Annotated in this window: 51 protein-coding genes, 1 tRNA gene and 1 pseudogene (1 of these 53 only partly in view); 21 read left to right on the top strand and 32 right to left on the bottom strand. The window is 62.7% G+C overall.

Annotation, left to right across the window (positions count from 1 at the left end):
* Nucleotides 1–186, top strand: the 3' end of a protein-coding gene (locus J3D46_RS04095) for a DUF6297 family protein (RefSeq protein WP_231341458.1). 1,362 nt of this gene lie to the left of the window's left edge; 186 of the gene's 1,548 nt are visible here — the last part of the coding sequence; its start codon lies off the left edge, out of view; the stop codon is at nt 184–186.
* Nucleotides 187–193: 7 nt separating this feature from the next.
* On the opposite strand, the gene J3D46_RS04100 is transcribed toward J3D46_RS04095, so the two are convergent.
* Nucleotides 194–1,045: a PhzF family phenazine biosynthesis protein gene (locus J3D46_RS04100; RefSeq protein ID WP_231341457.1), complete on the bottom strand. Its 852-nt coding sequence runs from the start codon at nt 1,043–1,045 to the stop codon at nt 194–196.
* Nucleotides 1,046–1,103: 58 nt separating this feature from the next.
* On the opposite strand from J3D46_RS04100, the gene J3D46_RS04105 reads away from it, so the two are divergent.
* Complete coding sequence (locus tag J3D46_RS04105; RefSeq protein ID WP_231341456.1) at nt 1,104–1,526, top strand: DUF1801 domain-containing protein; 423 nt, start codon at nt 1,104–1,106, stop codon at nt 1,524–1,526.
* A 70-nt stretch (nt 1,527–1,596) separates the two neighbouring features.
* On the opposite strand, the gene rplI is transcribed toward J3D46_RS04105, so the two are convergent.
* From rplI to rpsF, 4 genes are all read right to left on the bottom strand, one after another.
* Nucleotides 1,597–2,049 (bottom strand): 50S ribosomal protein L9, encoded by a 453-nt coding sequence (rplI, locus tag J3D46_RS04110; protein ID WP_011776753.1) that lies wholly within the window; start codon nt 2,047–2,049, stop codon nt 1,597–1,599.
* A gap of 18 nt (nt 2,050–2,067) precedes the next feature.
* On the bottom strand, nt 2,068–2,307 hold the full coding sequence (gene rpsR, locus J3D46_RS04115) for a 30S ribosomal protein S18 (protein WP_003800144.1): 240 nt from the start codon (nt 2,305–2,307) through the stop codon (nt 2,068–2,070).
* 128 nt (nt 2,308–2,435) lie between these two features.
* Nucleotides 2,436–3,017 (bottom strand): single-stranded DNA-binding protein, encoded by a 582-nt coding sequence (locus tag J3D46_RS04120; protein WP_011776754.1) that lies wholly within the window; start codon nt 3,015–3,017, stop codon nt 2,436–2,438.
* Between the two features lie 50 nt (nt 3,018–3,067).
* The gene (gene rpsF / locus J3D46_RS04125; RefSeq protein WP_011776755.1) at nt 3,068–3,373 is read right to left on the bottom strand and encodes a 30S ribosomal protein S6; all 306 of its coding nucleotides are present in this window, start codon (nt 3,371–3,373) and stop codon (nt 3,068–3,070) included.
* 231 nt (nt 3,374–3,604) lie between these two features.
* Between rpsF and J3D46_RS04130 the strand changes: the two genes are divergently transcribed.
* Complete coding sequence (locus J3D46_RS04130) at nt 3,605–3,943, top strand: YnfA family protein (RefSeq protein WP_231341455.1); 339 nt, start codon at nt 3,605–3,607, stop codon at nt 3,941–3,943.
* Between the two features lie 69 nt (nt 3,944–4,012).
* On the opposite strand, the gene J3D46_RS04135 is transcribed toward J3D46_RS04130, so the two are convergent.
* Nucleotides 4,013–4,095 (bottom strand) — tRNA-Leu (locus J3D46_RS04135).
* A 119-nt stretch (nt 4,096–4,214) separates the two neighbouring features.
* Between J3D46_RS04135 and J3D46_RS04140 the strand changes: the two genes are divergently transcribed.
* On the top strand, nt 4,215–4,376 hold the full coding sequence (locus J3D46_RS04140; RefSeq protein WP_231341454.1) for a hypothetical protein: 162 nt from the start codon (nt 4,215–4,217) through the stop codon (nt 4,374–4,376).
* Between the two features lie 9 nt (nt 4,377–4,385).
* Nucleotides 4,386–5,045, top strand: coding sequence for a DUF1345 domain-containing protein (locus tag J3D46_RS04145; protein WP_231341453.1), 660 nt, complete (start codon nt 4,386–4,388; stop codon nt 5,043–5,045).
* A 78-nt stretch (nt 5,046–5,123) separates the two neighbouring features.
* On the opposite strand, the gene J3D46_RS04150 is transcribed toward J3D46_RS04145, so the two are convergent.
* The 3 genes from J3D46_RS04150 to J3D46_RS04160 form a co-directional block, all read right to left on the bottom strand.
* Nucleotides 5,124–6,539: an amino acid permease gene (locus tag J3D46_RS04150; protein ID WP_231341452.1), complete on the bottom strand. Its 1,416-nt coding sequence runs from the start codon at nt 6,537–6,539 to the stop codon at nt 5,124–5,126.
* 224 nt (nt 6,540–6,763) lie between these two features.
* Entirely contained in the window at nt 6,764–8,071 is a 1,308-nt protein-coding gene (locus J3D46_RS04155) for a M18 family aminopeptidase (protein ID WP_231341451.1), read from the bottom strand.
* A gap of 37 nt (nt 8,072–8,108) precedes the next feature.
* Nucleotides 8,109–9,029, bottom strand: a complete 921-nt coding sequence (locus J3D46_RS04160; RefSeq protein ID WP_231341450.1) for an intradiol ring-cleavage dioxygenase — start codon at nt 9,027–9,029, stop codon at nt 8,109–8,111.
* 179 nt (nt 9,030–9,208) lie between these two features.
* Here J3D46_RS04160 and J3D46_RS04165 point away from each other — a divergent pair, with 179 nt between their 5' ends.
* The 3 genes from J3D46_RS04165 to J3D46_RS04175 are packed head-to-tail and all read left to right on the top strand — an operon-like array spanning nt 9,209 to nt 11,188.
* Nucleotides 9,209–9,658, top strand: coding sequence for a hypothetical protein (locus J3D46_RS04165; RefSeq protein ID WP_231341449.1), 450 nt, complete (start codon nt 9,209–9,211; stop codon nt 9,656–9,658).
* A complete protein-coding gene (locus J3D46_RS04170) occupies nt 9,655–10,395 on the top strand; it encodes a cyclase family protein (protein WP_231341448.1) in 741 nt (246 codons plus the stop codon). The genes J3D46_RS04165 and J3D46_RS04170 overlap by 4 nt, the downstream gene beginning before the upstream one ends.
* Nucleotides 10,396–10,420: 25 nt before the next feature.
* Nucleotides 10,421–11,188, top strand: coding sequence for an IclR family transcriptional regulator (locus J3D46_RS04175; RefSeq protein ID WP_231341447.1), 768 nt, complete (start codon nt 10,421–10,423; stop codon nt 11,186–11,188).
* A gap of 3 nt (nt 11,189–11,191) precedes the next feature.
* On the opposite strand, the gene J3D46_RS04180 is transcribed toward J3D46_RS04175, so the two are convergent.
* The 3 genes from J3D46_RS04180 to J3D46_RS04190 all read right to left on the bottom strand — a co-directional run bounded on the left by J3D46_RS04180 (nt 11,192) and on the right by J3D46_RS04190 (nt 14,660).
* Nucleotides 11,192–11,959 carry an IclR family transcriptional regulator gene (locus tag J3D46_RS04180; RefSeq protein ID WP_253465220.1) on the bottom strand — a complete coding sequence of 256 codons (768 nt, stop codon included), beginning with the start codon at nt 11,957–11,959 and terminating at the stop codon, nt 11,192–11,194.
* A 35-nt stretch (nt 11,960–11,994) separates the two neighbouring features.
* Nucleotides 11,995–13,152, bottom strand: a complete 1,158-nt coding sequence (alr, locus tag J3D46_RS04185) for an alanine racemase (protein WP_253465223.1) — start codon at nt 13,150–13,152, stop codon at nt 11,995–11,997.
* Between the two features lie 65 nt (nt 13,153–13,217).
* Nucleotides 13,218–14,660 carry an amino acid permease gene (locus J3D46_RS04190; RefSeq protein ID WP_231343464.1) on the bottom strand — a complete coding sequence of 481 codons (1,443 nt, stop codon included), beginning with the start codon at nt 14,658–14,660 and terminating at the stop codon, nt 13,218–13,220.
* A 287-nt stretch (nt 14,661–14,947) separates the two neighbouring features.
* Between J3D46_RS04190 and J3D46_RS04195 the strand changes: the two genes are divergently transcribed.
* From J3D46_RS04195 to J3D46_RS04205, 3 genes are all read left to right on the top strand, one after another.
* Entirely contained in the window at nt 14,948–15,994 is a 1,047-nt protein-coding gene (locus J3D46_RS04195; RefSeq protein ID WP_231343463.1) for a homoserine dehydrogenase, read from the top strand.
* Nucleotides 15,987–17,402, top strand: a complete 1,416-nt coding sequence (locus tag J3D46_RS04200; protein ID WP_253465226.1) for an aldehyde dehydrogenase family protein — start codon at nt 15,987–15,989, stop codon at nt 17,400–17,402. Before J3D46_RS04195 ends, J3D46_RS04200 begins: the two co-directional genes overlap by 8 nt.
* An 83-nt stretch (nt 17,403–17,485) precedes the next feature.
* Nucleotides 17,486–18,874, top strand: coding sequence for an aspartate ammonia-lyase (locus tag J3D46_RS04205; protein ID WP_253465229.1), 1,389 nt, complete (start codon nt 17,486–17,488; stop codon nt 18,872–18,874).
* A gap of 1 nt (nt 18,875) precedes the next feature.
* Here J3D46_RS04205 and J3D46_RS04210 read toward each other — a convergent pair whose 3' ends face one another.
* On the bottom strand, nt 18,876–19,325 hold the full coding sequence (locus J3D46_RS04210; protein ID WP_231338820.1) for an Lrp/AsnC family transcriptional regulator: 450 nt from the start codon (nt 19,323–19,325) through the stop codon (nt 18,876–18,878).
* Between the two features lie 70 nt (nt 19,326–19,395).
* Between J3D46_RS04210 and J3D46_RS04215 the strand changes: the two genes are divergently transcribed.
* Nucleotides 19,396–20,106, top strand: coding sequence for an HAD hydrolase-like protein (locus J3D46_RS04215; protein WP_253465232.1), 711 nt, complete (start codon nt 19,396–19,398; stop codon nt 20,104–20,106).
* Here the strand turns inward: J3D46_RS04215 and J3D46_RS04220 are convergent.
* The 5 genes from J3D46_RS04220 to J3D46_RS04240 form a co-directional block, all read right to left on the bottom strand.
* A complete protein-coding gene (locus J3D46_RS04220; RefSeq protein ID WP_253465235.1) occupies nt 20,100–20,792 on the bottom strand; it encodes a response regulator transcription factor in 693 nt (230 codons plus the stop codon). The two genes, J3D46_RS04215 and J3D46_RS04220, sit on opposite strands and share 7 nt — an antisense overlap.
* Entirely contained in the window at nt 20,789–22,078 is a 1,290-nt protein-coding gene (locus J3D46_RS04225; protein WP_231338817.1) for a sensor histidine kinase, read from the bottom strand. Before J3D46_RS04225 ends, J3D46_RS04220 begins: the two co-directional genes overlap by 4 nt.
* A gap of 20 nt (nt 22,079–22,098) precedes the next feature.
* Nucleotides 22,099–22,950, bottom strand: a complete 852-nt coding sequence (locus J3D46_RS04230; RefSeq protein ID WP_231338816.1) for an ABC transporter permease — start codon at nt 22,948–22,950, stop codon at nt 22,099–22,101.
* A gap of 2 nt (nt 22,951–22,952) precedes the next feature.
* A complete protein-coding gene (locus tag J3D46_RS04235; protein ID WP_231338815.1) occupies nt 22,953–23,897 on the bottom strand; it encodes an ABC transporter ATP-binding protein in 945 nt (314 codons plus the stop codon).
* A gap of 147 nt (nt 23,898–24,044) precedes the next feature.
* Nucleotides 24,045–25,547 carry a bifunctional phosphatase PAP2/diacylglycerol kinase family protein gene (locus J3D46_RS04240; protein WP_253465238.1) on the bottom strand — a complete coding sequence of 501 codons (1,503 nt, stop codon included), beginning with the start codon at nt 25,545–25,547 and terminating at the stop codon, nt 24,045–24,047.
* Nucleotides 25,548–25,635: 88 nt separating this feature from the next.
* Here J3D46_RS04240 and J3D46_RS04245 point away from each other — a divergent pair, with 88 nt between their 5' ends.
* Complete coding sequence (locus J3D46_RS04245; RefSeq protein ID WP_253465241.1) at nt 25,636–26,340, top strand: phosphatase PAP2 family protein; 705 nt, start codon at nt 25,636–25,638, stop codon at nt 26,338–26,340.
* Here J3D46_RS04245 and J3D46_RS04250 read toward each other — a convergent pair.
* From J3D46_RS04250 to J3D46_RS04285, 8 genes and pseudogenes are all read right to left on the bottom strand, one after another.
* The gene (locus tag J3D46_RS04250; protein ID WP_253465244.1) at nt 26,285–27,472 is read right to left on the bottom strand and encodes an MFS transporter; all 1,188 of its coding nucleotides are present in this window, start codon (nt 27,470–27,472) and stop codon (nt 26,285–26,287) included. The genes J3D46_RS04245 and J3D46_RS04250 overlap by 56 nt on opposite strands.
* Nucleotides 27,469–28,236, bottom strand: a complete 768-nt coding sequence (locus J3D46_RS04255) for a DeoR/GlpR family DNA-binding transcription regulator (RefSeq protein WP_253465247.1) — start codon at nt 28,234–28,236, stop codon at nt 27,469–27,471. The genes J3D46_RS04250 and J3D46_RS04255 overlap by 4 nt, the downstream gene beginning before the upstream one ends.
* Before the next feature lie 155 nt (nt 28,237–28,391).
* Entirely contained in the window at nt 28,392–30,074 is a 1,683-nt protein-coding gene (locus tag J3D46_RS04260) for an ABC-F family ATP-binding cassette domain-containing protein (protein WP_231338810.1), read from the bottom strand.
* Between the two features lie 48 nt (nt 30,075–30,122).
* A complete protein-coding gene (locus tag J3D46_RS04265) occupies nt 30,123–31,379 on the bottom strand; it encodes an FAD-dependent oxidoreductase (protein WP_253465250.1) in 1,257 nt (418 codons plus the stop codon).
* A 14-nt stretch (nt 31,380–31,393) separates the two neighbouring features.
* Nucleotides 31,394–33,382, bottom strand: a complete 1,989-nt coding sequence (locus tag J3D46_RS04270) for a penicillin-binding transpeptidase domain-containing protein (protein ID WP_253465252.1) — start codon at nt 33,380–33,382, stop codon at nt 31,394–31,396.
* Nucleotides 33,383–33,487: 105 nt separating this feature from the next.
* Nucleotides 33,488–37,336 (bottom strand): NPCBM/NEW2 domain-containing protein, encoded by a 3,849-nt coding sequence (locus tag J3D46_RS04275; RefSeq protein WP_253465255.1) that lies wholly within the window; start codon nt 37,334–37,336, stop codon nt 33,488–33,490.
* Between the two features lie 116 nt (nt 37,337–37,452).
* A pseudogene (locus tag J3D46_RS04280) lies at nt 37,453–38,107 on the bottom strand (response regulator).
* On the bottom strand, nt 38,104–39,381 hold the full coding sequence (locus J3D46_RS04285) for a sensor histidine kinase (RefSeq protein WP_253465258.1): 1,278 nt from the start codon (nt 39,379–39,381) through the stop codon (nt 38,104–38,106). Before J3D46_RS04285 ends, J3D46_RS04280 begins: the two are co-directional and overlap by 4 nt.
* Before the next feature lie 195 nt (nt 39,382–39,576).
* Between J3D46_RS04285 and J3D46_RS04290 the strand changes: the two genes are divergently transcribed.
* Both J3D46_RS04290 and J3D46_RS04295 read left to right on the top strand, forming a co-directional pair.
* Nucleotides 39,577–40,656 (top strand): ABC transporter permease, encoded by a 1,080-nt coding sequence (locus J3D46_RS04290; RefSeq protein WP_253465261.1) that lies wholly within the window; start codon nt 39,577–39,579, stop codon nt 40,654–40,656.
* 24 nt (nt 40,657–40,680) lie between these two features.
* Entirely contained in the window at nt 40,681–41,382 is a 702-nt protein-coding gene (locus tag J3D46_RS04295; RefSeq protein ID WP_253465264.1) for an ABC transporter ATP-binding protein, read from the top strand.
* A gap of 48 nt (nt 41,383–41,430) precedes the next feature.
* Here J3D46_RS04295 and J3D46_RS04300 read toward each other — a convergent pair whose 3' ends face one another.
* Nucleotides 41,431–41,829: a helix-turn-helix domain-containing protein gene (locus J3D46_RS04300; protein WP_253465267.1), complete on the bottom strand. Its 399-nt coding sequence runs from the start codon at nt 41,827–41,829 to the stop codon at nt 41,431–41,433.
* Nucleotides 41,830–41,924: 95 nt separating this feature from the next.
* Here J3D46_RS04300 and J3D46_RS04305 point away from each other — a divergent pair, with 95 nt between their 5' ends.
* Nucleotides 41,925–42,530 (top strand): NAD(P)-dependent oxidoreductase, encoded by a 606-nt coding sequence (locus tag J3D46_RS04305; RefSeq protein WP_231338801.1) that lies wholly within the window; start codon nt 41,925–41,927, stop codon nt 42,528–42,530.
* Nucleotides 42,531–42,536: 6 nt separating this feature from the next.
* On the opposite strand, the gene J3D46_RS04310 is transcribed toward J3D46_RS04305, so the two are convergent.
* From J3D46_RS04310 to J3D46_RS04330, 5 genes are all read right to left on the bottom strand, one after another.
* Nucleotides 42,537–43,982 (bottom strand): NAD(P)/FAD-dependent oxidoreductase, encoded by a 1,446-nt coding sequence (locus J3D46_RS04310; RefSeq protein WP_253465271.1) that lies wholly within the window; start codon nt 43,980–43,982, stop codon nt 42,537–42,539.
* A 6-nt stretch (nt 43,983–43,988) separates the two neighbouring features.
* Complete coding sequence (locus J3D46_RS04315; RefSeq protein WP_253465274.1) at nt 43,989–45,491, bottom strand: glycosyltransferase family 87 protein; 1,503 nt, start codon at nt 45,489–45,491, stop codon at nt 43,989–43,991.
* Nucleotides 45,492–45,668: 177 nt separating this feature from the next.
* The gene (locus J3D46_RS04320) at nt 45,669–45,809 is read right to left on the bottom strand and encodes a hypothetical protein (protein ID WP_231338798.1); all 141 of its coding nucleotides are present in this window, start codon (nt 45,807–45,809) and stop codon (nt 45,669–45,671) included.
* A gap of 616 nt (nt 45,810–46,425) precedes the next feature.
* Nucleotides 46,426–47,007, bottom strand: coding sequence for a histidine phosphatase family protein (locus J3D46_RS04325; RefSeq protein ID WP_089597061.1), 582 nt, complete (start codon nt 47,005–47,007; stop codon nt 46,426–46,428).
* Nucleotides 47,004–48,473, bottom strand: coding sequence for a CCA tRNA nucleotidyltransferase (locus J3D46_RS04330; protein WP_231338797.1), 1,470 nt, complete (start codon nt 48,471–48,473; stop codon nt 47,004–47,006). Before J3D46_RS04330 ends, J3D46_RS04325 begins: the two co-directional genes overlap by 4 nt.
* A gap of 196 nt (nt 48,474–48,669) precedes the next feature.
* Between J3D46_RS04330 and J3D46_RS04335 the strand changes: the two genes are divergently transcribed.
* The 5 genes from J3D46_RS04335 (at nt 48,670) to trxA (ending at nt 54,571) form a co-directional block, all read left to right on the top strand.
* Entirely contained in the window at nt 48,670–49,173 is a 504-nt protein-coding gene (locus J3D46_RS04335) for an NUDIX hydrolase (RefSeq protein WP_026541026.1), read from the top strand.
* A gap of 26 nt (nt 49,174–49,199) precedes the next feature.
* Complete coding sequence (murJ, locus tag J3D46_RS04340; RefSeq protein WP_231338796.1) at nt 49,200–51,209, top strand: murein biosynthesis integral membrane protein MurJ; 2,010 nt, start codon at nt 49,200–49,202, stop codon at nt 51,207–51,209.
* A gap of 141 nt (nt 51,210–51,350) precedes the next feature.
* Complete coding sequence (locus tag J3D46_RS04345; RefSeq protein ID WP_231338795.1) at nt 51,351–53,051, top strand: ABC transporter substrate-binding protein; 1,701 nt, start codon at nt 51,351–51,353, stop codon at nt 53,049–53,051.
* A 202-nt stretch (nt 53,052–53,253) separates the two neighbouring features.
* Nucleotides 53,254–54,210 (top strand): thioredoxin-disulfide reductase, encoded by a 957-nt coding sequence (gene trxB / locus J3D46_RS04350; RefSeq protein ID WP_159700378.1) that lies wholly within the window; start codon nt 53,254–53,256, stop codon nt 54,208–54,210.
* 34 nt (nt 54,211–54,244) lie between these two features.
* Nucleotides 54,245–54,571, top strand: a complete 327-nt coding sequence (trxA, locus tag J3D46_RS04355; protein ID WP_014923339.1) for a thioredoxin — start codon at nt 54,245–54,247, stop codon at nt 54,569–54,571.
* The last annotated feature ends 1,716 nt before the right edge of the window (nt 54,572–56,287 follow it).

Below are 56,287 nucleotides of genomic sequence, written 5' to 3' on the forward strand. Positions count from 1 at the left end.
GGCCCCGTTCCCCGTGCTCAACTCGGCTCGTTGATGCGCGGCCTGGACGTGACAGTCCTGGCGACCATACCGCTGGTGGTGGCGTTGTACCTCGGCTACGTTCCGCTGCTGGTGGTGATGGTGCAGGCCGTTTTCAGTGCCGGGATCTTCCTTGTGGTGGTGCTGACCCGGGCCAAGAGGTCCTAGCCAGGATTTACAGCAGCACCGTGCCTTGGATGCACGTGGCCGACGCTCCGCCTACCCAGATCTCTCCGTCTTCTGCTTTGACGTGGACCCGGCCGGCCCTGCCCAACGCAGTGCCTTGGGCAGCTATGTACTCCCGGGGTGCCCTGCCGCTGCCGATCAACCATTGGGCTGCGCCGGCATTGAAGCTGCCCGTGACCGGGTCCTCCACCATGGCGTCGCCCGGAATGAAGGTGCGCACTTCGAAGTCGACGGCGGCACCCGGCTCGTGCGGGCCGATCACCCCGACCTTGAGGTCACCCATGGCCACGAGGTCCGGTTCGATGGACAGCACCTGCTCGGCTGATCCAAGGAGCACGCCGATCCACTCCGGGCCGTTGACCAGCCACGATGCATCCAAAAGTGCGTCCTCAGGAAGCCGCAATCCGGCAGCGAGCTGGGCACGGACGCCGCCGTCCACCGGGCCGAAGCGTGTCAGCGGCGGTGCAGCGAAAGCCAGCCTGCCGGCGTCGTGCTTCACCCGAACCAAACCCGCACCGCATTCCTGAACCAGGACGCCGTCAGTCTTGGGCACTCCCCCGGCCTGGAGCCACGTGTGCGCCGAACCCAGCGTGGGGTGACCGGCGAACGGGAACTCCTCGCTGCCCGTGAAGATCCGTACTTTGTAGTCAGCCTGGGGGTCAGTAGGAGGCAGGAGGAACGTGGTCTCGGAAAGATTGGTCCAATGGGCGAAGTGCTGCATTCTCTCGCTGCTGAGGCCTTCCGCGTCGACCACGACGGCCAACGGGTTGCCGAGGTAAGGCTGGTCGGAGAAGACGTCCACTTGGTGGAACGGGCGGCTGCGCAGGGCTTCTGAAGTCACCGCTGCAGGCTATCACCGCTTGCTGGCGGGCCTGCCCCGCGTCTGCGAAACTACCAGCATGGCAGAGAACAAGACCCAGCCCACGGACGTGTCCGTGGAAGAATTCCTGGCCTCCGTGGAACATCCGAAGCGGCGCGAAGACGGTTTCGAGTTGCTGGACATGATGCGGGACATCACCGGGCAGGAAGCCGTGATGTGGGGTCCTACGATCGTCGGATTCGGCAGCTATCACTACAAGTACGACAGCGGTCGCGAAGGTGACGCCGCCGCCGTCGGCTTCTCACCACGCAAGGCAAACCTGGTCCTCTACGGAGTCACGGAAGGCCCTGACGCGGACCGCCTGCTCCCCGAACTCGGCAAGCACAAAACCAGCACCGCATGCCTCTACGTGAACAAACTGGACGACGTGGACCGCGGTGTCCTCGCCGAGATGATCCGCACGGGCTACCACCACGTCATGGACGAATTCCACACACCTTAGGTCTCCCGCCGAACAAAAAGGCCCCCACCACCGGAATCCGGTGATGGGGGCCTTCAGGTGCAGTCAGAGACTACTTTGCTGCAACGACCTCGAGGTCGATGACAGCGGAAACATCCTCGTGCAGGCGAACGTTGGCCGTGTACGAACCGACAGACTTGATGTGGTTCGGCAGTTCAACGTTGCGCTTGTCGATGGCGCCAAGGCCAGCGGCCTCAACAGCAGCAGCGACATCAGCAGGCTTGACGGTGCCGAAGAGACGACCGGACTCGCCGGCCTTCACCTCGAGCTTGACCTTCTTGGAGGACAGAGCCTGGGCCTGTGCCTGAGCAGCTTCGACAGAAGCGTGGGCACGAGCAGCGCGGGCAGCCTTGATGGACTCAACCTGCTTCTCGCCACCCTTGGTCCAGGTCAGAGCGAAGCCGCGGGGCAGCAGGAAGTTACGTGCGTAACCGTCCTTGACCTCGACAACGTCGCCAGCAGCACCGAGACCGGTTACTTCGTGGGTCAGAATGAGCTTTGCCATGTTAGTTAATCCCTTCCCTTAGCCGCGGCCAGCGCCGGAGTAAGGCAGCAGAGCAACTTCGCGGGCGTTCTTGATTGCCTGGGCGATCTTGCGCTGTTCCTGAACGGTAACGCCAGTGACGCGACGAGCGCGGATCTTTCCGCGGTCGGAGATGAACTTGCGCAGCAGTGCTACGTCCTTGTAGTCGATGACAGTGATGTCAGCGGCCTTCAAGGGGTTGGACTTTGGTTTGGGCTTACGGAGTTCAGCCTTAGCCATCGTGGAGCTCCTTTTCTATGGAGCCCGTGGATATTGATCCACGGGATGGTGGTGTTCGACGGCGGTTGGCACCTTGGTGCCTTGCGGCAGTTCCGGTGAGTGTCCGGCGTCGGACTTTTATTTTTTGTTTAGAAGGGAGGTTCGGAATCGGGGCCGTTGCCCCAGCCGCCAGCGTTGCTGACACCGGGCGTAGCCCAGGGGTCATCCTGCTGTTGTGCGGGCTGGTTGCCGCCCCAGGTTCCACCGGAGTTGCCGCCGCCTTGGTTTCCACCGGGAGCGCCACCTCCAAAGCCACCGGAGTTACCGGCGTTACCGCCACCAAAGCCACCCTGGCCACCGCCGGAGCGCTGGGTTCGGTTGACCTTGGCGTTTGCGTAACGCAGGCTGGGGCCGATTTCGTCGACCTCAAGCTCGATTACGGTGCGCTTTTCGCCTTCTTTGGTTTCGTAAGAACGGCTCTTCAAACGGCCGGAAACGATGACGCGCATGCCCTTTGTGAGGGACTCGGCCACGTTCTCAGCTGCTTCTCGCCATACCGATGCGCGGAGGAACAGGGTTTCCCCGTCCTTCCACTCATTGGACTGGCGGTCAAAGGTCCGGGGAGTAGAAGCGATGGTGAAGTTCGCTACTGCTGAGCCAGACGGGGTGAACCGCAGCTCGGGGTCATTGGTGAGATTACCGATGACCGTAATAGTGGTTTCGCCTGCCATCTACTGCCTCCTTGTTCGTTCCTGCGTAGTAAAGATCTTGAAGGGGCTGATTACTCAGCAACGACCTTCTGGTCTTCAGGGCGGATGATCTTGGTGCGCATGATCGTCTCGTTGAGAGACAGCTGGCGATCAAGTTCCTTGGCGGTAGCCGGTGCTGCGGTGAAGTTCACCACTGCGTAGATACCTTCGGACTTCTTCTTGATGTCGTATGCCAGACGGCGACGGCCCCAGATGTCAACCTTTTCGATGGTTCCACCATCGGTGGTGATGACATTGAGGAACTTCTGAAGCGACGACTCTACGGTACGCTCTTCGACCTCGGGGTCGATGATTACCATCAATTCGTAAGGACGCATATGTGAACCCACCTCCTTTGGGCTAAGCGGTTACGGTATTTCCGTAACAGGAGGTTCATTTGCGATGCTGTGGCTCACTCCCCCGCCGAAGACTCGGAAGGAGGGCGCAACACAGACTTCAATATCTTAGTGCATCTCCTGCACCCAAAGCTATTCGAGGGGATCCGGAGCTGGAACCGGCCGGATTGCGTATGTGGATAACCCAGCGCCGGGGCACGGAATACTGGGACCATGACCACCCTGAAGTCCATCGTCCTCTTCGTTTTGGCTGCCGTCGCAGAAATCGGTGGGGCCTGGCTCATTTGGCAGGCCGTGCGTGAAGGCAAGGCCTGGTGGTGGGCAGGACTGGGCATCCTGGCCCTGGGGATCTACGGATTCTTTGCCGCTTTCCAGCCCGACGCCCACTTTGGCCGCGTTCTGGCCGCGTACGGTGGCGTGTTCATTGTGGGTTCGCTGGCGTGGGGAATGCTGATGGACGGCTTCCGACCGGACCGCTGGGACATCATCGGCGCCGCAATCTGCGTAGTAGGCGTCGCCGTGATCATGTTTGCCCCGCGCTCAGGCGCGTAGGCCAGCACCCGGACGCCTCGGCCATAGACGACAAAACCCCCGGAAGATGACCTTCCGGGGGTTTCCGTGTGCGCGGAGGGGGACTTGAACCCCCACCCCCTTTCGAGGACTAGCACCTCAAGCTAGCGCGTCTGCCATTCCGCCACCCGCGCAAGGTGATCAGGAGAACCAGCGTTTCGTTTTTCTCCTCGACAGCGACAAAGACACTAACACGAGGAACGGCAATCCGTGGATTCCTGTCCCCGTGATGGCGTCCCGCTAGGGTGGGGCCATGGATGCCACACCCCTGAACACCCTTGTCCTAACGGTCGTCTTCGCCGCAATCGGGCTGTATGCCCTGTACTACGTGATCCGCGCCGGCGTCCGGGACGGCATCCTCCAGGCAGACAAGAAGCGCGAAACGTCACCCCGAACAGACATTCCCACTGGCTAGGCTGTGCACATGGACAAGGTCAGGGTGAGGCGGAGCCGGCCGCGCTTCGTCGTCATGGTTCTAGCCGGCGCCGTGGCCTTCGTCGTCACTGGAGTCCCAGGCAACTGGGTGGATGCACCGGCCGTCGGCTGGGCCGTGGCAGCGCTTGTCTACGTGGCCTGGGTGTGGCTGGTGATCGCCCGCCTCGATCCGGCCCAGACTGAACAACACGCCACCTCCGAGGACCCTTCCAGGGGAGTCACGGACCTGCTGATACTCGTGGCAAACCTTGCCAGCCTTGCCGCTGTGGCCGCCGTGATCGTCAATTCGCATACGGAAGGAACGGGCGCCCGCCTGTCTTCTGCGGCTCTCGCGCTGGCCTGCGTGGCACTGTCCTGGATGCTGGTCCAAACGCTCTTCACCCTGCGTTACGCGGAGCTCTACTACAGCCCGGAGGCCGACGCCGGCGGTGAAGTGGGCGGCATCAGCTTCAACCAGGACCGCCCGCCCCAGTACACGGACTTTGCCTATCTCGCCACCAGCTTGGGGATGACTTACCAGGTATCGGACACCAACATTGGCAACCACCGGATCCGCGCCGAAGCCCTGAAGCACAGCCTGCTGTCCTACCTCTTCGGCACTGTCATCCTGGCCGTCACCATCAACCTGGTCATCGGGCTGGCGCAGTAGCCGCTGCTTGGTCCCGTTAAAGCGAAACGGGACAACCGCCGTCGAACATTGACGGCAGCTGCCCCGCGGTAAAGACGCTTACGACGCCGGCCCGGAACCAACCTCGGAGCGCTCGGCTTCCGCTGTAGTCGCCCGGGGCGGGGTTGCTCCACGCTTGCGGTAGCGGAACACGCCGATGGCTACGACGACAGCTGCCAGTGCGAGGGACAGGAACAGGGACTCACGGGTGGATTCGATGATGACCATCCCGATAATCAGCGCCACGATGGCAGCGATGGCGATCCACGTGAGGTACGGGAAGAACCACATTTTGAGATCGAGGTCCTTGGCTGCTGCACCCATTCGCTTGCGCAGGATGAGCTGCGAGGTCGCGATGACCAGCCAAACGAAGAGCGCGATGGCACCGGAGGTGTTCACGAGGAACAGGAACACCGTGTCCGGGGCGATGTAGTTGAGGCCAACGGTGACGAACCCAACCACGGTGGACGCGAGGACAGCTGCAGCCGGAACGCCGCGCTTGGAGATCTTCATCCACGACCTGGGAGCATCGCCACGCTGGGAGAGAGAGAACAGCATGCGGCTGGCCGTGTACAGGCCGGAGTTCAGGCAGGAGAGCACCGAGGTGAGGACAACGATGTCCATGATGGTGCCCGCGCCCGGGATGCCGTAGAGCTCGATGACGGCAACGTAGGGGCTCTTGGCAACAGAGGCGTCGTTCCAAGGCAGGAGCGTCACCACGATGGCGATGGATCCGATGTAGAAGATCAGGATGCGCCACACCGTGGACTTCACGGCCTTCTTGACGGCGTCCACGGGGTTCTCGGATTCGCCGGCTGCAATGGTGGCGATTTCGGCGCCGAAGAACGAGAAGACCACCACGAGGATGCCCGCCAGGACAGCGCCCGGCCCATTCGGCATGAAACCACCCTGATCCAGGAGGTTCGCAACGCCAGGTGCGGAAACGCCCGGCATCAGGCCAAGGATCGCGGCAATACCGGCGAGGAGGAAGATCACGATTGCAGCGACCTTGATGGACGCGAACCAGAACTCAAACTCGCCGTAGGACTTCACCGAGCCGAGGTTCGTCAGGGTCAGGAGGACCATGAGAACCAATGCCCAGATCCATTGATCGACGCCGGGAACCCAGCGGTGCATGATGGCGGCGCCCGCCGTTGCCTCGATGCCGAGGACGATGATCCAGAACCACGCATAGAGCCAGCCAATACTGAACCCTGCCCAACGGCCAAGGGCTTTATCAGCGTATGTGGAGAACGAGCCGGTTTCAGGGTTGGCCGCAGCCATCTCACCAAGCATGCGCATGACGAGAATGACCACGAGGCCTGCGGCCAGGTAGGCCACGAGGATGCCCGGGCCAGCCTGCTGAATGGCAGCGCCGGAGCCTACGAACAGACCTGCTCCAATGACGCCGGCGATGGCAATCATGGACAGGTGGCGCGGCTTCAGGGACTTGGAAAGCTGTTGGTCAGCGTGCATGGATCGGCGCCGTCCTTTAGGTTTTGGGAATTGGCCTCAGTGGTGTGCCACGGGCCACATGACTAATTCACGCTAACCTGCTACAACGATGCCGATCCTGTGCAACCGAACATTTTGCCTGCTCCGAAACAGGGACCATGCACAAAATGTAAACCTCAGGGCATCTAATGTTTCCTATAGGAAACTTTTGAAATGGCCCTGAAATGACTGCTTGAGGCTTTCCCTCAGGCGGCAGTCCGGAAGAACAACTCCGAAACGTCAGCCAGCCTCTTCGGATCTTCCACGCCACACAGCTCGCGGGCAGAGTGCATCGAGAGTAGCGGAATGCCCACATCCACCGTCCGGATTCCGAGGCGGGTTGCGGTCAGGGGACCGATGGTGGAACCACAGGGGAGATCGTTGTTGGAGACGTATTCCTGATAAGGCACATTGGCTTCGTCGCACAAACGGGCCCACAGTGCCGCGCCTGTGGCATCTGTGGCATAGCGCTGGTTGGCATTGATCTTCAACAGTGGGCCGCCATTCAGCAGCGGCTTGTTCGCGGGATCGTGCTTCTCCGCGTAGTTGGGGTGGACAGCGTGGCCCGCGTCCGCGGAAACACAAAACGACGCCGCCAGCGCCTGCCGCCGCTGGCTCACCGAGGCGCCAAGACCGTCGGAGATGCGTACCAGGATGTCCTCAAGGATGGGGCCACAGGCGCCGGAACGCGAGTTGGAGCCGATCTCCTCATGATCGAAGGCCGCAAGGACGGCGATCGGGCCATCGGCGGGTGCGGCGGCCGCATGCGCTATCAACGCCACCAGGCCAGCGTGCGTGGAGGAAAGGTTATCCATGCGGCCTGAAGCGAATAACTCACCATGTGCTCCAAAAATCGCCGGCGCCTGGGTGTCTGCCACCACGACGTCGTACCCGCCGATATCGGCAGCGTCCACAGTGGCGCCTTCAACGCGATCGGCGAGCAGTGCCAGCAGATCCTCCCCAGCGGGATCTCCCTGGCCGAAAATGGGGTTCATGTGCTGCTGCTTGGACAGGTGGAGGCCATTGTCGTTGACCCCGCGGTCCAGGTGAATCGCCAGCTGTGGAAAGCGCAGGAGGGGTCCTGTGGCAGTCAGGTGCTGCGTACCGTCGCGCAGCACCAAGCGGCCCGCCAACTGCAGTTCACGGTCCAGCCAGGAGTTCAGGAGTGGCCCGCCATACACCTCGACGCCGGCCTGCAGCCACCCGAACTTGCCCGTGGTGGGCTTTGGCTTGAGTTTGAAGGACGGCGAGTCAGTGTGGGCGCCCAGGATGTTGAATCCCGTGGTGGGGCCAGCGTTCTCCGGAGTCACCCATGCGATGAGTGCGCCATCGCGGATCACGTAGAACTTGCCCGCTCCGCCGTCCCACGGCTGCAGTTCATCCAGGCCAGTGAATCCAACCGCGTCCAGGCGACGGGCGGCCTCGTGAACCGCGTGGAAGCTTGAAGGCGACGCAGCTACATACGTACCGAGGTCCTGGATATGGTCAATGGCGGCAGAGGCATTCGGAGACATGCCCCCGAGTCTAGCCCCGCTCCAGGCCGCCAGGTGCCTAAACCGTGACGTTCAAGGCCGCCGTATAGCCCCCGGCAACCGAACCGGACATAGTCGCCAATTGGTATATACCCCCATCGTCACCAAAGACGTTGTCCGAGGCCAGAGTGGTGTTGGGGAAGTTCCGGGCACTCGTCTCATAGCCTTCAGTGGCATAAACCTCGTTACAGGCCCTCTCCGTCAGGGCGATCTGCGACACCGCGAGCACCTGCCCGGCAGCGCTGGTGTTGCTCATGGATTCGAATACCTCAAAGTGAATATGTGGCCAGCGGCCGCTATAGGCGCCGGGATAGATGGTGCTGAACGTGAGCTGCCCGTTCGCATCGGATTCCTGTACACCCCGGAGGTAGTTCTCGTTCTCAAGCCCTGAATCGTAAAGCGAGTACTTGCCGTTCTGGTCGCAATGCCAGACGTATACGGCAGCACCTGCCAGCGGTGAGCAGCCGTTCGCATTGTCCAGCAACGTCAGGGTCACCGTCAGTGGCACCCCCTCGGCTTTCGTGGTGGACGTGCCAAAGCTGGACCTTATGTCGCGGCGGACCACTCCCGATGCTTCCAGGACGTTTGGCCCATTGGAACCGTCGCCCGGGTAGGGTCCGAGTGTCTCCTCGGGGATCTCCACCCCACATTCGGCGATGGCACGTGTCACAGTGCTGGTCGCCGATGGCGAGGCGGCCGCCGTCGTGCTTTCCGTCGCAGTGGCGGTAGCGCTGGCGGTGCTCGACGGCGACGCGCTGCCGCCTCCCGTACTTGGCGTACAGGCTGCGAGGGCCGCTGACGCCCCCGCTCCGACGAGAACGCCCAGCGAGCGGCGCCGGGTCAGGAGGGTGGAAAGGTCGAACTCGAGGCCACGATCATGGTTCGGGTGCGGCTGATCTTGGTCCGCTGGTTCCTTGGACGGCTGTTGAGGAGAAGTCATGCATCCATGAAACGCGCCCTGCCTATGCCTTGTACATGGGGAAACTGTGCCGGGGCTGTGATCACATCGCCGATCCAAAAGATCAAAATGTGCAATATAGACAATTTCATATGCTTGTAATGCCCGTCACGTTGTGTCACGATGGCTCACAGAACGCATATCCACGGAAGGTTCCACCCATGAAGATCCAACTGAAACCAGTTCGGAAGCTCCGCATCCATTGGCCCATCCCGGCCGAAACCATGACGCAACTCGCCGGAGGCGACCTCGCCGCCCTGGAAGCGGACGCCGGCATCTCGTCCCTGCTGGAAGCACTGACAGAAAGCCCCGAGCTGGGCGGCTTTGGCAACTACCACCATGTCTTCGAGTCCTCCGCAGGCTACGAGGGCTTCACCGTTGCCGAGGGCGCAAACCCCACACTGGGCCGCGTAGGACAACGAACTATCTCGCCGACGTTCGTATTCACCTCCTACTTTGATGACTCGTTGGATGCCGACGCGGTTCACCAACTGGTCCAGAGGATCGTGGACATCCACCCCTGGGAGGTACCCGTTATTGAAGTGTCCGGGCCCCTGAGCGTCTCCAGCAGCGTTCTGACTCCGGTTGCCGAAAGCCGCGTGGCCTCATGACCACAGGACTTTGGCACGAGCTCGCTCCCCTGCTCCGCAACAGAACCTTCACGGACCTCACGCACGCCTTCCACCCCGGCCAGCCCCGGTTCTCCGCTTTCCCGGATGAATCCCGCGAGGCTCTCTTCGATATGGAGAAGGGCGACGGATTCACTGCCCACCGCTACTCAATAGTGGGCCAGTGGGGTACCCACGTGGACCCTCCTTCGCATTTTGTGCGCGGCGGACGGACCTTGGACCAGATACCCGTGGACGAGATGATTCTTCCCCTGGTTGTCCTGGACATCAGCCACCGCGTGCGCACGGACAGTGACGCCACCCCCACACTGGGCGACATCAAAGCCTGGGAAGCGCGAAACGGAGCAATCCCCAGCGGTTCATTCGTGGCCCTCCGCACAGGATGGAGCCACCGCTGGCCCGACAATGGGGCCATGGCCAACAAGGACGAATCCGGAACAAGCCATACCCCGGGCTGGTCGAAGGAGGTCCTTGAATACCTCGTCGAACATCGGGACGTGGCTGCGGTGGGCCACGAACAAACCGATACGGACCCTGGCGTAGCCACCTCCCGGCAGGACTTCAGCCTGGAGACCTACGTCCTTGCACAGGACAAATGGCAGATCGAACTTCTGGCGCATCTGGACGGGTTGCCCGAGGCCGGCGCCGTTCTGGTTGCGTCCTGGGCCAAGCCCCTGGAAGGCAGCGGCTTCCCGGCCAGGGTGTTCGCCATTCACTAGGGCTGCGTGTCGCTAGAATCGTTCCATGTCAAAGACCTCCAGCATGGGCCGAGGCATGATGTCCATCCTGGCCGTTGGGGCCCGTCACGCCCGAGGATACGACGGCGGTACCGTCGCCGACGTCGCGGCCCACTTGGACAAGGACCGCAGCCAAGTATCACGGAGCCTCAAAGGCGCCCTGCAGGAAGGCTTCCTGGCCCGCACCAGCAACAGGGAATACAGCCTGGACTGGTCCATCCTGGCGGACGCCCAGCTGGTCACGGAGCAACGACTGAAGACCGACGGGCTCACCGCACTTGAAGGCTTGGCAGCGGAAACCAATGAAGCATGCTTCCTGGGCGTATTAAGCGGGAACACCACAGTCACCATTGGTGAACAGGTACCTGCCAGCGCCAACTTGGTGGGTTCCTGGCTGGGCCGGCCTTATCCTGCCTACTGCAGTGATGCCGGCCAAGCCCTCCTGTGGGATGCCCCGGATGAGGAAATCCGCACGCTCTTTAAGACCGTGGAATTCGTCAAGCACGGACCCAACACACCATCCTCCATTGAAGACTTCCTGGACCGGCTCAACCAAGCCCGTGAGCGTGGCTATTCAATTGTTGATGAAGAAGCCGAGCCAGGACTCTACTCGCTGGCCGCACCCGTCCGGGACTTCAAGGGTGAGATCGCTGCTGCGCTCCAGATCGTTGGCCCGAGAACCCGGGTTGAACCACAGAGCGAAAGCTACGCCACAGCCCTCCGTTCATGGTGCGGGTGGTTGGAAGCCATGGTGGGAGGCCGCGCGGCGTCGTGAGCCCTACGCCGGCACCGTGCCTGCGGAGCCAAGCCGTTGGGCGGCTGCATGCAGCACCGCGGCGATGTCCGGTGCCGCCTTCTCAATGCTGGACCGGCTGCCCAAGACGCTGAGCGACGCGTGGATCTTCCCTCCGAACCGCACCGGAACAGCCACCTCCCACACGTCGTGCTCGAACTCTTCGGCCGCGACAACGAATCCGTTGGGCTTGTCCCGTTCCATCAGTTCACGGACTTCCGGAACAGAATGTGCCGCCGCCGGGCCTCCGACACCAATGAAATTCACGTCGCGGAGCAGGGACTCCAGCTCACGTGGAGAGTGATCCCACAACAAAGCCCGTCCGGCGCCCGTGCACCAGACCGGAGTCACCATGCCCGGCTTGGCAAAACCACCCAGGACTGAGTTGTTGGTGGAGGAACGCAAAAGCAGGACGCGGACGCCATCCCGCACTGAGAGGCGCGATCTCAGGCCAAAGGCGGATACCAATTCCTCCAGCTCTGCCCGCGACCTCTGAACCCAGCCACCATTCAGCGCGGCTGCCAGGCCGAAGAACCCGGGGCCGACACGGAAAGGACCCCGGTCCATCCGTTCCAGCAGTCCCAGGTCGCACAGCTCCTGGGCCAGGCGGGAGACCCTGCTTTGCTCCATATCCAATTCCGCGGCCAGTTGCGAGACGCCCAAGAGCTGGCGGCCCTGCTTTTCGCGGTCCGTTACCAAGCGAACAAGGCGAAGGCCTTGCGCCAAGGACGACGCCTCCGATGACACATCCACGAATCGGCTCCTTCCACCAAGCGCTCACGCCATTCTCACATGACGGCATCAGCGGCGAGGATCCGGGCGTCTTTGGCCCACACCGTGTACAGGTCTGCGAGGATCCCGCGATTTGCAGACTCCAGTTCACCGGCCGTGATTTCCGCGCCATCCTGACGACCAAACAGCACCACCTCGTCTCCTGGCCGCACGTCGTCAAGGGCAGAGACGTCCACCACCATGGAATTCATGGAGATCGCATCAACAACCGGCACCCGATGGCCCCGGACCAGGACCGTTCCGCCACGCCCCAGTGCACGCCGGTACCCATCGCCGTATCCCACCGTCACGGTGGCCAGCTTTGAAGCCGCTTGCAGCGTATGGGTATGCCCGTAGCCCACTTTGCTTCCCGCCGGATAGTTGTTCACGGATCCGATCCGCGCTTTGAATGCCAGGCAGCGCCGGAATTCCGCGTGGATTGGGTCTGAATCGCCATACAGCACGGCGCCGGTCCGCACCATGTCAAGCCACGTTGCCGGCGTATTCAGCGTGGCAAACGAATTCGCCGCGTGAAGCAGAACCTGCCTCCGCGGCACGTTGGCAGACCGCAGGATGGACGTGGCGTCGGCTTTGAAGCGCACCAGTCCTTGCTCAATATGTTCAAGGTCGTCCAAGGGAAAATGCGTCATGATGCCAGCCAGTTCCAGCTGCGGATGGCTCACCATCGCTACGGCACTGGCCCTGCCCAGGGGTGACGATACGTCAAGGCTGTGCCTGCTGATTCCTGAGGAGTTGATGTCCAGGTGGATCCGGATCTTGCGTCCAGCCTCAGCGGCGATCCTGCTCAGTTCCCAGGCGCTCTGCGGGTCGGCCACGAGTTCTTCCACATCATGGACCACCGCAGCGGCTATTTCCTGGGGTGCAGCGGCGCGGACCCGCAGAAGCCTGCCCGTGTAGCCGTGAAGTCGGGCCGCCTGTGCTTCTGAGTTTGAGCCCACACCGATGTAGGGCACCCCCAGGCGCACCAAGGAGGGAATCAAGAGGTCGGCCCCGTGGCCGTACGCATCAGATTTGATCACGGCGCACAGCATGGCGCGCCCTTGCAACATTCCCAGCATGGTCCGGATATTGGATTCGAAGGCGTTGCCGTCAATTTCAAGCCAACTTGAAAGGTTCTCGATCCTCAGCCGGTGGCTCACAACCTGCATCATCATTTCCCCTGCATCAACGCCTTGCGGCCGGACCGGAGGCCCGGCCGCAAGGCTCAGTGATTGTATGGTCAGGACGTCCGGCCGGACCGTGCCGGGCGCCGGTACCTGAAGTAGAAGTAGGCGTAGCAAGCCCCCACAAAGGGGACGCCGAAGTACAGCGCGGCAATCTGATGTGGGTCAAACGCAATGCCCACCAATGAAATCAGGCAGAGAGCGAAGGCCAGAATCGGGACCAGCGGGAAGAACGGCGCCTTGTAAGCAAGATCCTTCACCCGCCCGCCGTTCCGCACGAAGGCCCGGCGGTGGAAGAAGTGGGACGCTGTGATGGACATCCACACGCCAACAACTGCGAAACCGGCCACGGAGACCAAGGCCAGGTACACCGTTTCAGGGGCAACCACGCTGCTGATCAGCGATGCGATGCCGCCAACCATGCTGACCGAAAGGGCTATGAGCGGTATACCCCGGCGGGTGAGCTTCTTCAGGGCCTTGGGCGCATGCCCCTCATCAGCCAGGGAGTAGAGCATACGGGCACAGGAGAACAGTCCGCTGTTTCCGGCCGACAGTAGCGCCGTGATGATGACGAAGTTCATGATGTCAGCGGCGTAGGGAATTCCGACGGAGGAGAACACCGTCACGAAAGGACTCTCGTCCAGTCCCACTTGGTCATACGGGACGGTTGCGGCAATGACTGCGATAGCACCAACAAAGAAGATCAGCAGCCGGATGACGGTGCTGCGCATGGCCTTCGGGATGTTCTTTGCAGGATCAGTGGTCTCCCCCGCGGCCACGCCGATGAGTTCCGATCCGGAGAAGGCATAGAAGACCGCCAAGGCCGTTACCAGGACTCCGGTAAAGCCGTTGGGGAACAATCCCCCGGCGGTGTTGAAGTTCTCAAAGAGGAACGGATGGTTGCCGGACTCAGAGAGTGGGTGGAATCCGAAGAGGGCTGCGCCGCCCAGCACGATCAGGGCAATGATCGCACCCACCTTGATGATGGAGAACCAGAACTCCGATTCCCCGAAGAACTTGGAGGACACGGCATTGAATCCGAACAGGATGGCGGCGAACACAAGGCACCACACCCATACCTCGACCTCAGGAAACCAGCGCTGCATGAGGAGCCCTGATGCCGTGAATTCCGAGCCGATAGCCACTGCCCAACACAGCCAGTACAGCCAGGCTGTGGCGAAGCCCGTAGCTGGGCCGATAGATCGGGACGCGTAAATGTGGAAAGCACCTGATACGGGATAGGCGATGGCCAACTCGCCAAGGCAGGCCATCACGAGGTACACCACGAAGGCGCCCACAAGGTAGGCAATCACAGCCCCGAGCGGACCGGCCTGGGAGATCGTGTAGCCGGAACTCAGGAACAGCCCGGATCCAATGACACCTCCCATCGCGATCATGATGAGGTGCCGTGGACCCATTGATCGGCGCAGTCCGGTTTCGGCAGGGGCGGGAGCGGCCTGGGGTTGATGGTCCAGTTGCAGGGGTGCTGAAGATTCCATGTGGTGTCTCCGGTTTTTGTGGCAGATGCGAACGGTACGCCTCATGAAGTCCGGGGCTGGGGTGCCGGGAAGGGCGTCTGTAGTGATGAAGGTAACACAAAAGGAGTCTGTGTGGTCATTAAAAACATTTGTTAATGCGTATAGCGCACATGTTTGAGGTGACTGAGAGTCAGAACGGCCGTCGAATGGTCAGAATGCCCACTCTTTGAGGCGATTCAGCATGCCCCGACGGACACCGGGGGGCCACAGGATTGAACCATCACCCCCCCACTTACCTGAGGAGCACCATGAAAACCTACGACCTCGCGCTGATCGGCTTTGGCGGCGTCAACCGGACCCTCGCCGACATCATCGCCACACGGGGAGATGCCCTCCGCTCGGAGTTGGGTTTCGGCCTGAGGGTTGTGGCCATCACCGATCTCAGGCTCGGTTCCCTGGTCCAAGCCGAAGGCATCGATCTTCACATGGCACTGAACCTTGGCGCTGGCGAGACGTTTGCAGAGCATGGCGGCTCCTTGGACACCAACAACGAAGCTGTGATCCGTTCCTGCACTGCTGACATCGTCTGCGAAGCAACCTTCACCAATCCCGACGACGGCGAGCCCGCCGTCTCGCACGTCCGATGGGCCCTGGAATCGGGCAAGAGCGTCTGCACCACAAATAAGGGACCCGTGGCACTGCGGGGCGCTGAACTGGCCGCGTTGGCCGAGAGCAATGGCGTTCACTTCGAGTTCGAAGGCGCCGTCATGAGCGGCACCCCCGTGATCCGCCTTGCCAAAAAGATGTTCGCCGGCCTGAAGATCGATGGCTTCGAAGGAATCCTGAACGGCACCAGCAACTATGTGCTGGGGCGCATGGAATCGGGCCTGGACCTGGACGCCGCCATTCGGGAAGCCCAGGACCTGGGGTATGCGGAAGCAAACCCTGCCGCTGACATTGAGGGCTATGACGTTCGACTCAAAGTGCTCATCCTGGCCAATCAACTCCTTGAGGCAGGCATTTCGTTGCAGGACGTCTCTTGTGAGGGCATCTCCTCCTTGACCCGTGACGACATCGAAGACGCTGCCCGCCAAGGCCTGCGCTGGAAGCTCATCGGCTCAGCGACGAGGTCTGCCAACGGGGCGGTAACAGCCAGCGTGAAGCCCGTGGCGGTGCCCCTGGCCCACGGATTGGCTGGAATCTCCGGCGCCACCAACGCCGTTTCGTTCAGCACAGATCTCCTGGGCCCCGTGACGGTTTCCGGGCCCGGCGCCGGACGCGTCGAGACGGCCTACGCCCTGCTCTCAGACATCATCGCCATGCACGCCACCTCGGAGGTTCCCTCCCATGCCTAAGACCGCACCCAGCGTCCCCGAAGCATCAGTCCTGCCGATGTTCCAGAACGTCACCAGCCCGTACGACCAGCGGGTGGTGGGCGCCGTTCCGCTGACCGATGCCACCGCCGTCGAGAGTGTCCTGAATGCTGCCCGCACGGGAGCCAAAGTGGCAGCGGGTCTCTCCCGGGACGCGCGGGGAAAGATACTCGACAGGGCAGCCGCCCTGATGGAAGACCGGCGCGATCTCTTTGCCGAAACCATCGTCGCTGAAGCTGGCAAGACCGTGAGGCAGGCCCGTAAAGAGGTCCTGCGTGCCATCAATACGCTGCGGCTTTCAGCGGCAGAAACCCGCCGCAACGCCGGTGAAGTCATTCCCTTTGACGCCTACGAAGGCTCCGAGGACCGGCTGGGCTGGTTCTCCCGTGAACCGCTGGGCATCATCCTGGCAATCACGCCCTTCAACGATCCCCTCAACCTGGTAGCCCACAAGGTGGGACCGGCCATTGCAGGCGGAAACGCCGTTATCCTCAAACCGTCGGCCCTCACTCCCCTCTCCGCGCAGCTTCTCACCGAGGCACTCCTGGAGGCCGGACTCCCCCAGGACGTCCTCACGGTGGTCCATGGAGACCGCGGGATTGCCCGGGAAATCATCGCTGCGAGGGACGTCCGGATGGTGTCGTTCACCGGCGGGTTCGCCACCGGAGAGGACATCGCCTCAACAGCCGGGCTGAAGAAGCTCTCCATGGACCTGGGCGGAAACGCGCCGGTCATCATCATGGCTGACGCCAACCTCCAGGAAGCCGTGGCTTCCTGCGTTTCCGGCGCATTCTGGGCCGCAGGCCAAAACTGCGTGGGTGTTCAACGAATCCTGGTCGACAAGTCCATCTACGTCGAATTCCGGGAGCTCTTCCTCGCCGCGACCAACAAACTGGTCGTTGGCGACCCCTCCGACGAACTGACGGACGTGGGGCCCATGATCACCTCGCGGTCCCTGGAAGATGTCCGGACCAAAGTCCACGAGGCGGTGGAGCACGGTGCAGTTGTTCTGACAGGAAACCAAGCTGCCGGGAACATCCTCCACCCCACGGTTCTTGAAGACGTTCCGGAGGACAGCCGCTTGTGGTCCGAGGAAGTGTTCGGCCCGCTGGTGATGCTCCGCCCTGTGGACTCCCTGGAGGAAGCGATCGGGATTGCCAACTCCATCGAGTTCAGTCTCCATGCCGGGATCTTCACCGCCTCCCTTGGCGATGCGATGAAAGCAGCCAAGGAAATCCAGGCCGGGGGTGTCATGATCAACGACTCATCGGACTACCGGTTCGACGGCATGCCTTTCGGCGGATTCAAATACGGAAGCCTGGGCCGTGAAGGCGTTCACTTCGCCTACGAGGAAATGACCCAGCCCAAAGTCATCTGCATCAAGAACTGATGGCCTGGTGGTGGACTGCGGACCCAGTCCACCACCAGGCCATCCACTGGCACAGGACCGTTCCCGAAAGGACTGCACCCCCTATGACGTATCGCCTCGAATCAGATTCCCTGGGATCCATCCGCGTCCCAGCCGATGCCTTGTGGGGCGCCCACACTGCCCGGGCCCTGGACAATTTCCCCATCAGCGGGATCCCCGTGTCCCGGTATCCCGGACTGGTGGTGGCCCTGGCCCAGGTAAAGCGCGCGGCCGCCCACGCCAACTCCGGCCTTGGAGTCCTGGATCCCGCCATAGCCACCGCGGTCAGCCACGCCTGCCGGGACATCGAACAAGGGCAGCATCACCAGCACTTCTGCGTGGACATGATCCAGGGCGGCGCCGGGACAAGCACCAATATGAACGCCAACGAGGTCATCGCAAACGTAGCCCTGGAGACCATGGGCCACCCCCGTGGCAGCTACCAGCATCTGCACCCCATCGACCACGTGAACAAATGCCAGTCGACCAACGATGTCTACCCCACCGCCATCAAGCTCGCACTGATCACCGCCGTGCAGGACCTTGACCACGAACTAGGCCAATTGACGCAGTCTATGCGGGAGAAAGGGGCCGCCTTCGCCCTCGTGGTGAAGATAGGGCGCACCCAGCTGCAGGACGCCGTCCCCATGACGCTCGGTCAGGAGTTTGGAGCCTTTGCCGCCACGATTGAGGAAGACAGATGCCGGCTGAGGGAGTCCGCGGGGCTCATGCTCGAATGCAGTCTGGGAGCAACCGCGATCGGGACAGGGATCACGGCCGAGCCCGGCTACCGGGAGCGCGTCGTTGATGCCCTTTCCGAAATTTCCGGGCTGCCCCTGGTACCGGCGACTGACCTGCTGGAGGCGACATCCGACGTCGGGGTTTTCATGCATGTATCCGGGATGCTCAAGCGATCGGCCATCAAGATCTCCAAAATCAGCAGCGACCTGAGACTGCTGTCCAGCGGTCCGCAAAATGGCTTCGGGGAGATCCAATTACCACCCCGCCAGGCGGGGTCATCCATCATGCCGGGCAAAGTAAATCCGGTGATTCCCGAGACCCTGAACCAGATCGCTTTTGCGGTTGCTGGTGCGGATACCACCGTCACCATGGCCGCCGACAACGGCCAGTTGCAACTGAATGCCTTTGAACCCGTCATGGCCCATGCCCTTTTGCAGGGCTTTTCCTGGCTCACCAACGGCGCGAGGATTCTCAGGACCCACTGCGTCCAGGGCATCACGGCAAACGAGGAACTGCTTGGTGGGCGGGCTGCGGGCTCTGCTGGACTGGCCACCGCGCTGATACCCGCCCTTGGCTACGCAGCCGCTGCGGAGGTGGCCAATCGTGCGTTGAGTGGACGCATGGCAGTGGTCGATGCCGTCACATCGATGGGACTCATGGAACGGGACGCCGCCCAAATGATCCTTGAGGGCGCCTCTGCGTACGGACGCTGAGTTACTGCGATACCCGTCGAATCACGTTGGACAGGGTCATGGCAGTGACGGTGTTGGTCACGCCGGGGAGGGCAGAAATCTGCTCCCAAATCTCCTGCACCCTGCCATGGGATCGGGCTTCGACGCGCACGATCAAATCAAAGTCACCGCTCAGCACATCACACAGAACGATTTCGGGAATCGCCCTGAGCTCACTCAGAACATCGGCTCCCCGCATGCGGTCTTTCCGGTAGACCATCAGGAATGCAGACACAAGATCCTGGGTCCCTACTCCGGCCACGACGGTATAACCCTGGATGTAGCCCTGCCGCTCCATGCGCTCGATCCGCTGGCGGACAGCATTCCTGGAAAGCAGGACCTTTCCGGCCAGCTCGGCGTGCGGGACACGGGCGTTCTTGGTGAGCTCCGAAAGGATCCTCTGATCGATGCCGTCCAGGCCCGCACGCTCCATGAATCCCTTCCCAGTAAAAGCCCCTCAGGAGCCCAGAAGCTCCTGCCCTGACCGAAAGGCCACGAAGAAGATGATACGTCCAGAGCACCACAAACCACTCCCGGGGGCCTACTCGTGCATCCTGTTCGACATGGATGGCACGCTGGTGGACTCGGCCAAGGGAGTCACCGCCAGTGCGGCAGAAGCGCTGGCCTCCGTGGGAGCCACCGTGCCAGGTCCTGACCAGTTGCGCCGGTTCGTGGGACCGCCCATGATGGACTCGTTCCGGAGCGTCGTTGGGCTGGACGAGAACGTGGCGAAGGTTGCTCTCCAGCACTACCGGGCGGCCTACGCCAGGACCGGAGCTGCCCAGGCCCAGCTCTACGACGGTGTTGAGGCGCTCCTTCATCAATTGCACTTACGGGGCATCCCCATGGCGGTGGCAACGTCGAAAGTAGAGGACCAAGCCATCAGGCTGACCCGCCACTTTGGCGTAGCCCACTACTTTGCGGATGTCTGTGGCGCGTCCGATACCCTGGGCCGGTCGCGCAAAGACGATGTGATCGCGGAATCGCTGAACCGGCTCCGTTCACGCGGCGTCGACACATCGCGGCCCGTCATGGTGGGCGACCGGATATACGACGTTGAGGGAGCAGCCAGCTTCCGGATACCTGCCATCTTCGCGCTCTGGGGCTACGGGGAACCCGGCGAATCCGTCCACGCCGCTGCTACCGCGTCTTCTCCCGGCGAACTCTTACCGCTGCTGCAAGGACCCGCGCAGCAATCGACGGCGGTTCAGTAGTCCGGGTTGCTCGGCACCACAAGCCCGGTTTCGTACGCGTAAACCACAACCTGGACACGGTCCCGCAACTGCAGCTTGCTGAGGATCCGGCGCACGTGGGTTTTCACGGTGGCCTCGGAGAGGAAGAACTTGTGGGCAATTTCCGCGTTGGACAGGCCCTCGGCGATGGTGGTGAGGATCTCGGTTTCACGCGGTGTGAGCTCGTCCAGCAGTGGATCCCGGTGCTGGCTGGGCGAGTGACCGGGCACCACACCACCACGAACATACGTTTCCAGGAGCCGTTGCGTTACCCGGGGAGCAACCACGGCATCGCCACTGGCCACCAAACGCACCGCGTGGACCAGCTCCGAGGGGGCCACGTCCTTGAGCAGGAACGCTGAGGCCCCGGCCTGCAAGCCAGTGAAGGCGTACTCATCAAGGTCGAAGGTGGTGAGGATGATGACCCGGGCGTCCGAACCGGAATCCGAGATGCGACGGGTCGCTTCGATCCCGTCCATGGCGGGCATCCGTACATCCATCAGCACGACGTCCGGTTGCAGGGCTTCTACTTGGCGGACGGCCTCGACGCCATCGGACGCCTCGCCTACAACGTGAAGGTCCTCTTCGCCTTCGAGGATCAGCCGGAACCCCATTCGAAGCAGCGGCTGATCGTCAACGAGCAGCACTTTGATGATGTCTTCTGTCATGATTCCCCCTTGTCGCCGTTCCAGCGGAGCTCGGCGTGGACCGCCCAGCCTCCCCTTTTTCCCGGACCGGCAGTAACGATTCCAGCATAGATTCCGGCGCGTTCATTCATCCCGGCAATGCCTTGGCCAGTACCCAGGCTTCCCACGGAGTCGCTGCCACCTTCGTGGGTTCCGCGGCCGTCGTCGAGCACGTCAATGGTGACCCGGTCGCCGTCGCGGGCCACTTGGACGTCCACACGGCTCAGCGACCGGCCGTAGCGGAGGACGTTGGTCAACGATTCCTGGACGATCCTGTAGACGGTGAGCTCGAAAGCAGGGTCTGCCGGCAAGGCTGGACCTGAATGCGCATAATGCAGCGGCAGTCCCGCGGTCCGGAAGCCGTCCAGGAGCTTGGACAGGTTGTGTCCGGATGCGAGCGGCGTGAGCGGTGCGGGCCGGCCCGAATCATCACGCAGGACACCAAGGACGCGACGCATATCTGCCAGGGCGGCACGGCCGGTACGCGACAGTTCGCTAAGGACTTCGCCGGCACGCTCCGGATCCTTCTTGACCACTACGGCTGCGCCGTCCGAGAGGCTGATCATCACCGTCAGCGAATGAGCCACGACGTCGTGCATTTCGCGCGCGATCCTGTTCCGCTCGGTGACCTTGCCCAGCTGTGTGGTCCGGGCTGCCCAGGCGGCGATCTCGGCCTCATGTTCCCTGCGCTGGCGAACAGAAATGCCGATGCCGGTGGCCAATAGATTGGACAACATGATGGTGATTGCCGTGGCGATGTTGTTGATGAGGTGGAAGTTCTCCGGAACGTCCTGCAGGGTGCCCATCTGACTCGGACTTGTCCACATGAACAAGTACAGGAGGCTCAGCGGCAGGCTCGCCGCAGCAAAGACCACCAGGGCGATGCCACGCTTCTTGATGGATGCGAACGCGTACAGCGCAAACCACAGGCCGGCGGAAACGTTTGAACCCCACGGGTTCAGGATGGTCGCCGCAACTTCCAAGAGCCCGACGGCGGCAACCACCTGGAGGGGGAACCGCCGCCTGAACATCAGTACGGCGGCGATCAGCGCCAGCAGCACGGCCACGAGCCACTTGCCGTCGATGATGGAGGTGACCATGGTGGGCAGGGCCAACAGCACGTAGCAGAGGACCACCACAACATCCATCGCACGGGGCCGCTTGTAGAAGTAGCGGCGGATCCTGCCCCTGCGACGCTGGGCAATTTCAGCGAAGGACGCATCGGCCGCGGGGGCCGATGCGTCCTTCACTTGTGGAGCTTCAGTCATGAATTGAGCCTAGACTGCGCCTAGACGTCACGCTTCTTCAGCAGGATCATGGCCAGCGCTACCGGCACAACCACCCAAGCGCCCAGAACCAGGGCCGCCTGCCACGCTTCGAGCGTGTCCGGGACATGTTCGACGGCGGTCAGCGGACTGAGCGTGCTGGTGGGCAGGTACTTGCTGGCTTCCTTGAAGAAGTCGCCCGGGATGAGCTGGAACGCGATCGGCAGAACAAAGAAGATGCCCACCAGGCTCATGATTCCGCCTGCGGAGTTGCGGACGATTGTTCCAAGTGCCATACCAATGGCGGCCACGGCTGCAACGTAGATGCTGTTGACCAGCAGCAGTTTGATGGACTGTGAGCTGCCGAGATCCAGCTTGAGACCGTAGTTGTCCACGATCGGCAGCGACACCAGGCCCGCGATGTAGGTGGACACGGCAGTCAGCAGGAAGGCGCTCACAACCACCACAATGAGCTTGGCCAGGAACGGTGAAAGCCGCTTGGGTACGGCAGCAAACGTCGAGCGTGCCATGCCCGTGGTGAACTCGGAGCTCATGAGCAGGACGCCCAAGGAACCGAGGATGAGTTGGGCGAAGGAAATACCCGATGTTGGGATGCTGACGGCCAGATCCCCGCCCTGCGCTGCGATTGCTGCTGCAGCTTCGGGATCCCGTGCGGCCTGCTCTGCAAAACTTCCTGTTCCCCATGCCGCGAGGGCCGCGAAACCAACCATGACGATCGCGGTGGAAGCCAGGAGGATCAACGTGGACATCAGGGTACGGAACTTGATGAATTCCGAGTTCAGCACGCGGTGGAAAGCCGGTCCGGGACCGACGGAGTTACGAATGGACCTGCGGTCCAAAGTGGTGGTGCTCATGTCTATTTCCCTCCGGCCTGAGCGGGAACCGAGGCCCCGGTGGTGATGTGCGAGTGGTATTCGACCTCGTCCTTGGTCAGTTCCATATAGGCCTCTTCCAGGCTCGCCTGGAGCGGGGTCAGTTCGTAGACCATGACCTGGTTCTCAAGCGCAGTCTTGGCGATGCCCCGGGGATCCAGTCCGGACACCTCGAGTAGTTCGCGCTCGTGGACTTCAACGGAAACGCCGGTCCCGGCAAGAAGCTGCATGAGCCGCTCCGGCTGGTCCGTACGGACTCGGGTCCGCGCCTGGCCCTTGCCCGTGATGATTTCGGCGATGGGTGCGTCGGCAATGATCTTGCCGCGCCCAATCACGATGAGGTGGTCGGCCGTCAGTGCCATCTCGCTCATGAGGTGGCTGGACAGGAAGACTGTGCGGCCCTCGGAGGCCAGGTATTTGACGAGGTTGCGGACCCACACCACGCCTTCGGGATCGAGGCCGTTGACGGGCTCATCCAGGATGATGGTCTGCGGGTCGCCCAGCAGCGCGGCGGCAATACCGAGGCGCTGACCCATTCCGAGCGAGAATCCCTTGACCTTCTTCTTCGCGACGTCACTCAGGCCGGTCATCTCGATGACTTCGCGGACCCGGCTCTTGGGGATGCTGTGCGTGGCCGCCATGGCAAGGAGGTGGTTGTATGCAGTGCGGCTCGTGTGGACAGCCTTCGCGTCCAGGAGGGCACCGATTTCACGGAGCGGGGCCTTGTGCTGGGCGAACGGTTCACCGTTCACGGTCACAAGTCCTGCCGTGGGTGAGTCCAGCCCCATGATCATGCGCATGGTGGTGGACTTGCCGGCACCGTTCGGACCCAGGAAGCCCGTGACCCGTCCGGCTTGGACAGTGAAGCTGACACCGCCCACGGCGGTTTTCTCGCCGTAGACCTTGGTCAGGCCTTTTGCTTCGATCATGGAAGCGTTCCCTCCTCGGAGCACATGAGTGTGCAAGTGAGTTTTGAATGTACTCACAACGCTACTCACGGACGGGAAGTAAATCGCCTGTCTCAGGGATGATTCAGGGTCCAGTCAGGGTAGTCCTCCCGGATGACCCGCGCCGGATCAGCCAGCCGGCAGCGGCGAGTACACGCGGAGTTCGCGCGGCTTCGCACTGAACGTGGCCGTACGGACACCAGGCTTCGGCTCACCGTCCACGGCCAGGACCAGGGGCTGCCCTATCGCTTCCACAGTGATGGTGGTGGCCTCAGTCAGATGAGTGACTTTGGACGCTGCGACGGTGCCTGTCACCACCGCCCACAGCAGGCGCGCGCGGGCAAACGGCTCGTCCGCCGTGATCATCCGAATGTCCAGGACGCCGTCGTCCAGCACCGGCCTGCGAAGCGGGGCGTGATCCCGCGGGTAGTAGCGGCCGCGCCCCAGGTAAAGGATCCAAAGTTTGTGTTTCACTCCGTCTACGGTGAGCGTGGTGGGCGAGTTCACGCCAAAGGTGCGCAGGGAGGCAACCAGTCCTGCCACGGGTTTCCCGAGCGCCGGCTGGAGCCGCTCACGCCTGCGGACCAGATTGGGATACACCCCTACGCTGGCGGTGTTCAGCATGGCCAGCTCGGTGATCTCCGGAGTCTCCGGCAACCCGCGCTGGACCACGACGTGCCCCAGGTCAACGGACGCTGCCTGCCCCTTGGTCACCGCTTCGATGGCGTCGTCGATCGAGCTGGTGCCCACGTCGCGGGCGAAGTGGTTGAGGGTTCCGCCCGGCAGCACCAGGAGCGGGAGTGAATGTTCGACGGCGGCCGCAGCCGCAGTGCCAACCGTTCCGTCTCCGCCCCATACGCCCAGTGCAACGGTGCCTGGTCGGGTTGCTGCGGCCTCCATCCCGGCCGCAATGTCATCGCCCTCCCCTAATTCCCGAATATGCGCTTTCGGGAATATCTCCTTCAGGAGCTCTCCCGTCTCCGGCGTGTAGGAACCACCCATGACGTTGACCGCAATACTGAGCCCCTCGCCGTCGTGAATTGCGGGCGCCTCCACGGGCGTGCGGCGGGGAGTTGGCTCCGGCGGCCGGGCTGGCCACCAGTTGCGTGTCACCAACGCGGCGCCGGCGCCGAGAGCCGAACCCAGCACCACATCGGAGGGCCAATGAGCGCCGGTGTGCACGCGGGAGTAAGCCACCCCTGCTGCAATAGGGGCCAGGGCAAGTCCGATGGCCGGGGACACTATTCCGGCGCCCACAGCGAAGGCAACCGCAGATGCAGAATGGCCCGAAGGCATGGACGAACTTGTCGGCTGGGGATTCACGAAGCGGAACAGCGGAAGGTGCTCGGGAAGAGGCCTGGACCGGGGGAGTGCCCGCTTGAAGATGACGTTGGTGACGCCGGAGGCAACGCCCAAAGCCAGGAGGCCGTGAAGGGCTGCCCTGCGTGGCTTGCCGGGGAAAGCTGCCATGACTCCCGCGACACCAAACCACAGCTTCCCTTTGGTGGCAACGGCAGAGAGCCTGCGAAAGAAGACGTCGTGATCGCCCTGGGGTTGCCGGGACACCGCCCTCACCAGGAAATGGTCAAGTCGTGCAACCCGTTTGGGGCCCTTGCCCACGAAACCTCGCATCCCAACACAGTAACCCTTGTGGCCTGCCCCGGTGGCGTGAAGCCGAAGTACGCAGCCTTGCATTGGCGGCCATGGCTACGATGTAGTGATGGTTCGCGACATCCTTCGGCGTCAACGGCCCGAGTGGCAGTTGGTGACTCCCGGCCTGCTCCTGCTGTGCGCTTTTGCGGTCCCGGCCGGGATGTTGCTGGCCGGGCAAGGCGAGCCGGCCTTCAACGGCGTGGACACCATGTGGCAGGCCTACTCATTCACCTTGCACTCGCCGTTCTGGGATGCCGTGAATGCGGTGCTCAATTGGGCCGGATATGTGGGTGTACTGATTTTCCACACGGTGCTCGCAGTTGCGCTTGTTGTGGCGCGCCGACCCATGACCTCGATCTTCGTCGCCGCTTCCGGCATCTCCGCGCTGGCGCTCACGCAACTGGCCAAAACAGTCGTGGGGCGAAGCCGGCCTGAAGGCGCAAAGGTTTTGACCGACACCGGTTCATACCCTTCAGGGCATGTATCGGCCACCACTGCTTTCCTGATGGTGCTGGTGGTACTCATCGCCCGCTGGTGGATGACTGCGATCGCCACCCTTGGAGTCATCGCCATGATGATCAGCAGGACCTATCTTTCGGCCCACTGGCTGAGCGATGTCCTCGGTGGCGCCTGCCTGGCTGCCGGTGTCGTCCTGCTCCTGTGGTGGCGCTTCCGGGATATATGCACCGAGGAGAACGCCAAAGCCGGCGGAAGAACTATTTGGGCGGCAAAGGCTTCGCGACCCCTGCAAGCAGAAGAGCGAGCAGAATAGGCGCTCCGATGGCCAGCAAGGCCAGGTGGATCCCGGTGTGGTCGCCCAGGTAGCCCAGAAGCGGCGGGCCTGCCAGGAAGGCGATATAGCCGATGGTGGAAACAACGGACACCCGGGCTGCGGCATGCTTGGGGTCGTCCGCTGCGGCTGACATGCCCATGGGGAAGGCCAGGGCCGCCCCGATGCCCCACAGCGCCGCGCCGATCCCTGCCAGAACGACGTTGCCGGCAAAGACGAACAATGCCAGGCCAGCTGCGGCCGCTGCCATGCTGGCCCGGAGTACCGTCACACGGCCGAACCTGTCGATCGCCTTGCCACCGAGGAACCGCATGACCGTCATCGCCAGGACGAAGAGGGCGAACAGCAACGCACCCGTGGATTCGGAGGCGCCAAGACCATCAACGGCCGCCTTTGCGATCCAGTCGTTGCCCGCACCTTCGGTGAGGGTGGCACCCAGGACCACGACGCCGATGAGCAGCGTCCTGCCATCGCGCCAAGCCGAGGGGCCCTTCTCAGCCGGCACGCCGCCGTCGTGAATTTCCGTTGCCTCGTGCGGCAGGAAGTATCTGGGGACCGTCAGCGCGAGGGCGACGGCAATGGCGGCGATGACCAGCAGGTGCTCTGGCAAACCAACGCCGAGCTGGGACAGTCCGGCGCCGATCAGCGCGCCCAGGAAGGCGCCACCGGAGAAGGCCGCGTGGAACTGGGGCATGATGGTGCGCTTGAGCCGGTGCTCAACGTCAGCGCCCTCGATGTTCTGGGCTACATCCCACAGGCCGATTCCGATGCCGAAGAAGAACAGCGCGATTGCCGTGGCCGGAACTGACGCGGCCATCAGCGAGAAGGCAATGGCTGCACCGGCAGCACCCGCAACGATCCCCGCAACGCGAACCGTGTTCGCTGTGCCGATCCTGCCAACCACCCAGCCGGCCGATGGCAGGGCAAGCAAGGACCCTACCGCTGTACAGAGCAGCAGGGTGCCCATCTGGCCTGAGGTAAGGCTGAGGGCCTCGGTAACGGCCGGAATGCGGGCAGCCCAGCTGGCGAACACCAGACCGTTCATGCCGAAGATCAGGAAGGTCGCCACCGCCGCTGCATTGACGTTGGTGGTGCTTCTGGTGTTGGTGGTCATGCAATCACAACTTCCACGGAGAGTTTGTTGAGCCGGGCGAGATCTTCTGGGGATGGTTCCTGGTCTGTCACGATGACGTCCACGGCCTCCATGGCGGTAACCAGGGCCACTGCGCTGGCATTCCATTTACTGCCTGCGGACGCCACAATGACGCGTGCCGCCGATTCGAGGCCGGCGCGTTTCACTGCCGCATCATCAAGGTCGTGGGCCAGGAGGCCGTCCTTGAGGTTGAGGGCGCAGGGAGTTACTACGGCGGTGTCGAACCTTAGTGAGCGGATGTTGGCTTCCGCCATGGGTCCCCGGAATGATTGTTCGCCTTGGACAAGCCTGCCACCGGGGAGGATGAGTTCAGGTGCCCTGCCAGCCGTCTTTCCTGTCAAAGCCTCGACGCCGTGGAGGGACATGGGCATGACCGTGAGTTCCCGTGTGGCAAGCCTGCGGGCGATCTCCGTTGCGGTTGAGCCGCTGTCCAGCCACACGTGCTCCCGGTCCCTGATGAGAGCGTCAACGGCCGCCGCTATGCGGATCTTGGCGTCGTGGTCTTCCAGCTCGCGCTGCCCGTAGCCTGGGTTTTCTCCCCGGGCCAACAAGCTTCGTGCACCACCGTGGACGCGCTTCAGCACCCCGTTGGCTGCAAGGATTTCAAGGTCCCGGCGGATCGTGGCACCGGAAGCCCCCGTGGCATCCACCAGTTCATCCACAGTGGCTTGTTCGCGCGTGCGCAGCAGCTCGCCTATGAGCCGGTGGCGGTCAGCAGTTCCCATTCTCCAACCGTAGCAAGCTCTGCGCATTTAATCATGCGTGGTGATCATTTACGCACAGACGTTCTCTCACCTCCCGTCGCTTAAAGCGGAACGCTCTCGCAGCCAGTGCAAGAGCGTCCGCGGAAAGTCGCCGATAGGTGAGAGTGGATCCGTGGTTAGCGGGCGCGCTCCACCCGTTTCTCGTCCCACACGGGCTCTTCGGATTCATAGACTTTGCCGTCGGAACCGAAGATCAGGAAACGGTCAAAGGACTTGGCGAACCAGCGGTCGTGGGTCACGGCCAGGACGGTGCCCTCGAAAGCGTCGATCGCCCGCTCCAAGGCCTCGCCCGAGTGCAGGTCCAGGTTGTCCGTCGGCTCGTCGAGCAGCAGGAGCGTAGCCCCAGAGAGCTGAAGCAGCAGAATCTGGAAACGTGCCTGCTGACCACCCGACAACGACTCGTACTTCTGCTCGGACTGACCGGCCAGCCCGTAGGAGTCCAGCGCACCGGCAGCGGCCTCGCGGGGGAGACCCGAGCGGTGTTCGTCACCGCGGTGCAGGATCTCCAGCAAGGTCCGGCCCAGAAGATCCGGACGCACATGGGTCTGGGCGAAGAACCCGGGCCTGATGCGGGCGCCAAGCTTCACGGCCCCTTCGTGCGGCACTTCAGCAATAACGACGTCGGACACGGGCAGGTGCTCCCGCTCCGGGTCGGTGCCGCCGGTGGCGAGCAGCCGCAGGAAGTGGCTCTTGCCCGATCCGTTGGAACCCAGCACGCCCACGCGGTCACCGAACCAGATCTCGGTGGAGAACGGCTTCATGAGCCCGGTCAGTTCGAGTTTCTCCGCCACCACGGCGCGCTTGGCAGTGCGACCACCCTTGAGGCGCATCTTCACGTTCTGCTCGATGGGCAGCGCCTCGGGCGGTCCCGCCTCCAGGAACTTGGCCAGGCGGGTCTGCGCTGCCTGGTACCTGTTGGCCATGTCAGAGCGGAACGCGGCCTTGTTCTTGTACATGTTGACGAGTTCCTTGAGCTTGATGTGCTCCTCGTCCCAGCGCTTGCGGAGTTCCTCGAACCGGGCGTTGCGGTCGGCGCGGGCCTCGACATAGGAGCCGAAGCCCCCACCGTGGATCCATGCGCCGGCACCGTTGATGCCTGGCTCGAGCGTGACGATACGCCCGGCCGCGTTGTTGAGCAGCTCTCGGTCGTGGCTGATGAACAGCACAGTCTTCTTGGACTCATTGAGCTTGCCCTCCAACCAACGCTTGCCGGGGACATCCAGGTAGTTGTCCGGTTCGTCCAGGAGCAGGAGCTCGTCCGGGCCGGCAAAGAGCGCTTCCAGCACCAAGCGCTTCTGTTCGCCACCGGACAGGGTGGAGGCGCGGCGGAACTGCGCTTTGTCGAAGGAAATCCCCAACGCGGCCATGCAGACTTCGTCCCAGACGGTCTCGACGTCGTACCCGCCGGCATCGCCCCAGTCCACGATCGCCTGGGCGTACTTCATCTGCGTGGGCTCGTCGTCGTGCTCCATCATGGCGAGCTCTGCGTCCTCCACCGCCTTTGCAGCGGCAGCAAGCCCGGCCTGGGCCGTGGAAACCAAAAGGTCGCGGACGGTTGATTCGTCGCGGACCTGGCCCACGAACTGCCGCATGATGCCCATGTTGCCTGAACGGCCCACAACACCTTCGTCCGGCGTGAGGTCGCCGGAGATGATCTTGAACAGGGTGGTCTTACCGGTGCCATTCGGTCCGATGAGAGCGGTCTTGGTGCCGTCGGGGACCTTGAAGGTCACTCCGTTGAGCAGCTGGGTGCCGTCGGAGAGGAAGTAGTCGATGCCGGAAACGTCAATATGGGCCACGTTTCAATCCTCCCACGGCACGGGATAAGGCTCGACGGCGGTACTCGGCTACGGCTTCCGGCGGGCAAATTCCGGCGCGTGTTCTGGGCGCGGACCGAAGGCAATCATTCGCGCCGGCAGCTTCCCGAAGGAAGGAAAGTTCCTCGCCACGAAGACCAAGGGCTTGGGAGGCTTCGGTTGCTTGCCGGCCATGACCTGCGCGAACACCACTCGGTGCAGGACCCGCTGGAAGGTCTGGACGATGACGGTGGGAAGCCAGCGCCGCTTTTGGACCGCGGCGAGGTGTCCGTCGTCGAGCGTTTCACCCAGCAGAGGCGACGCGAGCACGCGCGCTGCCGCCACCGCGTCCTGCACCGCAAGGTTGATCCCCACACCGCCGGCTGGGGACATCGCATGCGCGGCATCCCCAATGAGCAATAGCCCCGGCCGGTGCCATCGGGGCAGGCGGTTGAGTTTCACGTCCAGGAGGTGGAGGTCGTCCGTGGATTCGATGGTGTCCACTCGGTCGGCGAGATCCGGCCGCAGGCTGGCAACCTTGTCGCGAAAGGCCTGCACCCCAGCAGCCCGCAGTTGTGGGTCCGAGCCTTTAGCGGCCAAGTACGCGATCTGGTGATAATCCTTGCGGGTCAGGCTCAGCAGTACGTCAGAGGCGCCAAAACGCGGCGAGATGGAGGACATTGGTTCGTCCTCGCCCGCGGTTCGCGGCAACCTGAACCACCACGTATCGAACGGCACGGGAAATTCATGCGGCACCAGCCCGGCCTTGGTACGGAGCACCGAGCCGCGTCCATCGCATGCCACCGTCAAAGGCGCCTTCAGTTCGGCGGTTGCTACAACAGAACCGGTCAGGGGATCGCGGGTTTGGTATGCCACTCCCGCAACAGCGCCCGAGGAATGGCGCAGCAAGTCCGTGGCCTCAGTGTTCATCAGCAACGTGAACGCAGGTTCCTGTCGAGCTGCTTCCACCAGGAAGTTGAGCAGGTCCCACTGCGGCACCATGGCCACGTAATTGTAGGGGGCCTTCAAGCGTCCAAAATCAGCGAGGACCACTGAGTCGCCTGGCCCGGTCGGTAGCCGGAAATTGCCCAGTTTGCTCTGGGGAAGGGCGCGGAATCCTTCTCCGAGGCCCAGCTCGTCCAAGAGCCGAATGGTTGAGGCGTGGACGGTATCACCCCGAAAATCACGCAGGAAGTCGGCGTGCTTTTCCAGCACAGTGACCCTGACGCCGGCACGGGCAAGCAGCAGCCCCAGTACGATCCCTGCCGGCCCTCCGCCGACCACCACACACTGGGTACCTGCCGTCATAGTCTGCCTCCGAATCAGCCCGCCGCAGTAAGGAACGACTTCAACAACGGCCCGCTGGTGGTAGCGCCAAGCCCGCCGTCTTCAACGAACACGGCGACTGCGAGGTCGCCGTGGGTAGCCACGATCCACGCGTGTGTCTTCGGCGGGTTGTCGTTGCCGAATTCCGCGGTACCGGTCTTGGCTCCTACGGGTGCCCCGGGCACCTCCGCCAGGAAGCCGGCGTGGCCGGATGTCACCACGGCGCGCATCATGTCCGCCAGTGCAGCGGCTTCTTCCTTGGTGATCGGCTTGGTGGACGCTGGCGCAGCGCTTGCTGTTGCGGAAGCGGACGACGGCGATGCGGAGCCACTTTCCGTGGGGGTCGAAGCTGCGCTGGGGTCCTGCGCTGCATCGGCGTTCAGCACCAGCTGCGGTGAAACCGGGGCGCCGTTGGCTACGGACGCGGCCATGACGGCTGCCGAGAGTGGCGAGAAGAGGACTTTGCCCTGGCCGATCATGGAAGCGGCGTGCTCGGTGCCTTCTGCGGCGCCGGGAACCGAGCCAAGGAACGCGTCAGCGCCCAGCTTGGGGGCTTCAACGGCCACACCCAAGGCCTGTGCAGCGGATTCGAGTTGGTCCTGGCTGACGGTTTCGCGGGCGTTGATGAAGGCAGTGTTGCAGGAGTGCGCAAACGCATCCCGCAGAGCCACGGAACCCAGCGAGGTTTCGGGGTAGCCCTCGGCGTTCTTGAAGGTTCGGCCATCGACAGTCAGCGTGGAGGGGCATTCCACGGTGGAATCCGGGGTGGCTCCGTTGCGGAACATGGCCAACGAATCAACGATCTTGAATGTGGACCCGGGAGCGTACTGCCCCAGAAGTGCGGTGTTGTAGCCGTTGCTGCCCGGTCCGGACGCTGCGGCAAGAAGGGCGCCTGTGGATGGTCTGAGGGCCACAATGGCAGACGCCGGCTCGACTCCTGCCAATGTTTCCTCCGCCAGCTGCTGAAGCTTCAGGTCCAGGGTGGTCTTGAGGGTGGTGCCCGGCGAGGGAAGGGACGAGAAGAACACCTTGGTACCGGGGGTCTCTCCTTCGGCCTTTTCAGCCGGGGTGGCCACGACTTCCACGCCGTCCTTGCCGCGCAGCAACGAGTCGTATTTCTGCTGCAGGCCGCCGGTTCCCGTGGTGTCTCCGGCTCGCAGGACGCCATTGGATTTCTCGATCTGCTCTGCGCTGGCTTGCCCAACGCTGCCCAACAGCGCGCGGGCAAAGGTCCTGGTGGGAGCCAGGGCCATGGAGTCCAGGATGCTGACACCGCCAGGGATGGCTTTGATCCTGGCTTCAGTGATGTCCGCCGTATAGGCACGGAGTACAAGGCCTTCCACAAAAGCCTGGGGTCCCGAAGCAGCAACCTGCTTGGCGTACTCCTCGGCGTCCAGTCCCAGAAGGGCTGCCATGGCACGCGCAGAAGCATCGGCCTGTTCGGCGGGAACCTTGGTCTTGTCGATGCCTACCCGGAAGACAGGCCTGTCCTCAACAATCGGGGCGTCGCCGGCACCAAGGATCTGGCCGCGCTGGGCGGCAACGGTCTTGACCGACAAAGTTTCACCGTCGGAGAGCTGCGGCGCAAGCAGGGCAGGGTTCCATTGGACCGCCCACTTGTCGCCCGACTTCCTCAGCGTGGCTTCGGAGCTGTACTCCCACTTGGCCGAGCCAATGTTCCAACTGTAATTAAGGGGGAAAGTGGCGGTGTCGCCGTCGAGCTTGACGTCCCCGGACGCAACCGACGGCTTGGCGTCGAGGCCCTCGAAGACGGCTTTGAGTTCATCGTTGGCCGCGGCAGCGTCCTTGCCCTCCACGGCCAGCGAACCGACGTCGAGCGCTGACAGTGAGGAGGCCAGCTGCTTGGCTGCTCCCTCCGCACCGGCCCGTCCGTCGTCACAGGCGGTCAGTGAACCAACCATGACAAGAGTTACGAGACCAAGGACAAAACCCTGCTGCATTTTCAGTTTCCCCATTTGCGACATTATGCCCCGTTCCCCTGACAGTTTCTTGTCGTGCCCGGGAAGCGGACAGCCGCCGCCTGCCATCCCCGGGAAGAGGCGGCAAGCGGCGGCTGTCTGGAAATCAACCTAGGGAGCGCACGTGAACTTGGCATCACCCCAGACACCATGCGCGCCGTTGATGGAACCGGACGGGTCCACCACCAATTCCACGTAGGCCACGCCTGTCAGGTCAACAGACACCGATTCCGGAGCGAATCCGGGGGTGTACGTGCGCGACTGGTACTTGTTCACGCCGTCTGCGTTGACCTTGAAGATGATGTTGCCGCCGAAACCGCTCTCAAGGCCCACCTGCGAGGTGAATGTCGAACACTTGCCGCCCAGGTAGTACGTGATCTTCGAGGCAGCGTGGACGCCAAGACCCTTGGTGAACACGGGCTGCTGCCCGGTTGCGGGGTCCGTGTAATTGATGGCCAGGGGCTTGTCCGGGGACGACGCCGAGTCCTTGTTGGCCACGTTCTTGCCGATCACGCCGTAGCCGTTCAGGGCCTGGACCCAAGGTGTCTCGGAGGCATATACGGAGCCAACCGGGACGTTCGGCAGTGGCTGGGAGGTCACCTTCCAGTCGAAGAACTTCACCCGCGTATCGGTAGGCAGCGTCACGGACGCCAACTCCTTGGTGGGGTTCAACCGGACAGTGTTGGAGAACGCCTGGTACTTGTACTGCGTGTACTCCGGCGACGGGCCGTTGGCGTTGTTGCGGCCCTGTTCGGACACCGCCAACACTGCCCCGTTCAGCACGGACGGCTGCAACCAGTTGGGGAAGAAGATCGATTGCTTTTCCATGCTTCCATCGGCATATGTCAGGGTGAGCTCAGGACTGGTGCCGTTCCCAACGGCTGCGGATCCGAGGACAGCCAAGTGGGTTCCCTTGCCCTTGACGGCGATCGTTTGCGCGGACAATGCCACCGAGTTGGCTACGTCCGGCCCGACGGCCGGCCACGTGTAGTCCACCTGCGTAGGCTTCCCGGCGTCCACCGTTACCGTGCTGCCCGGTCGGACACCGCCAGCCGGTACCGTAGCGGCAGCCAGCTGCTCGGCCGCGAAGGTGGCCCCTCCGCCGTCGAAGTTTCCGAGTGCCTTACCTGCCACGGTGGTGACTGAAACGGTGTTGTACGCGGCGGCCAAGGAACCGTAAGCGACGTAGATCTGGTTGCCGCCGGTCACTGACTGGGCGGAGCCCGAAGCAGTGTACGACGCCGAAACCCGCACGGTCTGTTGGCCCGCCTTGGCGCTGGAGCCGGGTTTGATGACGAATGTTGCCGTCGTTGTCCCGCCGCCGTTGACCTTCGCCGCAGTTGCGCCGGTGGAAGAGACCACGGTCCACCCCTCAGGGAGAACCGGCGTCAGGACCACGTTGGTCTTGGCTTTGGTTCCGGTGTTCACGAAGGCCGCGGTGACGGTGGTTTCCTGGTCCTGGAAGACCTGCTGGCCAGTGGTCACGCGAACTTCGGCCGCCGTGTCTTCCTGGCTCTTGCCACCCAGCGGACCTGCTTGCTGGAGCTGAACCGTTGCGGACTGGTTGGAAGCGATGGAACCCGTCTTCACCCAGATGGTGCCGTTGTTGGCCTCATCGAAGTACCAGCCGGTTGTTGCTGAGGCGTAGGCGGCTTGGGTGGAGTGCTGCGTGAGCTTGGTTCCACCGATCTTGACGTCCTTGGGAGCTGCGCCAGCGTGGACTTTCAACTCATACGGTCGGGCAGCGGCCTTGCCGGTGTACTCGCCCTTCCGTTCACCGATGGAAACCTTGACGCTGCTGTTGCCCTTGCCCGGAGCGTCCACTGCGAACAGCTGGCTGGAGGACTTTCCGTCCTTGAATTCGCGGGTGACTTTGTCATCCTCGTAGAGCGTGAACGTGTCCTGGCCCTGGGCGTAAACGTCCAGGGTGATCATGGAATCTTCCGGAACCAAGGAGGCGTTGCGGGCCACGATGCCTTGCGGGATCACCGCTCCGGCACGAACGAACACAGGCAGCTTGTCCAAGGGTGCGTTATAGCCGTTGAGGATCTGGCCGCCCTGGTAAAGCTTGCCGGTCCAGTAATCCACCCACTGCTGGCCTGCCGGAAGAAATATGCCGTTACGGACATCTGTCTGGGTGAAGACCGGTGCCACCAGGAAGTCGGAGCCAAGCATGAACTGGTTGTTCGCCTCGGCACCGTAGGACCACTGCTGGTCAGGGAATTCGAGGGCCATGGAGCGCATCATCGATACGCCCGTGGTGGAGGATTCCTGCGCCAACGAGTAGATGAAGGGCATGAGCTGCTGGCGGAGCTGGAGGTATTGGCGGTTGATGGCCGTGGCTTCATCGCCGTAGAGCCATGGACGCTTATCCGTAGCCGCCCAGCCGGACATGGAGTAGAGCGCCGGCGCGAAGGCCTTCCACTGAAGGTCGCGGACATACGACTCCGCAGAGCCGCCAAAGATGCCGTCGACGTCACCCGTAGTGAACGCCAAACCCGAGTTGCCGGCGCCGGTGAGGGCCGAGACCTGCCAGCGGACGGCGTCGAGGTTTCCTGAATGGTCACCCGTCCACTGCATGCCGCAACGCTGGGAGCCGGCCCAACCTTCCACCATCAGCGAGGTGCCGCGGGCATTCGAGTACTGCTCGATGCCGCCGTGTGCTGCCTCGCAACCGGTGAGGGCCTGGCGGTAGCCCTGCCCCACCCACGCAACGTCAAGCTTGCGGAGCCGAACCCCGGCCTCACCTACTTCGTACTCCTGGTTGGTCAGGGAACGCTGGGTCCACAGGCCAACCTTGAGATCGGTTTCTTCCTCGATGTTGCTGACGGTTTCCGGGAGTTGCTGATATTCGCAGCCGTAGCCGTCGTTGACCAGCATCCAGCCTGCGGGCATGTCGTTCTCGACGAACTTCCGCGCGGTCTTGATGGCGTCGGGCGTGCGCTGCTTGGCGCCGTCGGGATCGCCGTAGCCCGAGGATGAATAACCCGGGTTGGAGCGGTTGTAGCAGTCGGCATCGCCGTATTCCAGGGCGTAGACCGGAGGCATCATCGGCTTGCCGGTCAGCGTGGTGTAGGCGCCCAGGGACTGCTTGTAATCACCCACGAAGTAGTAGGCGTCGAAGCGCTTTTCCTCATGCGTGGTGGTGGGCTGGCCGCCGAAGTTGTAGGAACCGCGGGCAAAGGTGTCGCGGAGGACGCCGTAGCCCTTGGAGGACATGTAATAGGGCACGGCGTTGGGGTAGCCGTCGTCGTCCCAGTCGAAGTTCTTGGCGATGTTGATGAGGGCGCCGGTGTGGACGGAGCGGCCGTTCTGCATGCCGCCGCCGATGAACTGCTCGCCATCCTGCTGCGCGAGGTGCTGCGTGGCGGAGTTCGCCCCAAAGGTGATGGGCGCGGACTCTTCCAGGACCAAGGAACCGTCAGCCCTGAGAACCCGGAGCTGGGTGGTGGCTTTGTTGATCTCAACGGTGATCTTCGCGGTCTTCAGGACCAGCCAGTCGCCATCCGTGACGGTTGGGGTGGTCCCGGCGAACTTGTCCTTGCCCACCACGATGTTGGCGGTCCTGGCCGGGTCGCCTTGGTCCGTGTTGGCGGGGTCCGTGAACTTTCCGCTGGGGTCCGCTTCAAGGCGGAAGTTGCCGTCGTCCAGGAACGTGACGCGAATGGCGCCGTTCCCGGTGGAAAGGTCGACGACGTTGCCGGACTGGGTAAAGCCTGTCACCGCACCAAGGGGTACTCCAGCTGCATCGACAGGTACTTCGGGGGTGACGGCTTTAGTGGCGGCGGGGTCGCCGGGCACGGCATTGGCGGCCGCGGCAAACGTGAGCGCAGGGATGGCACCTGCGAGGAGGAGGGAGGCGAGGCCGAGTGACGCGGCCTTTCTGGCTAACGAACCTTTTTTGGCGCGTCCGGAGCTGCTGGGGGCAGCGCCGGACAGGCCCAAGGAGGGTGCGGACATGTGGGGCCAACTTTCGACGAGTGACTTTTTGTGATCTAACTCATAGCGAAACGTGCACTAATCGTCACTGCAAGAGAGCAAAAGGTCAACCGTTTCACCAAAATTGCCGACCCAACTTAGTGCCCGCGGATGATCCTGCGCTGCGTCGCAACCGAGATGGCCGCCGTGCGGTTGTCCACCCCGAGCTTGGCGTAAATGTGCACCAGGTGGGTCTTTACAGTCGCCTCGGAAATGAAGAGTTGCTTGGCCATGGCACGGTTGCTCATGCCCGTCGCGAGCAGCTCCAGTAACTGGACTTCCCGGGCACTCAACGCCGGCGCAGGATTCCGGATCCGCCCCATGAGCCGGGCCGCGACCTCAGGTGCCAGCGCAGTCTGACCGGCAGCTGCCGACAGCACAGCTTGGCGGATCTGCTCAGGCGGAGCGTCCTTCAGCATGTAGCCACTCGCGCCTGCCTCCACCGCGTTGAGGATGTCCGCGTCGGTGTCGTACGTGGTCAGAATCAGCACGGGCGGCGGGGGAGTCCCGGCCTCACCCGCTGATCTTCCCGGTGGCCGTGACCCCATCCATGCCGGCCCCCATCTGGAGGTCCATAAGGACCAGGTCCACGGGCTCGCCGAGTGCATGCAGCTTGCTGAGCTCAGCCAGTGCAGCATCGCCGTCAGACGCTTCGGCAACTACCGTGACGCCCGGGAACTCAGCCAACATTGCGCGGAGGCCGGCACGGACCACGGGATGGTCGTCCACCAACAGGACACGGATTTCACTCATGCCGCACCTTCATCTACCGGCAGCGGTACCCGAACGGCCACCACGGTTCCTTCGCCCGGAGCCGACTCGATCTCCAGGCTGCCTTCCAGCGCGGCAAGCCGCTCGCGCAAACTCATAAGTCCGACGCCGGTGCCGTCGCCCCGCGCCGTACGGGCCGCCGTCGAGGGCTCGAAACCTATCCCGTCGTCGAAAACGTCCAGTGTCACCTCGGCGCCAAGAAAGGACAAAGTCACGACGGCGGCACGTGCGTGGGCGTGCGCCCACACGTTCGCGAGGGAGGCCTGAGCGGCCCGGAGCAAGGTGGTCTGGTACGTGTTGGGCAGCTCCACGGGCGTGCCCACCAGTGCGAAACGGCACCGCAAGGCCGTTCCACGGGCAGCGGCCTCGGTCTCCGTCTTTCCACAGAGCCTGCGCAGGCTGTCCACCAAGCCAGACTGTTCCAAGGCAGGTGAACGCAGGCCCCGGACAAAGCTCCTGGCCTCCGCAAGGTTCGTCGACGCTGTGTCCTGCACGATCCTCAGCCGCTCCTTGGCCGCCTGCGCGTCCCCATCGTCCAAGGCCTTCTCCGCGGACCTTCCCATCAAGATGATGCTGGAGAATCCCTGAGCCAGGGTGTCGTGGATTTCGCGGGCCAGCCGCTCACGCTCAGCCAGCATGCCGGCGTCGTGCTGGGTTTGGGCGAGTTCGGCGCGCGTCCGCCGGAGATCGTCGGCCACAACGCGTTGATTCTCGGCCTCCAGGAACAAAGCTCTGTACGCCAGCCCGGTCACCACTGCGAAGCCCGCCCCGAACACCGGTCCCAGGACCATGGCGAGCTGCAATCCGCCGTCGGCCGAACCCCGGCTATGGAACCACAAAGCACCAACCAACAGTGCCGTGCTGAGCGCAATAGCGGGCAACGACAAGCGCCGGGGCAACAGATGAAGCTGGAGGAAGAACAGGGGAAAGGCCACCCAGGCGAAGTCGCTGCTGACCAGCAGGAGCAGCAACCAGAGCAGCATGACAGCGGCCAGCCACCACCGCGCATAGGGAGTGGGGTCGAACCGGCCGGCATCGCCTGAGTGGCGCTTCTCCAGGATGGTTCCGGCGAGGTAAACGAGGGCCAACACGGCGGACAAGCCCAATCCAGCCACCACAGCCACGGCAGAAGGCGCCCCGGCAGATCCGACACCAGTCAGCAAGCGCCCAATCGCAACCAGAAGGAGAATTGCGAAACCCACGTGCAGGCAGACGCGCAGGACACGGAGGATGGTGGCGGCACCGGTGGACTGCATGCCTCCCAGCGTATCCCTGGGGCTCCCTTTCAAGGCCCGGATTCGGCGCCGCGACGCGTGAATCAACCATTTGGATGATCGCCGGCTCAACCCCTCGGATCGCGCCAATCCATCCACCTCACGATGTCCCGGCGCGCCATCGCCGGAAGAGTGGAAAGAGCCGGGATCAAGCCCGCAATCAAGCAAAGGACTCTGATGTTTCTCGCCATCCGCGACATTCGTTTCGCCAAGGGCCGCTTCGCGCTCATGGGCAGCGTCGTCGCCCTGATCACCTTGCTGCTCGTCATGCTTTCCGGGCTGACGGCAGGCCTGGGCAACCAGTCGACGTCGGCCATTGCGGCCCTGCCCGTTCAGCAAATCGTGTTCGGCGCGCCTGCAGGCGGTGAGCCCAAGGCGTCGTATACCGAGTCGGAAGTCTCCGGCCAGCAGCTCGAGGCGTGGCGGGAACAGCCCGGCGTTGCTTCCGCCCAGGCAGTGGGAATCAGCCAATCCCGGCTTCAGCCCGTGAGCGATGGCGGCGCGCCGGGCGGCACAGCGAACGTCGCAGTCTTTGGCGGCTCCTTGGCACCGTCCACTGTGGAGGACGGGACCGTTGTGGTCGGCGAATCCTTGGCCAAGGACCTGTCGTTGGAGGCCGGCGGCCGCGTTCGTGTCGGCGGAACTGATCTGACCGTCTCGGCAGTTGTTCAGGACCAGTGGTATTCACACACGGGTGTCGTCTGGACCACCCTGGAAACCTGGCGAACCATCGCCCACGCCACCCCCGGCACCGCTACCGTGCTCGCGGTAACGCACGACGCCGGCACCTCCTTGGACCTCGACGCCGCCAATGCGGCGGCCGGCACAGTGAGCATGGATCCTGTGGGTTCGTTCCAGGCCTTGGCCTCGTACAAAAGTGAAAACGGATCACTCATGCTCATGCAGGCATTTCTCTACGGAATTTCCGCGCTGGTCATTGTTGCCTTCCTGACGGTCTGGACAGTCCAAAGGACGCGCGACATCGCAGTGCTCAAGGCGCTGGGCGCCTCCTCCTCGTACGTATTGAAGGATGCTTTGGCCCAGGCAGCCATGGTCCTGCTGGCAGGCGCCGCAGTGGGTGGTGCCATGGGCCTCGCCGGGGGACTCTTCGCGGCCCAGGCCGCTCCGTTCCTGATCACTCCCCTCACCACATTGCTGCCGGTTGCCGGGATCGTCATCCTTGGCCTGGCTGGCGCTGTCCTCGCCGTTCGCAAAGTCACCAAGGTGGACCCCTTGCTGGCCCTCGGCGGCAACTAATACTTTCCTCGAAAGGAATACACCATGACCACCGCTCTCAACCTCGTCAACATATCCCTCGAATATCCGGACGGCGGATCCACCCTCAAGGCCCTGGACTCTGTGGATCTCGCCGTGCAGCAAGGGGAGTTCCTGTCCCTGGTGGGCCCTTCCGGGTCCGGCAAATCCTCGCTGCTCGCTGTAGCCGCTACCCTCGTCAAGGCCACTGCGGGGCTGGTCGTCATCGATGGGCAGGACGTCTCCGCGCTCAAGGAGGCCGAACGCACAGAGTTGCGCCGCGACAAGGTGGGAATCATCTTCCAGCAACCGAACCTGCTGCCTGCGCTGACCGCCGTCGAGCAGTTACTCATCTGCGAGCATCTGCGCGGCAATCCGTTGAAGGAGGCGCGCCGCAAAGCGGTTGAGCTGCTGGAGGTCGTAGGCCTGTCCGGGGCCGCGCACAAGCGTCCACACCAGTTGTCCGGCGGTCAACGTCAGAGGGTGAACATTGCCCGGGCCCTCATGGGCAGTCCCACTGTCCTGCTGGTGGACGAGCCGACCGCTGCCCTCGACCACGAACGGAGCGAGTCGATTGTCCGGCTTTTGCGCAGCGTCACCGATGAGTTCCAAACGGCTACCGTGATGGTCACGCACGACACCGAATTCCTGCCCCTGACGGATTCAGTCGCGACCATGCGGGACGGGCGGATCAGCCGCGCGTTGGTCCCGTCCGCCCAGCCCAAGTAGGTAGCAGCAGACGCTCTATTGGGCCACCATAAGGGCATCTGCTGCTACTCAGTTGGGGGAGCCGAGGAGGGCTTCGTCCTGAGCGTCGTCGTAGGCATCGCGGGCCTCAAGGATGGTGGGGACGTGGCTCTCCGCCCACTCGCGAAGCATGGACAGGGGCTGCAGCAGGGACTCACCCACCGCCGTCAGTTCGTAGTCCACCCGCGGCGGTACCTGGGCGTGAACGGTCCGGGTGATGAGTCCGTCGCGTTCCAGCGCCCGCAGCGTTTGCGTCAGGACTTTAGGGGTGACCACGCTGACCATCTTGCGAAGCTCGGAGAAGCGCACCGGCCCATCGCCGAGTACCTGGATCACCAGGGACGCCCACTTGTCCCCGATGCGCTGGAAGATCACGCGGGACGGGCAGTTGGGGTCGAGGATGTTGGCCGGGAGGTCTTTCGGTTCCATTGTCAGTATCCCTGAGGTAACTAGGTTTCTTTGAAGCTATCAGTATCCGTTGGATACCTTTGAATTATTCGAGGATACCAACCCCAAGGAGAGCTATGAAAATCGCAGTCTACGGCGCAACGGGCATGGTCGGCAGCCAGATCGTCAACGAGTCCCTCACCCGCGGCCACCAGGTCACGGCCATCTCCCGGAAGGGCGCAGAGGTAACCGGCGCCGCAGCGCAGGCCGCTGATCTGGCTGACGGCCAGGCCTTCGCCTCCATCGCAAAGGATCACGACGTCGTTGTGTTGGCGACGGGCCCCAGCCGCACCGGCGGCGACCACGGAGAATGGCTCGACGCCATGGCTGCCGCTTACAGCAACGCCGAAGGAACCCGCCTCATGATCGTTGGCGGTGCCGGAACCCTGGAAATCGATGGTGTCCGCTTGCTCGATTCCCCGGACTTCCCGGAGGCGTACAAAGCTGAGGCCACCACCGCTGCCAAGGCCTTCGAAGCCGTCAAGCAGACCCCGGAGAACATCGACTGGACCGTTCTGGCTCCGGCACCCGTGATCCAGCCGGGTGAGCGCACCGGGGAGTACAACGTGGCCAAGGACTCGCCTGCAGGCAACAGCATTTCCACGCAGGACTATGCCGTTGCGATGTTGGATGAGATCGAACGCCCGGCCTACCGCCGCGCCCGTTTCACTGCCGCCAACTAACGTCAGCTAAACCCCCAGGCCCAGCCCGGGTACCCGCATCTTGAATATGTCCTTAAGGGCATGTTTTGCCGCGTGGTACCCGGGCATCCCTGTCACACCCGGCCCGGGCGGTGTCGACGACGAACAGAGATACACGCCCGGCATCGGAGTCCTCCACGGCACGTTGGAAACCACTGGCCGTTGCACCAACCCACGCAGGTCCAGGATCCCGGCGCTGAAGTCGCCCCCAACGTAGTTTTCGTTGTACGCAGACAGTTCTGCCGCCGTCGTGGTCTGTGACGCAACCACAACGTCCCGGAAGCCCGGCGCGTACCGCTCGATGCGGGCGGTGACGGCTTCCGCCATGTCCACCGTGGAATTGGCAGGTACATGGCAGTAGGACCACAGGACGTGACGTCCCTCCGGCGCCCGGGTCCGGTCCACCACGGATGGCTGGGACACCAGGACGTAGGGCTCGGAGGGGTGCTTACCCATGGCCACGAGGTTCTCGGATTCGGCCATGGCAAGCCGCGACCCGCCCACATGGACCGTTCCTGCCACCGCCAGGCCAGGGTCCAGCCAAGGAACCGGACCCGACAGGATGAAGTCCACTTTGCACGCTGCATTCCCAAAGCGGAATGTTTCCAGTGCGCGCCGGTACCGGTCGGGTACTTCTGTTCTGCCCAGCCTGGCCAGCGTAGGCGGAGCGACATCCAACAAAATGGCTTTCGATGGCCGGACCTGGTCCAGTGAATCGACGCGTTCTCCAACGTGGATGGTTCCGCCGTGGGCTGTCAGGTCATCTGCCATGGCCGCTGCAATGGAGATCGAACCACCAACGGGTATTGCCCAGCCGCCTGCATGGGCCAGGACGCTGAGCAGAAGCCCAGCCCCGGTTGAGCTCAGCGCTGGCTGCGAACCAAGGGCATGCGACATGACGCCCGTCAGCAACGCAGGAGCGGCATCTTCCCGGAAGCGGCGCCCCCACAGAGGTGTGCCTTGGTCCAGGGTGGCAAGCCCGAACATCATGGCCGCCAAAGGGTCTTTCGGTACCCTCAGCAGCTGGTTGGAGGTAAAGTCCACCACGCCATTCACCCGGGCCAGGAGGGGCTCCAGCAGCCGTCCGTAAGCCGGACCGTCCACACCTAACCCGAGGACTGTCCGCTCCAGCGACTGATACGCCAACGCCGCCCCGCCCGAGTCCAGGGGAGTACCGTGCTGGACTTCGGGAAGCCGGAGATCTATGCGGCGGGATAGCTCGAAGGCACGGAAGAACGGCGATGCCAGGGCCATGGGATGAACTGCGGAACAAACGTCGTACAGGTAGCCCGGTTCGATCAGCTCGCTGGTGCGCGAACCGCCGCCGATCACGTCAGCGGCCTCATAAAGATGCACGTCCAGGCCTGCACGGGCCATCACAACTGCGGCGGCCAGACCGTTGGGACCAGCCCCGACGACGGCGACATCAGCCATCGCTGCCTACCTCCGCTCGCTGGGCTGCTTGGAGTCATCAGTATTCACAGCAGTTCCGGGCTGCCACGGAAAGACGGACCGCGAGGGACGGAAGAGGTCGATTCTCAGCCAGTCCCTGGCTCCGTTGAAAGGCCCGCCATGGGGATCGTCCTCGTCATGGATGCGCAGCGGGTCCTGGGCAGGATCCCATATGTCCATGACCACTCGTGCCATCAGATAAGCGGTCGCCATCATGTGCAGGCCAACGGCCAGGACGTAGTAGGACATATCTATGTTGTGCTGGACGGAGCCGCCACTGGTCGCTTGGCCCAGGTACATCCAGATGGCGGCCCAGTGCAGACCCTCGGCGGCCTGCCAGATGAGGAAGTCACGCCACTTGGGCCGGGCAAGAGCCAGCAGCGGGATGAGCCAAATAACAAACTGTGGTGAGTACACCTTGTTGGTGAGGATGAACGCGGCCACAATCAGGAAAACCAGCTGGGCGATCCGGGGCCGCCGGGGGGCACATAACGCCAGGGCACCAATGAGGGCACAGGCCAGGATGAAAAGGTACAGGGCCAGCGAGTTGATGGTTGCAGCATTCATCTGCGTCCACTGAAGCCGGTCAGCCACAAGGTTGTAGGCGAACCATGGCGAGCTGTAACCCGCGGGACGTTCCTGTGTGAATTCGAAGAAATAGCGCCAGCCAGGGGGATTCATCGCTGCGATGGGCAGGTTCACTGCCAGCCACGAAGCCAGGGCTGACCCGGCGGTGATGAAGAATGTCCGCAGCTTGCCGCTGCGGAGGGCCAGAACCAGCACAGCACCCAGTATCAGCACGGGGTATAGCTTGGTCGCCGTCCCCAGACCGATGCACACGCCGGCAAGGATCAGCTTGTCCCGCGAGAAGAAGTACATCCCCAAGGCAAGCAACCCAACGGCCCACATGTCCCAGTTGATGAATCCGGCCAGGATGATCCCTGGTCCGACTGCCACCATGGCGGCGTCCCAAGGGCGTCGCTTGTTGATACGTGCCGTCAAAAGGACCGTGACGATCCAGACCGCCACGATCAGTGTGGCGTTGATATCGAAGTAACCCAGAATCCGTTCATTGCCCACGCCTTGGCCGGGAACCAACAAAGCTGTGATGCCCGCGATGATCCCCATCAGGACGGGGTATTCGAACAGGCTGCCTTGGGTGAAGAAGGGGAACACGCCATCGCCCAAGCCGCGGTTCTTGAAGAGCTCGGGGAAATCGGAGTAGCAGGTGGCGTAGAACTGGCCGGGAGTCTGCCAACCGTTGACGCGGCAATAGTCCTTGGCGAGCACGGCAAGGACCGCGGCAATCACGGTGAGGATAATGAGGACCCGTTCAACGGTGAAGGGGCCGGAGGAGGCCATTCCCGGTGCCGAGTGCTTCCCCAAGGGGCCGCCGATGAGCTCCGTAAAGTTCCGAAGCAGGGAGTCGCTGCGGCTGGGAACCACAAAGCGGGCACGTTTTTGCTGCCGGTGCGGCTTCGTCTCCTGCATGGATCGAGCTTACAGTCATGCCTTGAAGTACAGCAGCACACGCAGCAGTGCGGCACCCACATCCAGGCCGGTAAGAAGCACTGTTAAAAGGGGGGAGCCCACGCGCAGCCGCGTGGGCTCCCTGAGGGTCAGCATGAATGTGTTGCATCTGAACTCCCTTCGGGGTCGCTCAGGACATCAACGGATGAGTCCCATTTGGTGCAGGACAACGTAGACATCTTCACGACGTTGGTCGAGGAGTTGGCCGTTGAACAGCGTGCGGTCCTTGGGAGCATCGCTGCTCTTGAAGAAGCGCATTTCTTCGGGGCGCTTTAACATGGTTCACCTCCTTTCGGGAGAATATGCTCCGGAATTTGGGCACAACAAATAGAGCCAATTGAATTCATGAGAAATCAAGGCCTGAAAAGGGCACAAAAAGCCGAGGCTTATAAGGGGGATAAAGCGGACCGAATCGGGAAACCCCGAACCGTCGTGCATAATTGCGCGTGCTTCCGGCAGTCGACCCAACAAGAAGCTGGTTCCGAACTTTGGGGGAAACTGCGCACCCGCGGCATGCTGCGTGGAGTCCGCGCCTACAACTGACTACTCAGAAGGCCAACCACGGAGTGTGGCCGACCATGAAAATCCGCCGGCGTCAGGGCCGGTCCGGATGGTTCAGGAGTGGGTCAGAGAGCAAAAGTGGCGTCGATCATCAGCAGAGGCCGGGGTAGCAGTGACGGTCAACTTCCGTCCGCTAGTCAAAGTAATCATTTTCCCAACCTCCTTTTCCCGGCCATTACAGCCTGCTGTGGCATTGTCCCGGCTGACTGAACCGGAGAATGCGCGCCTGGTTCCCGGCGAGTCGCTCTGGGAACAAGATATAAGCTACCCCATCAAGACGGAGTTTGACCAGCGCAATTGGCTAATTTGCCAAAAGTTTTTCTAAATTCTTTCCTTAGAGGCCCCAGCGCACAATTGCCGGCGTGCGCTTATCCCAACCAAGCGTGCAGACCTTGGCTGTCCCAAGAATGAAATGACGGCCTTCGCGGGCGTCCATTTCCAGCCAGCGGGCGGTAAGGATCCGGGAGAAATGACCGTGCGCAACCACAAGGACATTGTCCATCCCGGATTCCAGGACGCGTCCGATGATCTTGTCGGCCCGGGCAGCAACTTCGTCCAGTGTTTCGCCGTTGGGCACGCCGTCGGTCCAGATGAGGTAGTCCGGGTTGTCCTTGCGAATGAGGTCGGAGCTGATGCCCTCGTAGTCGCCGTAGTTCCACTCAACAGCCAGCGGCTCATGGACTGCCTCCGGGTAGCCTGCAAGTTCCGCCGTGCGGCGGGCGCGGCGCAGCGGCGAGGTCAGGACGAGGTCGAAGTCGATGCCTTCCAGGACCTTGCGCGCCTCGACGGCCTGCTGCTCTCCCTCAACAGTGAGGGGGAGATCCGTCAGGCCGGTGTACTGGCCGCTCTTGGACCACTCCGTCTCGCCATGGCGAAGGATCCAGAGTTGCGGACGCGGGGAAGTCGCAGCGTTCATGATGGCTCCTCAGTTTCGGTCAAAGGCTCGACGACGGCGGACTCGGGTTGCGCTTGCCACCAGGCCAAGAGCTTCTGCTCGGCTTCCTCCGGGGACAGTGGTCCGTGTTCCATGCGTTCCTCGAGAAGGAACTTGTAGGCCTTGCCCACTACGGGGCCGGGCTTGAGTCCCAGGAGTGCCATGATCTGCGCTCCATCGAGGTCCGGCCGGACGGCCGCCAGCGATTCCTGTTCCAAGAGCGCCGAGATGCGTCGTTCAAGGTCATCGTAGGCGAACGACAGGCGGTCGGCCTTGCGCTGGTTACGCGTGGTGACGTCGGATCGGGTGAGGCGGTGCAGGCGTTCGAGCAGGGGACCGGCGTCGGTCACGTAGCGGCGGACCGCCGAATCGCTCCAGCCGGCATCGCCGTAGCCGTAGAAGCGCATATGCAGTTCGACGAGGCGCGATACGGCTTTGATCGACTCATTGTCGAAACGCAGCGCCTTCATCCGTTTGGCCGTCAGCTTGGAGCCCACAACATCGTGGTGGCGGAAGCTGACCGCACCGCCCGGTTCGAAACGGCGCGTAGCCGGCTTGCCGACGTCGTGCATCAAGGCCGCGAACCGCAGCACAAAGTCGGGGCCGGGCACCGGACCGTCAGGACCTGTTTCCAGCGCGGCGGCCTGCTCCAGAACCTGCAGCGAGTGCTGGTACACGTCCTTGTGGCGGTGGTGCTCGTCGGCTTCCAGGCGCAAGGCTGAAACCTCCGGGAGCACGAACTCAGCGAGCCCCGTGTCCACCAGGAGGTCTATGCCTACGCGGGGGTGGGCTCCGTTGATGAGCTTGACCAGTTCTTCCCGGACGCGCTCCGCGGAAATGATCTTGATGCGGTCCGCCATTTGGGACATGGCGAGCCGGACGTCGTCATGAACCGACACGCCGAGCTGGGAAGCGAAACGCGCCGCGCGCATCATGCGCAGGGGGTCGTCCGAGAAGGAGGCCTCCGGGGCGCCCGGCGTGGCGAGCTCGGAGGCGTGAAGGTCGCGGACGCCGCCGAAGGGGTCCACGAGCTCCAGGCTGGGCAGCCGCAGCGCCATGGCGTTGATGGTGAAGTCGCGGCGGAGGAGGTCTTCGGTCAGCGAGTTGCCGAACGCCACTACCGGCTTGCGTGAATCGGGGTCGTAGGCCTCCGCGCGGTAGGTGGTGATCTCGATCTGGAAACCACTCTTTTTCATGCCGATCGTGCCGAACGCGCGGCCGATTTCCCAGAAGTTGTCCGCCCACTTCTTGATGACGGCAATGGTCTGGTCCGGCGTGGCGTCGGTAGTGAAGTCGAGGTCCGGGGATGTCCTCCCCAAGAAGAGGTCGCGCACGGGCCCACCGACCAGGGACAGCTCATAGCCGGCATCGACAAAGCGCTGCCCGAGGTCGAGCACCACCGGATCGATGGTGAAGTTAACAGAAGAGCTGTCCAATACGTGCGCCATAGTTCCTTAAGCTTGGCAGATTTTTGCGCAGCAGTGGGCCACTGTTCCATGCGAAATCAGGCATGTGTCCGCGGAGCGTCTCCCGCAGTCCATCTTGTGGCCATGTCCCGGTCATCACTCCGGGGCAAGAGTCGTTAGAGTGGACCACATGGCCAACCCGATCCCGAGCGCTCCTGGCAGGAGGACAAACGCACCGTTGCCGTCGGCAATCGGTGCGCACGTCGCGCCTGCCCAGCAGCATCCGGTCCAGGCCTCGCTTCCCACCGTGGAGGAAGTGTCGGCGGGCGGCGTTGTAGTAGACACGTCCGACGGCGAACTCCGGGTTGCGATCATCGCGCGCCTTAATAGGGGTGGCCGGCTTGAGTGGTGCCTGCCGAAGGGCCACCCAGAGGGTCGGGAGAACAATGAGGAAGCTGCTGTTCGCGAGATCGCCGAGGAAACCGGCATCGAAGGCAGCATTCTGGCACCCTTGGGCAGCATCGATTACTGGTTCACGGTGAGCGGCCATCGCGTCCATAAAACCGTGCACCATTTCCTGCTCCAGGCGACGGGCGGCGAGCTGACCATCGAGAACGATCCCGATCAGGAAGCCGTGGACGCCGCGTGGGTTCCCATCCAAGAACTGGCCCGCAAACTGTCCTTCCCGAACGAACGCCGCATCGCCGACCTGGCACGGGAAGTGCTGCCAGAACACCTCTGACCCGGGTACGTGGGACGATAAAGGCGATGTCTGAAGCCAAAACCACCCAGTCCGTTCAATCCGGAGAAGCACGTTCCAGCGCCATCATGGCCGCAGGAACGCTCGTTTCCCGGTTCCTTGGCTTCGCAAAAACGTGGATGCTCGGCGCCGCCCTTGGCCTGGGTTCCACGGTCAATGACACCTTCATCAACGCCAACAACCTGCCCAACCTGATCTTCCTGCTGGTGGCCGGTGGCGTGTTCAACGCTGTGCTTGTCCCGCAGATCATCAAGGCAAGCAAGGCCCCGGACCGCGGTGCGGACTACATCAGCCGCCTGCTGACCCTGGCCGTGCTGGTCCTGCTGGCGTTGACAGCCCTGGTGACGCTCGCGGCGCCTCTGGTCATTGACCTCACCACCCAGGGTTACTCCGAGCAACAAAAGGCCTTGGCCGTCACGTTCGCGTTCTGGTGCCTCCCGCAGATCTTCTTCTACGGCCTCTACGCCATGCTCACCCAGGTGCTGAACGCCCACGGCGCCTTCGGCCCGGCTATGTGGGCGCCTATCCTGAACAACCTTGTGGCCATCGCCGGCCTGGGCATGTTCATCTGGATCCTGGGCGCCAACATCACCAACCCACACACCGTGGACAACTGGGGGCCAACCCAGACATTCCTGATTGCCGGGTTCTCGACCTTCGGCGTGATCGCCCAGACGGCCATCCTGCTCGTCCCCGTCTTCCGGCTTCGCCTTGGCCTTCGTCCCCGCTTCGGGTGGCGCGGGGTTGGACTTGGCCAGGCTGCCAAGCTGAGCGTCTGGACCTTGGCGACTGCCGCCGTCGGACAGTTGGCGTTCCTTTACGTCATGAGGATCGCCACCATTCCCGGTGCTGAGCGCCTCCGCCTGAGCAATGCAGGGAATACTGTTGCCGCGGCTGTGTTGCCCGGCAACGCCGTCCTCGAGGTCGCAAGCCAGCTGTACCTTCTGCCGCACTCGATCATCGCGTTGTCCCTGGCGACTGTCCTCTTTAACCGCATGACACGCGCGTCCCAGGATGGCAACAAGGGCGAGCTGCGCGATGCCCTGTCCCATGGCCTTCGCACCATGGCCGTTGCCACGGTTTTCGGTGCCTTGGCATTGTTCGCCCTGGCGGGTCCGCTGGGCATGTTCTTCTCGGGTGGCGAAAAGCAGGATGGCGTCATGCTGGCCCAGACGCTCACCATCCTTGCCCTCAGTACACCGTTCCTGAGCGCCAACTTCATGATGTCCCGCGTGTTCTATGCCAACGAGGACGCCCGCACGCCCTTGTACGTCCAGTTGTGGCTGGCGGTCATCTACGTGGTGGGCGCGTTCTTCATCCAGTTCCTGCCCGTTGGGCAGATCATTTACGCGATCGCGATCCTCTACACCCTGGGCAACATTCTTTCCGTGGTGATCAGCGTGGTGTTCCTTCGCCGCATGCTGGGCCACCTGGACGGCCCTCGTATCGCCAATTCGTACATCCGCATGGGCTACGCCGGCTTGGGCTCCGCGTTGGCCGGTGCGGCTGCGCTGTGGCTCCTCGGCAGCTACCGTGCCGACGGTTTCGCCTGGAGCAGCCGCCCGGCCGCTCTGGTGACCGTGGTCGTCGTCGGGCCCGTCATGTTGGTCGCCTACCTGGTCCTGCTGCGCGTCTTCCACGTCACCGAACTTCGCGACCTCCTGCGCCCGCTGATGGGGCGCTTGGGACGCGCTCCCGCACCGGTGACGGGCGCCGTTGCAGAACCCACGACGGCGGCCCGCGCCACGGTTTCAGACGATACAGGTTTGATTCCCCGTATCTCGGGCGAGTTCGACGCGGCGTCCTACCGGGCCGGCCCTGCTGTGGAACGCGTTGCTCCGTTGTCCAGTACGGAGGCTCCGGATGCGCCGAAAACCTATCTGCCGGAAGAGGACGCGCCCAGCACGGCCCGGGGCGGCAGGTTCAGGCCTCAGGTCCCGTTGCCGGGTCGGCGTACCTATCAAGGCGACGCCGGACGCAATCCCTACTTCCCAACGCGCGGAAACCACCGGAAGTGAGCCGGTGCCGTCAACGTGGGCGCAGGGCATCAATCGGCTAGGCTAGAAAACGAATACAGGTAGTTGCAAAAGCGGTTGAACCGGCTCGCCGGGCCGGCCGCGTGCAGGACCCGCAGCTCCCGGACAGCCTAGGAGGAACACGTGTCCCACCCGATCGACGTCGGATCAGTACTTGGCGGCCGCTACAAGGTCACGGCCAATGTGTTGACCTCGCATGACCAAGATCAGGTGCTCGACGGCGTGGACCAGGTCCTCAACCGTCCCGTGAGCATCCTTGTCGCCGGTCCCGGAAACGCGGAACAGGTAGCTCAGAGCGCCCGTGAAGTGGCCACAGGGGAGCGGCCGGGCCACGTTCAGATCCTGGACCTCGGCGTCAGCGACAACACCACCTACCTCATCACCAACCACAGCACCGCGCCTGACTTGCTGGATCTGGTGGTTGCCACCAACCCGCCCTACATCGAGCCCTTCTTCACTGAGACGCTCGGCAGCGAGATCTTCGGCCAGGCACGCACCTACGAGCCCGAAACGTACGACGGCCTGTACGAGGACGATGAGCACGACGCCGAGTACATCCAGTACGACGAAAACGGCTACCCGATCCCATCCGATGACGACACCCAGCAGGACGCCACCGGATCCCAGGCCGGCAATGTGCCTCCCATGCCTTCTTCCAGCCCGTCGTCGTCCAAGAGCGGCATCGCCGGAAAGCTGGCTGCTGCTGCGGGTGCCGGAGCAGCCGGACTCGCCGCGCTGAAGAACTCGGCTTCCAAGAATCACGACGCCGGTGCAGCTGCCGGCCCTGGTGCCGCTGCCCCCGGAGCCGCTGCCTCCGGTGCCGCTGCCTCCGGTGCCGGCGCGGCTACAGCCGGTGTCCAGGCCCAGCCGCCCACCCAGGCCGTGACGTCCCAGCCGGCTCCGTCGGCTCCACCCGCACCGGCCCAGCCCCCGACCCAGGCCGTCAATGCGCAGCCGACAGCGGCACGTGAACCGGCTGAGCCCAAGGTTTCGCTGTGGTCCGAAGAGGACTACGGCTTTGCCGGGGGAGGTGCCGCGGCTGCTGCTGGAGGCACTGCAGCCGCTGCGCGAGGTACCTCAGACGCCGGTTACGACCGTGCCCCCACCAGTTTCCCGGCGTCGGCCGCTGTCCAGGACGATTACGACGACGAGGAAGTTTACGAGGACGACGCTCCGGAGAAGGAGCCCCGTTCGCTGCGCTGGCTCGTCGGCGGCTTGCTGGCTGCCGTGCTGATCGTGGGACTCGTCCTCGCAGTCACCAACCTGGGCAGCCTCTTTCCCAGCGGTACGCCCGCAGCCACGCAGAACACGACTGCGCCTCAGACCAACAGCACCCAATCAGAGGAACCCACGCCTTCGGAGACTGCGCCTCCTGCCGTGCCGCCTGCCATCGCTGGAATTACGCGTCTTGGTGATTTCCCCTTCGCTGCAGAGTACGACAAGGACCTCACCAGGGCTTTTGACGGCAACGCGGCAAGCTACTGGTCAGACATGGAGTTTGCTACAGCCGACTGGGGTGGACTCGTCACCAACATGCCGCTGGTCATTGAGCTCAAGGAAAAAACTGAGGTCAAGTCCATTGTGTTGAACCAATTGGGTGGATCCGGCGGCAGCATAAATGTTTACACCAACGACCGTCCGGCCATGGACGGCGCCAAGCTGGTAGGCACCAACAGCTTCACTTCTCCGGAGCTGACCATGCCCCTGGCTGCGCCGACGCAGACGCAGTACGTCATCGTGGATATCAAAACGCTCCCCAAGCTGGCCGCACCGAAGACCCGTTTCGGCTTCGGCCTGCGCCTGGCTGAGGTAACTGTTCAGTAGTTCGATTCTCATTCTTTCGCCCAGTGGGGGCTCCCGGTCACGGGAGTCCCCACTTCGATTTGCCGTGTCTCCAGACGGTACCCTGAATGATGGTGGCTTTTAGGGTCCCCAACTCCAACGGAATATTTGGGGCGTAACCGGGGTTGAGTCAGGTGGCTGCCCCGAAAGCCGCAGCATCGACTAAGGAAGAGGTTCACGCCACGTGAGCATTGCAGAAAACAGCGCATCGCAGGTGCGTGACGTCATCATCGTAGGTTCAGGCCCAGCCGGCTACACCGCCGCTGTTTATACCGCCCGTGCCAACATGAAGCCTCTGCTCATTGCCGGTTCGGTCACCGCTGGTGGCGAACTGATGAACACCACGGACGTAGAGAACTACCCGGGCTTCCCCGAGGGCATCATGGGTCCGGACCTCATGGAGAACTTCGAAAAGCAGGCCGCGCGATTCGGCACCGAAATCCAGTTCGAGGACGTCACCGAACTCGATCTCGACGGCGACATCAAGACCGTGACCATCGGAACGGGGGAGACCTTCCAAGCGAAGGCCATCATCCTGTCCACTGGCTCTGCCTACCGCGAGCTCGGCTTGGCGAACGAAAAGCGCCTCTCCGGCCACGGTGTTAGCTGGTGTGCAACCTGCGACGGTTTCTTCTTCAAGGACCAGGACATCGCCGTCATTGGCGGTGGCGACTCCGCAATGGAGGAAGCACTGTTCCTCACCAAGTTCGCAAAGTCTGTCACTGTTGTCCACCGCCGCGATACGCTCAAGGCTTCCAAGATCATGGGCGACCGCGCGCAGGCACACGAGAAAATCAATTTCGTCTGGAACACGGCCGTCGAGGACGTTCTTGGCGGAGACAAAGTCACTGGCCTGAAGCTGAAGAACCTGGTGGATGGCACCGAGTCCGAACTCGCGGTCACTGGCGTCTTTGTCGCTATCGGCAACGATCCCCGCACGGACCTCATCAAGGGCAAGATTGACCTGACGCCCGAGGGAACCATCGCCGTCGAGGGCCGTAGCTCCCGTACCAACATTAAGGGTGTCTTCGCTGCAGGCGACGTCATCGATCCCACCTACCGCCAGGCCATCACGGCTTCGGGCTCCGGTTGTGTGGCCGCACTCGATGTTGAGCACTACCTTGCAGACCTGAACTCCTAAGCTGCATCCAAGCAACCATACGAAGGGAAAAGTTATGAGCAACGCAAAAGACGTAACTGACGCAAGCTTCAGCACGGATGTCCTGGCTTCCGAGAAGCCGGTCATCGTAGACTTCTGGGCAGAGTGGTGCGGCCCCTGCCGCAAGCTTGGCCCGATCCTCGACGAAATCTCCGTTGAGTACAGCGAGAAGGTTGACGTTGTAAAACTCAATGTCGACGACAACCCCGCAATCGCGGCCGAGTACGGCATCACGTCCATCCCGGCCGTGTACCTGTTCAGCGGCGGAGAAGTTAAGAGCACTGTCATTGGCGCCAAGCCGAAGCAGTTCTTCGAGAAGGAATTTGCGGACGTTCTGTCCTAGGTTCACTTCCGTATCCTGATTCGTCGAAAGCCGGCGGTTGCCGCTCCTGAGGGGGTGGGAACCGCCGGCTTTTGTCGTTTTTCAAGGAAATGAACCAAATTCGGTCTCTTTCCCGTGGCTGGTTGCCGTAGTGGGCTTCGTTCGCGACCGCTTCGTGCATTTCACTTCTCCCTACCTGGGGTAGGCCGAAATTCGCGCCGACCGGCCAAACCCACTCTCACCTACCTCCAGTGCGACCGAGGACCGGGTGCTGATTCCAGGGAGCCCTCATGTCGACGCCCCCAACCGTCTCTGACATACCGACCCCCGAACAGAGATGCCATGAGCTGAGTCCGGCCTCCCTCTCAAAAGCCAGGAATCCTTCAGGTTGATTCGCTGGGGAGCTGGCCGCTCGCTAGGATAATCGTCACCCATGGGAAATGGATGGCGGAGGCTGCACCGGCGGGTAAGGTCTTCTCTACGTTTGCGCCGGTTCCAACGGACCACCTTCAGTTCCCTGAACGTCAGAAGCATTGAGAGTAAGGGGTACTCAGAAGCGCTCGGTTCTAGCCATAGCAGTCCGAGCAATGCAAGCGTAGACGGCTGAGTTATGGTTCCGTGTGTTCTCCCAGCACCGGTAGCCCGCGCCGAGCAAAGAACTGCGGTCGAAGGAATTGCATCCTTGTCTCGTCTGGAAAGGGTTGCAATGAATCCGAACTCGAACTGAAGTTCGGATACGCCCCATTCAGTGGATCTTGCCTAGACAAGACCAAGTGGGGGAAACTGTCCGCTTTTTCGTTGCCAGGAAATGTTCCTGGTTCCGCAACTGTAGACAAGTGCTAGGTCCCACATTTGGTCAAATCCCACGTGCTCAGGTGAAGCCGGCGCCGCATGGAGGCCTTCCTGTAGGGGAGAAATGCGTCGAATGTGTGGCTGTTTCACGTGAAACACTCGGCCTGACTTCGAACCCAGGGCTTGGGAGGTCGGTGTACCCCAGTTGGGGAGTGCCTGCACTCATCACCGGCGCAGGGGTGCAAAGGGGAAGAGTCAGTCTACGGCCCGCCAGAGTACTTCGTAACGCCATGGAAGTAGTCACAGCAGTCGACCACTCAGCCCCTCGTGGATGCCTGGTGTTTGAACGGTCCCATTGCAGGTATCGGTGGAATCCGACCGGCTGAAGGCGCTCTCAGAGCCTCCTGAGAGCCCTGGCATGCATCCACACCAAAGAAGGTCAGGAACTCAGCGTTGGTGCGCTCTGATTGGAATTCAAGCAACCGAGTCCCTACCGCTGGATGGCAGGTAGCTGAGCAAACGAACCCAATAATAGTTTTGGGAATTATCCACCGACAGACTCCAGGTGCGCCAGCAACGACTATGGGTCCATCGCGGGCTTGGATAGATCAGAGCGACAATCAAATCGTCGTGATTGACGCCTCTCAACAGGTATAGAAGCCACGACACCGAAAGGATCACTTGTTGGGCATGAGCGCTCCAGCAAAGAAGCGTGACGTATCGCCTTCGCTCTGCTGCCTCCGGGCTGCCCACGAACAGAAACAGTCCAAATCCTGTGTCACCGCACCACTTGAGTGACCGCCTTCCGCATCCTGATGATTAGTCGTCCCGCCAACTCTGCAGCTCGCAACCACGCTCAGATCAGAGTCTTCGGTGCGGTCTTGCGGTGTTTCACGTGAAACACACCCGAACATTCCGCAGCTGTGGCCCCCCGCACGGTCTCCC

The sequence above is a fragment of the Paenarthrobacter sp. A20 genome (assembly GCF_024168825.1).
GTDB lineage: Bacteria > Actinomycetota > Actinomycetes > Actinomycetales > Micrococcaceae > Arthrobacter.

What these genes read in the sequence shown, in the direction of transcription:
- J3D46_RS04140 (WP_231341454.1), top strand. Translation starts at nt 4,215, where the DNA reads ATGGATGCCACACCCCTGAACACCCTTGTCCTAACGGTCGTCTTCGCC.
- J3D46_RS04230 (WP_231338816.1), bottom strand. Translation starts at nt 22,950, where the DNA reads ATGAGCACCACCACTTTGGACCGCAGGTCCATTCGTAACTCCGTCGGT.
- rpsF (WP_011776755.1), bottom strand. Translation starts at nt 3,373, where the DNA reads ATGCGTCCTTACGAATTGATGGTAATCATCGACCCCGAGGTCGAAGAG.
- J3D46_RS04175 (WP_231341447.1), top strand. Translation starts at nt 10,421, where the DNA reads ATGTCAAAGACCTCCAGCATGGGCCGAGGCATGATGTCCATCCTGGCC.
- J3D46_RS04320 (WP_231338798.1), bottom strand. Translation starts at nt 45,809, where the DNA reads ATGTTAAAGCGCCCCGAAGAAATGCGCTTCTTCAAGAGCAGCGATGCT.
- J3D46_RS04190 (WP_231343464.1), bottom strand. Translation starts at nt 14,660, where the DNA reads ATGGAATCTTCAGCACCCCTGCAACTGGACCATCAACCCCAGGCCGCT.
- J3D46_RS04205 (WP_253465229.1), top strand. Translation starts at nt 17,486, where the DNA reads ATGACGTATCGCCTCGAATCAGATTCCCTGGGATCCATCCGCGTCCCA.
- J3D46_RS04200 (WP_253465226.1), top strand. Translation starts at nt 15,987, where the DNA reads ATGCCTAAGACCGCACCCAGCGTCCCCGAAGCATCAGTCCTGCCGATG.
- J3D46_RS04290 (WP_253465261.1), top strand. Translation starts at nt 39,577, where the DNA reads ATGTTTCTCGCCATCCGCGACATTCGTTTCGCCAAGGGCCGCTTCGCG.
- J3D46_RS04165 (WP_231341449.1), top strand. Translation starts at nt 9,209, where the DNA reads ATGAAGATCCAACTGAAACCAGTTCGGAAGCTCCGCATCCATTGGCCC.
- J3D46_RS04130 (WP_231341455.1), top strand. Translation starts at nt 3,605, where the DNA reads ATGACCACCCTGAAGTCCATCGTCCTCTTCGTTTTGGCTGCCGTCGCA.
- J3D46_RS04325 (WP_089597061.1), bottom strand. Translation starts at nt 47,007, where the DNA reads ATGAACGCTGCGACTTCCCCGCGTCCGCAACTCTGGATCCTTCGCCAT.
- J3D46_RS04170 (WP_231341448.1), top strand. Translation starts at nt 9,655, where the DNA reads ATGACCACAGGACTTTGGCACGAGCTCGCTCCCCTGCTCCGCAACAGA.
- trxA (WP_014923339.1), top strand. Translation starts at nt 54,245, where the DNA reads ATGAGCAACGCAAAAGACGTAACTGACGCAAGCTTCAGCACGGATGTC.
- J3D46_RS04215 (WP_253465232.1), top strand. Translation starts at nt 19,396, where the DNA reads ATGATACGTCCAGAGCACCACAAACCACTCCCGGGGGCCTACTCGTGC.
- J3D46_RS04255 (WP_253465247.1), bottom strand. Translation starts at nt 28,236, where the DNA reads ATGGGAACTGCTGACCGCCACCGGCTCATAGGCGAGCTGCTGCGCACG.
- J3D46_RS04105 (WP_231341456.1), top strand. Translation starts at nt 1,104, where the DNA reads ATGGCAGAGAACAAGACCCAGCCCACGGACGTGTCCGTGGAAGAATTC.
- J3D46_RS04265 (WP_253465250.1), bottom strand. Translation starts at nt 31,379, where the DNA reads ATGACGGCAGGTACCCAGTGTGTGGTGGTCGGCGGAGGGCCGGCAGGG.
- J3D46_RS04330 (WP_231338797.1), bottom strand. Translation starts at nt 48,473, where the DNA reads ATGGCGCACGTATTGGACAGCTCTTCTGTTAACTTCACCATCGATCCG.
- J3D46_RS04160 (WP_231341450.1), bottom strand. Translation starts at nt 9,029, where the DNA reads ATGACTTCTCCTCAACAGCCGTCCAAGGAACCAGCGGACCAAGATCAG.
- J3D46_RS04285 (WP_253465258.1), bottom strand. Translation starts at nt 39,381, where the DNA reads ATGCAGTCCACCGGTGCCGCCACCATCCTCCGTGTCCTGCGCGTCTGC.
- J3D46_RS04295 (WP_253465264.1), top strand. Translation starts at nt 40,681, where the DNA reads ATGACCACCGCTCTCAACCTCGTCAACATATCCCTCGAATATCCGGAC.
- J3D46_RS04305 (WP_231338801.1), top strand. Translation starts at nt 41,925, where the DNA reads ATGAAAATCGCAGTCTACGGCGCAACGGGCATGGTCGGCAGCCAGATC.
- J3D46_RS04225 (WP_231338817.1), bottom strand. Translation starts at nt 22,078, where the DNA reads ATGACTGAAGCTCCACAAGTGAAGGACGCATCGGCCCCCGCGGCCGAT.
- J3D46_RS04195 (WP_231343463.1), top strand. Translation starts at nt 14,948, where the DNA reads ATGAAAACCTACGACCTCGCGCTGATCGGCTTTGGCGGCGTCAACCGG.
- J3D46_RS04245 (WP_253465241.1), top strand. Translation starts at nt 25,636, where the DNA reads ATGGTTCGCGACATCCTTCGGCGTCAACGGCCCGAGTGGCAGTTGGTG.
- murJ (WP_231338796.1), top strand. Translation starts at nt 49,200, where the DNA reads ATGTCTGAAGCCAAAACCACCCAGTCCGTTCAATCCGGAGAAGCACGT.
- rplI (WP_011776753.1), bottom strand. Translation starts at nt 2,049, where the DNA reads ATGGCAAAGCTCATTCTGACCCACGAAGTAACCGGTCTCGGTGCTGCT.
- alr (WP_253465223.1), bottom strand. Translation starts at nt 13,152, where the DNA reads ATGATGATGCAGGTTGTGAGCCACCGGCTGAGGATCGAGAACCTTTCA.
- J3D46_RS04150 (WP_231341452.1), bottom strand. Translation starts at nt 6,539, where the DNA reads ATGCACGCTGACCAACAGCTTTCCAAGTCCCTGAAGCCGCGCCACCTG.
- J3D46_RS04315 (WP_253465274.1), bottom strand. Translation starts at nt 45,491, where the DNA reads ATGCAGGAGACGAAGCCGCACCGGCAGCAAAAACGTGCCCGCTTTGTG.
- J3D46_RS04310 (WP_253465271.1), bottom strand. Translation starts at nt 43,982, where the DNA reads ATGGCTGATGTCGCCGTCGTCGGGGCTGGTCCCAACGGTCTGGCCGCC.
- J3D46_RS04250 (WP_253465244.1), bottom strand. Translation starts at nt 27,472, where the DNA reads ATGACCACCAACACCAGAAGCACCACCAACGTCAATGCAGCGGCGGTG.
- J3D46_RS04145 (WP_231341453.1), top strand. Translation starts at nt 4,386, where the DNA reads ATGGACAAGGTCAGGGTGAGGCGGAGCCGGCCGCGCTTCGTCGTCATG.
- J3D46_RS04155 (WP_231341451.1), bottom strand. Translation starts at nt 8,071, where the DNA reads ATGTCTCCGAATGCCTCTGCCGCCATTGACCATATCCAGGACCTCGGT.
- J3D46_RS04210 (WP_231338820.1), bottom strand. Translation starts at nt 19,325, where the DNA reads ATGGAGCGTGCGGGCCTGGACGGCATCGATCAGAGGATCCTTTCGGAG.
- J3D46_RS04240 (WP_253465238.1), bottom strand. Translation starts at nt 25,547, where the DNA reads ATGCGAGGTTTCGTGGGCAAGGGCCCCAAACGGGTTGCACGACTTGAC.
- J3D46_RS04270 (WP_253465252.1), bottom strand. Translation starts at nt 33,382, where the DNA reads ATGTCGCAAATGGGGAAACTGAAAATGCAGCAGGGTTTTGTCCTTGGT.
- J3D46_RS04220 (WP_253465235.1), bottom strand. Translation starts at nt 20,792, where the DNA reads ATGACAGAAGACATCATCAAAGTGCTGCTCGTTGACGATCAGCCGCTG.
- J3D46_RS04235 (WP_231338815.1), bottom strand. Translation starts at nt 23,897, where the DNA reads ATGATCGAAGCAAAAGGCCTGACCAAGGTCTACGGCGAGAAAACCGCC.
- J3D46_RS04120 (WP_011776754.1), bottom strand. Translation starts at nt 3,017, where the DNA reads ATGGCAGGCGAAACCACTATTACGGTCATCGGTAATCTCACCAATGAC.
- J3D46_RS04300 (WP_253465267.1), bottom strand. Translation starts at nt 41,829, where the DNA reads ATGGAACCGAAAGACCTCCCGGCCAACATCCTCGACCCCAACTGCCCG.
- rpsR (WP_003800144.1), bottom strand. Translation starts at nt 2,307, where the DNA reads ATGGCTAAGGCTGAACTCCGTAAGCCCAAACCAAAGTCCAACCCCTTG.
- J3D46_RS04275 (WP_253465255.1), bottom strand. Translation starts at nt 37,336, where the DNA reads ATGTCCGCACCCTCCTTGGGCCTGTCCGGCGCTGCCCCCAGCAGCTCC.